This window comes from Nonomuraea mangrovi, assembly GCF_042681425.1.
GTDB classification, from domain to species: domain Bacteria; phylum Actinomycetota; class Actinomycetes; order Streptosporangiales; family Streptosporangiaceae; genus Nonomuraea; species Nonomuraea mangrovi.
Map to the genome: position 1 here is coordinate 1 of NZ_JBHUFV010000075.1, position 55,387 is coordinate 55,387.

The 55,387-nt window shown below is 69.8% G+C and carries 52 protein-coding genes, 2 tRNA genes and 2 pseudogenes (1 of these 56 cut by a window edge); 22 read left to right on the plus strand and 34 right to left on the minus strand.

The window, feature by feature from the left end; translation table 11 throughout:
- Positions 1-278: 278 nt before the first annotated feature.
- From ACFSKW_RS45650 to ACFSKW_RS45680, 7 genes and pseudogenes are all read right to left on the minus strand, one after another.
- Positions 279-980 (minus strand): DUF4145 domain-containing protein, encoded by a 702-nt coding sequence (locus ACFSKW_RS45650; RefSeq protein WP_379580867.1) that lies wholly within the window; start codon positions 978-980, stop codon positions 279-281.
- 381 nt (positions 981-1,361) lie between these two features.
- A complete protein-coding gene (locus ACFSKW_RS45655) occupies positions 1,362-2,507 on the minus strand; it encodes an AlbA family DNA-binding domain-containing protein (RefSeq protein ID WP_379580868.1) in 1,146 nt (381 codons plus the stop codon).
- A gap of 231 nt (positions 2,508-2,738) precedes the next feature.
- A pseudogene (locus tag ACFSKW_RS45660) lies at positions 2,739-3,090 on the minus strand (transposase family protein); the annotation flags it as partial.
- A 498-nt stretch (positions 3,091-3,588) separates the two neighbouring features.
- Positions 3,589-3,662, minus strand: a tRNA-Ile gene (locus ACFSKW_RS45665).
- Positions 3,663-3,943: 281 nt separating this feature from the next.
- Positions 3,944-4,066: a hypothetical protein gene (locus ACFSKW_RS45670; protein ID WP_379580869.1), complete on the minus strand. Its 123-nt coding sequence runs from the start codon at positions 4,064-4,066 to the stop codon at positions 3,944-3,946.
- 36 nt (positions 4,067-4,102) lie between these two features.
- A complete protein-coding gene (locus tag ACFSKW_RS45675; RefSeq protein ID WP_379580870.1) occupies positions 4,103-6,589 on the minus strand; it encodes a PEP/pyruvate-binding domain-containing protein in 2,487 nt (828 codons plus the stop codon).
- A complete protein-coding gene (locus ACFSKW_RS45680; RefSeq protein WP_379580871.1) occupies positions 6,586-7,413 on the minus strand; it encodes a TetR/AcrR family transcriptional regulator in 828 nt (275 codons plus the stop codon). Before ACFSKW_RS45680 ends, ACFSKW_RS45675 begins: the two co-directional genes overlap by 4 nt.
- 83 nt (positions 7,414-7,496) lie before the next feature.
- On the opposite strand from ACFSKW_RS45680, the gene ACFSKW_RS45685 reads away from it, so the two are divergent.
- The gene (locus ACFSKW_RS45685) at positions 7,497-8,045 is read left to right on the plus strand and encodes a hypothetical protein (protein ID WP_379580872.1); all 549 of its coding nucleotides are present in this window, start codon (positions 7,497-7,499) and stop codon (positions 8,043-8,045) included.
- On the opposite strand, the gene ACFSKW_RS45690 is transcribed toward ACFSKW_RS45685, so the two are convergent.
- Complete coding sequence (locus tag ACFSKW_RS45690) at positions 8,042-8,131, minus strand: mycothiol transferase (RefSeq protein ID WP_379580925.1); 90 nt, start codon at positions 8,129-8,131, stop codon at positions 8,042-8,044. The genes ACFSKW_RS45685 and ACFSKW_RS45690 overlap by 4 nt on opposite strands.
- Positions 8,132-8,541: pseudogene (locus ACFSKW_RS45695) on the minus strand (mycothiol transferase); the annotation flags it as partial.
- A gap of 42 nt (positions 8,542-8,583) precedes the next feature.
- On the opposite strand from ACFSKW_RS45695, the gene ACFSKW_RS45700 reads away from it, so the two are divergent.
- Complete coding sequence (locus ACFSKW_RS45700; RefSeq protein ID WP_379580873.1) at positions 8,584-8,964, plus strand: hypothetical protein; 381 nt, start codon at positions 8,584-8,586, stop codon at positions 8,962-8,964.
- A 79-nt stretch (positions 8,965-9,043) separates the two neighbouring features.
- Positions 9,044-9,718, plus strand: coding sequence for a DUF6766 family protein (locus tag ACFSKW_RS45705; protein ID WP_379580874.1), 675 nt, complete (start codon positions 9,044-9,046; stop codon positions 9,716-9,718).
- On the opposite strand, the gene ACFSKW_RS45710 is transcribed toward ACFSKW_RS45705, so the two are convergent.
- Positions 9,652-10,473: a 1-aminocyclopropane-1-carboxylate deaminase/D-cysteine desulfhydrase gene (locus ACFSKW_RS45710; protein ID WP_379580875.1), complete on the minus strand. Its 822-nt coding sequence runs from the start codon at positions 10,471-10,473 to the stop codon at positions 9,652-9,654. The genes ACFSKW_RS45705 and ACFSKW_RS45710 overlap by 67 nt on opposite strands.
- 43 nt (positions 10,474-10,516) lie before the next feature.
- Here ACFSKW_RS45710 and galK point away from each other — a divergent pair, with 43 nt between their 5' ends.
- The 3 genes from galK (at position 10,517) to ACFSKW_RS45725 (ending at position 13,953) form a co-directional block, all read left to right on the plus strand.
- A complete protein-coding gene (galK, locus tag ACFSKW_RS45715; protein WP_379580876.1) occupies positions 10,517-11,632 on the plus strand; it encodes a galactokinase in 1,116 nt (371 codons plus the stop codon).
- Positions 11,633-11,850: 218 nt separating this feature from the next.
- On the plus strand, positions 11,851-12,969 hold the full coding sequence (locus tag ACFSKW_RS45720) for a nitric oxide synthase oxygenase (RefSeq protein ID WP_379580877.1): 1,119 nt from the start codon (positions 11,851-11,853) through the stop codon (positions 12,967-12,969).
- 210 nt (positions 12,970-13,179) lie between these two features.
- Positions 13,180-13,953 carry an enoyl-CoA hydratase-related protein gene (locus tag ACFSKW_RS45725; protein WP_379580878.1) on the plus strand — a complete coding sequence of 258 codons (774 nt, stop codon included), beginning with the start codon at positions 13,180-13,182 and terminating at the stop codon, positions 13,951-13,953.
- 111 nt (positions 13,954-14,064) lie between these two features.
- On the opposite strand, the gene ACFSKW_RS45730 is transcribed toward ACFSKW_RS45725, so the two are convergent.
- Positions 14,065-14,442, minus strand: coding sequence for a hypothetical protein (locus ACFSKW_RS45730; RefSeq protein ID WP_379580879.1), 378 nt, complete (start codon positions 14,440-14,442; stop codon positions 14,065-14,067).
- 185 nt (positions 14,443-14,627) lie between these two features.
- Between ACFSKW_RS45730 and ACFSKW_RS45735 the strand changes: the two genes are divergently transcribed.
- A complete protein-coding gene (locus tag ACFSKW_RS45735; RefSeq protein WP_379580880.1) occupies positions 14,628-15,161 on the plus strand; it encodes a hypothetical protein in 534 nt (177 codons plus the stop codon).
- A gap of 135 nt (positions 15,162-15,296) precedes the next feature.
- The gene (locus ACFSKW_RS45740; RefSeq protein WP_379580881.1) at positions 15,297-15,632 is read left to right on the plus strand and encodes a tyrosine-type recombinase/integrase; all 336 of its coding nucleotides are present in this window, start codon (positions 15,297-15,299) and stop codon (positions 15,630-15,632) included.
- A gap of 35 nt (positions 15,633-15,667) precedes the next feature.
- On the opposite strand, the gene ACFSKW_RS45745 is transcribed toward ACFSKW_RS45740, so the two are convergent.
- A tRNA-Asn gene (locus ACFSKW_RS45745) sits at positions 15,668-15,740 on the minus strand.
- Between the two features lie 139 nt (positions 15,741-15,879).
- Here ACFSKW_RS45745 and ACFSKW_RS45750 point away from each other — a divergent pair.
- Positions 15,880-16,239, plus strand: coding sequence for a YtxH domain-containing protein (locus ACFSKW_RS45750; RefSeq protein WP_379580882.1), 360 nt, complete (start codon positions 15,880-15,882; stop codon positions 16,237-16,239).
- A 37-nt stretch (positions 16,240-16,276) separates the two neighbouring features.
- Here the strand turns inward: ACFSKW_RS45750 and ACFSKW_RS45755 are convergent, their stop codons facing one another.
- The 5 genes from ACFSKW_RS45755 to ACFSKW_RS45775 form a co-directional block, all read right to left on the minus strand.
- Positions 16,277-16,750, minus strand: coding sequence for a hypothetical protein (locus tag ACFSKW_RS45755; protein WP_379580883.1), 474 nt, complete (start codon positions 16,748-16,750; stop codon positions 16,277-16,279).
- A complete protein-coding gene (locus tag ACFSKW_RS45760) occupies positions 16,747-18,024 on the minus strand; it encodes an amylo-alpha-1,6-glucosidase (RefSeq protein WP_379580884.1) in 1,278 nt (425 codons plus the stop codon). The genes ACFSKW_RS45755 and ACFSKW_RS45760 overlap by 4 nt, the downstream gene beginning before the upstream one ends.
- A gap of 24 nt (positions 18,025-18,048) precedes the next feature.
- Positions 18,049-19,248 (minus strand): iron uptake transporter deferrochelatase/peroxidase subunit, encoded by a 1,200-nt coding sequence (gene efeB / locus ACFSKW_RS45765; protein ID WP_379580885.1) that lies wholly within the window; start codon positions 19,246-19,248, stop codon positions 18,049-18,051.
- A gap of 3 nt (positions 19,249-19,251) precedes the next feature.
- A complete protein-coding gene (gene efeO / locus ACFSKW_RS45770) occupies positions 19,252-20,427 on the minus strand; it encodes an iron uptake system protein EfeO (protein ID WP_379580886.1) in 1,176 nt (391 codons plus the stop codon).
- A 75-nt stretch (positions 20,428-20,502) separates the two neighbouring features.
- On the minus strand, positions 20,503-20,661 hold the full coding sequence (locus ACFSKW_RS45775) for a hypothetical protein (protein WP_379580887.1): 159 nt from the start codon (positions 20,659-20,661) through the stop codon (positions 20,503-20,505).
- Between the two features lie 162 nt (positions 20,662-20,823).
- Between ACFSKW_RS45775 and ACFSKW_RS45780 the strand changes: the two genes are divergently transcribed.
- The 7 genes from ACFSKW_RS45780 to ACFSKW_RS45810 are packed head-to-tail and all read left to right on the plus strand — an operon-like array spanning position 20,824 to position 29,306.
- The gene (locus ACFSKW_RS45780; RefSeq protein ID WP_379580888.1) at positions 20,824-22,056 is read left to right on the plus strand and encodes a hypothetical protein; all 1,233 of its coding nucleotides are present in this window, start codon (positions 20,824-20,826) and stop codon (positions 22,054-22,056) included.
- Entirely contained in the window at positions 22,053-24,299 is a 2,247-nt protein-coding gene (locus tag ACFSKW_RS45785; protein ID WP_379580889.1) for a tetratricopeptide repeat protein, read from the plus strand. Before ACFSKW_RS45780 ends, ACFSKW_RS45785 begins: the two co-directional genes overlap by 4 nt.
- Positions 24,296-25,141: a PP2C family serine/threonine-protein phosphatase gene (locus ACFSKW_RS45790; protein ID WP_379580890.1), complete on the plus strand. Its 846-nt coding sequence runs from the start codon at positions 24,296-24,298 to the stop codon at positions 25,139-25,141. Before ACFSKW_RS45785 ends, ACFSKW_RS45790 begins: the two co-directional genes overlap by 4 nt.
- Complete coding sequence (locus ACFSKW_RS45795; protein ID WP_379580891.1) at positions 25,138-26,400, plus strand: vWA domain-containing protein; 1,263 nt, start codon at positions 25,138-25,140, stop codon at positions 26,398-26,400. The genes ACFSKW_RS45790 and ACFSKW_RS45795 overlap by 4 nt, the downstream gene beginning before the upstream one ends.
- A 1-nt stretch (position 26,401) precedes the next feature.
- A complete protein-coding gene (locus ACFSKW_RS45800; protein WP_379580892.1) occupies positions 26,402-27,154 on the plus strand; it encodes an FHA domain-containing protein in 753 nt (250 codons plus the stop codon).
- Complete coding sequence (locus ACFSKW_RS45805; RefSeq protein ID WP_379580893.1) at positions 27,151-28,479, plus strand: hypothetical protein; 1,329 nt, start codon at positions 27,151-27,153, stop codon at positions 28,477-28,479. Before ACFSKW_RS45800 ends, ACFSKW_RS45805 begins: the two co-directional genes overlap by 4 nt.
- Positions 28,476-29,306, plus strand: a complete 831-nt coding sequence (locus tag ACFSKW_RS45810; RefSeq protein WP_379580894.1) for a glutamate ABC transporter substrate-binding protein — start codon at positions 28,476-28,478, stop codon at positions 29,304-29,306. The genes ACFSKW_RS45805 and ACFSKW_RS45810 overlap by 4 nt, the downstream gene beginning before the upstream one ends.
- Positions 29,307-29,388: 82 nt before the next feature.
- Here ACFSKW_RS45810 and rpoD read toward each other — a convergent pair whose 3' ends face one another.
- Positions 29,389-30,492 carry an RNA polymerase sigma factor RpoD gene (gene rpoD, locus ACFSKW_RS45815; RefSeq protein WP_379580895.1) on the minus strand — a complete coding sequence of 368 codons (1,104 nt, stop codon included), beginning with the start codon at positions 30,490-30,492 and terminating at the stop codon, positions 29,389-29,391.
- Positions 30,493-30,782: 290 nt separating this feature from the next.
- Positions 30,783-33,575: a DNA primase gene (dnaG, locus tag ACFSKW_RS45820; RefSeq protein ID WP_379580896.1), complete on the minus strand. Its 2,793-nt coding sequence runs from the start codon at positions 33,573-33,575 to the stop codon at positions 30,783-30,785.
- A 239-nt stretch (positions 33,576-33,814) separates the two neighbouring features.
- Between dnaG and ACFSKW_RS45825 the strand changes: the two genes are divergently transcribed.
- Complete coding sequence (locus tag ACFSKW_RS45825) at positions 33,815-34,681, plus strand: M23 family metallopeptidase (protein ID WP_379580924.1); 867 nt, start codon at positions 33,815-33,817, stop codon at positions 34,679-34,681.
- On the opposite strand, the gene ACFSKW_RS45830 is transcribed toward ACFSKW_RS45825, so the two are convergent.
- Both ACFSKW_RS45830 and ACFSKW_RS45835 read right to left on the minus strand, forming a co-directional pair.
- Complete coding sequence (locus ACFSKW_RS45830; protein ID WP_379580897.1) at positions 34,670-35,809, minus strand: NAD(P)/FAD-dependent oxidoreductase; 1,140 nt, start codon at positions 35,807-35,809, stop codon at positions 34,670-34,672. The genes ACFSKW_RS45825 and ACFSKW_RS45830 overlap by 12 nt on opposite strands.
- 137 nt (positions 35,810-35,946) lie before the next feature.
- Positions 35,947-37,167, minus strand: coding sequence for a deoxyguanosinetriphosphate triphosphohydrolase (locus tag ACFSKW_RS45835; protein ID WP_379580898.1), 1,221 nt, complete (start codon positions 37,165-37,167; stop codon positions 35,947-35,949).
- Positions 37,168-37,347: 180 nt separating this feature from the next.
- On the opposite strand from ACFSKW_RS45835, the gene ACFSKW_RS45840 reads away from it, so the two are divergent.
- Complete coding sequence (locus tag ACFSKW_RS45840) at positions 37,348-38,820, plus strand: M48 family metalloprotease (RefSeq protein ID WP_379580899.1); 1,473 nt, start codon at positions 37,348-37,350, stop codon at positions 38,818-38,820.
- An 87-nt stretch (positions 38,821-38,907) separates the two neighbouring features.
- On the opposite strand, the gene ppdK is transcribed toward ACFSKW_RS45840, so the two are convergent.
- The 9 genes from ppdK to ACFSKW_RS45885 form a co-directional block, all read right to left on the minus strand.
- Positions 38,908-41,541, minus strand: a complete 2,634-nt coding sequence (ppdK, locus tag ACFSKW_RS45845; RefSeq protein ID WP_379580900.1) for a pyruvate, phosphate dikinase — start codon at positions 41,539-41,541, stop codon at positions 38,908-38,910.
- Positions 41,542-41,768: 227 nt separating this feature from the next.
- On the minus strand, positions 41,769-43,259 hold the full coding sequence (locus ACFSKW_RS45850; protein ID WP_379580901.1) for a serine/threonine-protein kinase: 1,491 nt from the start codon (positions 43,257-43,259) through the stop codon (positions 41,769-41,771).
- Positions 43,260-43,303: 44 nt separating this feature from the next.
- Positions 43,304-44,488, minus strand: coding sequence for a sensor histidine kinase (locus ACFSKW_RS45855; protein WP_379580902.1), 1,185 nt, complete (start codon positions 44,486-44,488; stop codon positions 43,304-43,306).
- Positions 44,485-45,147: a response regulator transcription factor gene (locus ACFSKW_RS45860; protein WP_379580903.1), complete on the minus strand. Its 663-nt coding sequence runs from the start codon at positions 45,145-45,147 to the stop codon at positions 44,485-44,487. Before ACFSKW_RS45860 ends, ACFSKW_RS45855 begins: the two co-directional genes overlap by 4 nt.
- A gap of 10 nt (positions 45,148-45,157) precedes the next feature.
- Positions 45,158-46,363: a S1C family serine protease gene (locus ACFSKW_RS45865; protein ID WP_379580904.1), complete on the minus strand. Its 1,206-nt coding sequence runs from the start codon at positions 46,361-46,363 to the stop codon at positions 45,158-45,160.
- A gap of 40 nt (positions 46,364-46,403) precedes the next feature.
- The gene (locus tag ACFSKW_RS45870) at positions 46,404-47,345 is read right to left on the minus strand and encodes a VWA domain-containing protein (protein WP_379580905.1); all 942 of its coding nucleotides are present in this window, start codon (positions 47,343-47,345) and stop codon (positions 46,404-46,406) included.
- Positions 47,342-48,556, minus strand: a complete 1,215-nt coding sequence (locus ACFSKW_RS45875; RefSeq protein ID WP_379580906.1) for a DUF58 domain-containing protein — start codon at positions 48,554-48,556, stop codon at positions 47,342-47,344. Before ACFSKW_RS45875 ends, ACFSKW_RS45870 begins: the two co-directional genes overlap by 4 nt.
- Positions 48,553-49,530: an AAA family ATPase gene (locus tag ACFSKW_RS45880; RefSeq protein ID WP_379580907.1), complete on the minus strand. Its 978-nt coding sequence runs from the start codon at positions 49,528-49,530 to the stop codon at positions 48,553-48,555. The genes ACFSKW_RS45875 and ACFSKW_RS45880 overlap by 4 nt, the downstream gene beginning before the upstream one ends.
- Positions 49,527-49,682, minus strand: coding sequence for a hypothetical protein (locus ACFSKW_RS45885; RefSeq protein WP_379580908.1), 156 nt, complete (start codon positions 49,680-49,682; stop codon positions 49,527-49,529). The genes ACFSKW_RS45880 and ACFSKW_RS45885 overlap by 4 nt, the downstream gene beginning before the upstream one ends.
- A gap of 156 nt (positions 49,683-49,838) precedes the next feature.
- On the opposite strand from ACFSKW_RS45885, the gene ACFSKW_RS45890 reads away from it, so the two are divergent.
- On the plus strand, positions 49,839-50,750 hold the full coding sequence (locus tag ACFSKW_RS45890) for a dienelactone hydrolase family protein (RefSeq protein ID WP_379580909.1): 912 nt from the start codon (positions 49,839-49,841) through the stop codon (positions 50,748-50,750).
- Between the two features lie 2 nt (positions 50,751-50,752).
- Here the strand turns inward: ACFSKW_RS45890 and ACFSKW_RS45895 are convergent, their stop codons facing one another.
- From ACFSKW_RS45895 to ACFSKW_RS45910, 4 genes are all read right to left on the minus strand, one after another.
- Entirely contained in the window at positions 50,753-51,319 is a 567-nt protein-coding gene (locus ACFSKW_RS45895) for a hypothetical protein (RefSeq protein ID WP_379580910.1), read from the minus strand.
- Positions 51,316-51,843, minus strand: coding sequence for an LGFP repeat-containing protein (locus ACFSKW_RS45900; RefSeq protein WP_379580911.1), 528 nt, complete (start codon positions 51,841-51,843; stop codon positions 51,316-51,318). The genes ACFSKW_RS45895 and ACFSKW_RS45900 overlap by 4 nt, the downstream gene beginning before the upstream one ends.
- A gap of 136 nt (positions 51,844-51,979) precedes the next feature.
- Positions 51,980-53,365 (minus strand): glycine--tRNA ligase, encoded by a 1,386-nt coding sequence (locus ACFSKW_RS45905; RefSeq protein ID WP_379580912.1) that lies wholly within the window; start codon positions 53,363-53,365, stop codon positions 51,980-51,982.
- Positions 53,366-53,459: 94 nt separating this feature from the next.
- Positions 53,460-53,741 (minus strand): antibiotic biosynthesis monooxygenase family protein, encoded by a 282-nt coding sequence (locus ACFSKW_RS45910; protein ID WP_379580913.1) that lies wholly within the window; start codon positions 53,739-53,741, stop codon positions 53,460-53,462.
- 38 nt (positions 53,742-53,779) lie between these two features.
- On the opposite strand from ACFSKW_RS45910, the gene ACFSKW_RS45915 reads away from it, so the two are divergent.
- The 3 genes from ACFSKW_RS45915 to ACFSKW_RS45925 form a co-directional block, all read left to right on the plus strand.
- Complete coding sequence (locus tag ACFSKW_RS45915; RefSeq protein ID WP_379580914.1) at positions 53,780-54,325, plus strand: hypothetical protein; 546 nt, start codon at positions 53,780-53,782, stop codon at positions 54,323-54,325.
- Positions 54,326-54,334: 9 nt separating this feature from the next.
- Positions 54,335-54,673, plus strand: a complete 339-nt coding sequence (locus ACFSKW_RS45920; RefSeq protein ID WP_379580915.1) for a DUF6703 family protein — start codon at positions 54,335-54,337, stop codon at positions 54,671-54,673.
- 75 nt (positions 54,674-54,748) lie between these two features.
- Positions 54,749-55,387 carry the 5' portion of an alpha/beta hydrolase gene (locus tag ACFSKW_RS45925; protein ID WP_379580916.1) on the plus strand. Its footprint extends 237 nt past the window's final position, so only the first 639 of its 876 coding nucleotides appear in the window; the start codon lies at positions 54,749-54,751; its stop codon lies beyond the right edge, outside the window.

Below are 55,387 nucleotides of genomic sequence, written 5' to 3' on the forward strand. Positions count from 1 at the left end.
TGGGTCAGCAGTGGCGATTCCGTAACACGCCTGTGGCCAGCGGCGTCACGATGGAATGGGCTCCCTGTCTGCTGGGCATCTACGGATGACAGGGGCTCAATAGTTGAGGCGGCGACGGACGTGTCGGGCGAATGGGGTGTTCGCGTCGTATACCAGCATGGGGAAACTAACTATGAACCCCTGTGCCCACCAGGGATCGACTTTGCTACCCAGAGACGCGTTCTCCTCCGCCGCACCCGCCACGCACGCCCTGCGCCGTCAGGATGGAAAGAGCTCTATCAAGGCTTCGGGCCAATCTTCTCAGCGTTCCGCTTCTTGAATTCCTCGAATTGGACAGAGAAGACATAGAGATATTCTAGTAAGGCTTCAGCAAGCGAAAGGGCTTCCTCTGCATCCTCGCGGCCGACTTGATGGTTAGTATAGTGGGCTGCCGTGTTCCCTACGACTCGTAGGGTTTGAGCCCATTCTAACAAGCGTCCATCAATCAACCCCTGTTGCTCCATTGCGGATAGGTTCTGAACGAGGGTCTTGTTGTTGAACCCGAACTGAGAGCAGACGCCTTCTAGGATCCTTCTGACCATAACTAGCGCCGCCGTGTAGGCTCCGGACCTGAGGCAGAGCATCCCTTCAGCGTGCTCCCGGCGGAGACCCGAGGGAATCCGCACATTCAGACTCGGATTGATCACTGGCCAAACTATTTCCCCTTCAGTCCAATGCTCAGTAGTTGATGTATCTACGATTTTTTGCTGTCTGATCAAAGTAAATTCGCAGCAGTTTCTACACTTGAGGAGTTGAAAGCGCCGAAGCGGATCAGCGAAAGGTTCGTAGCCATCCAAAACCAAACTGGGCACGCCTACGGGATCATCTATAGTGGAACCCATCACCCTGTGCAATATTTTGAACCCGCAATGCGGACAATTCAGCACGATGTTATCTTTATCTGTGTACTGCCACGGGTCGGCGTATTCATCCTCATTCATCGGTCGATCTCTCATTGTCGCTCGTCTCCTCCCCCAGATAGAGATCGTCTGTCGGTAGCGCAGTGTTTCACAGCACCTGTCAGCCCTCGAACGGCTTGACGGCCAGCCATCCGCCAGCGTGCTCGTGCAAGGCTCCACGACCGATATGAAAGTGTGCAAAGCCGCTGGCGTTGTCGCGATCGAGTATGCCAACCGCGCCGGCAAGGCATCCAGGCCCCAAGCGGCGGGCGCTGACCACATCGTGACGAGCATGGCGGCTTCGGAGGGATCCTCTCGGTCGATCACTTCGTGGCCGTCATGGACGACGGTGCACAGCAGTAGACGGTTACCGACGGCAGTAACCGCGCCAGCAGCTCCTATCGTGAGGCATGCAACAGCCCATCACTCGTTCCTGTCCGAAGCAGCCTTATTCCGCAAACCGGAACGAATGAATGTGCGCCCTGAAACTATCGTGCTATGTAAAGATGCGACATCAACTGGAATGGTGTGGTCACCCCTTCGACGCGTTATCGAGAAAGTGTTACTTGGCTCGTGGCCTTCCACGATGCCACCATGCACAATGAATGGCTTAAGCTCCTCTGCTTGAGGTGGGACGACTACGTAGACGATGTCACCACCTTCCACCTCCACAACCCCCACTTCCAAACCTTCTATAGGCGGAAAAATTCGCTCATTGAGAATCTTGAGGTGCTGTTGGCGCCGCCCGGGATTCGCCTCCAATGGAGTTAACGCCTTGATGATGTCGTCCCCGTTTTCATTTGTCTCAGTCGACATCCCAATGATCAAGACTCCTCCCTTTTCTGCGTTTGCGAAGCTCGACACAGCTTGTGCCAGTGCCACCTTCCAAATAGGTGCCGGCTTGCCGAAGTAAGTCCTCTTCACTTCTAGAGTTTCTGATTCAGCCATCTCAAGCATAGCGTGAGCCTGACCAGCTTCGAGGATATCCACCACATGGCGAGGGTGAGTAGAGTCGTCTTCTGTAAAGAATATTGAGCGACTAAGCTGCTGACGCAGCATGCAAAGATCGCCTACCGAGAAATCAGCATAGATGCCTTTGCACTTAATGATCCACGCCCTGAAGCCATCATCGTAGGGGCTGGACTGCCCTTCGGGGTTAGGCTCGATTTCCCATTCTAGGAAATTAAACCGCCGAAGCAGGAACTCGCTCGCTCGTTCGATAGCAGGTATGCCCGTGTCCGTCTGACTGATTCCAAAGAATGTTACCGTAAATTCCTCTCCCCTCGTCAGATCAAGATACATGATGATATCCGTCTCATCCCAAGGAAGGACGTCATCTCCATGAAAGCAAATGCTGGCAACAGAATCCTCGTCAACATCTTTCGAGGAAGTGTTAGAAGTAATGTCGTGATCATTGCTATGTGCGATAATTGCCTGCGCCAAGGTGTGCAAGTATAGTGGTTTAACTGCGGCTATCTGGTCTGGATAGAATCTATAATCGTGACCATTGAAGCTGGAGACTGATATGCGGTGTGCTCCTGCTTGAATTCGCACCTCGGGCTCGCGCATATCACTATATTCTCATGCTATGAGGTTAAGCGGTAGACACCTGAAGATAAGGAAAGGGTGTCGCATCATCTTCTGTGGGTTTGTGATGATTCGTCCCGAGATCTGGCTATTCGTGACCATGACGAAGGCCACGGCGATGATCTGGCCCCCTCTGCTGGGGCCTTGCTACCGTCTTCAGCCCCCGCTGCCGCTACGTGGTGGAGTCCATGGCAGTCCCACAATGAGCCCTTTTCATCCTGAGTAGCGGCCCTCTTCGACGAGCTGCAGTACGCGGATCGCCTGCACGAGCGCGGTCGCGCGATGCGGACAGCAGCGCTGCTTGGCCAGCACCTTCCAGGACTTCAAGATCGCGACTGCACGCTCCCCGATGGCCCGGATACGGGCATGAGAGCGGTTGACGTCCCTCTGGGCGCGTGACAGCCAGGGTCGATGGCGGTGCCGTTTGAACGGCGTGCGAATCGTGCCGCCTGCGCCCTGGTGCCCTTATCCGCGAAAGTCTTCACGCCGACGCTGGTCAGGGCGTCGATCAGCCAACCGTCCGGGCCGCAGCCACGTCGTGGACGGCGCCCGGCAGAGCAGGTGTGAGCGGACATGAGAAACCGCTGGTCGGCGGACAGATTCGTGCAGTTGGGCGGACATAGAGGTGTGGGCTGGCGGTCAATGAGAATGCTGGTGGGCGGTCGTGAGCATGTGCGCCACGGCGAAACTGCTGCCTGCTCCTCCGTACGGGCTGGAGGATTCGTCAGCGCTGCGCGAGCGCACCGAGCTGGGTTGTGCGGATGTTCGATGCCGGGAGGCCCGACGAAGGAGGGGCTTGCGGCCCACTTGGCAGGAAAACCTGGCTTGGAGAACGCTTGAGTGATCGCATGGGTGCCGCTGACGTCACGGCCTTGAGCGGCGGTCTGGCTTGTCCTTCTGATGATCGTCGCGGGAATCTGAGTTGACAATGCCCGCCTAAACGATCTACCTAGGTACACGATCCGTACACGCGAGCAACCAGCGAGCAACCAAACATGATCAACAAGTCGCGCGGAGGGCCTGGAGAAACGTGAAACCCCAGGTCAAACACGGTATGGAAGAGTAGGGCGGGTGGGACTTGAACCCACGACCCACGGATTATGAGTCCGATGCTCTGACCGGCTGAGCTACCGCCCCCTGCGAAAGTGCAGTCTCCCACAAAAACTCGCGCTTGCCAGCATAGATCGCATCCCCTGTGCTCCAGGCTCAACCCACCGCAGAACCGAGGCGCCGAGGGTGGGGAATGGATGCCGGGCGCTCGTGGTTACATCCGTCGTGGCCGGTGTGCCCAGTGTCCCCGGGCCTCACCTATCGCCTTCACGGAATACCGTTCGGCTGGAGCCGTGTTATGCCTTTCGCCGAGAGGCGACCTGCACACCGGTTCGCACACGTGGGGAAGCGCCCGCCCGATCTCAGGATCAGGCGGGCGTTTCCTCGTCTGCGGGCCTCCACAGCTCGAACGGCCCCACTCTGTCGAGGTCCTGCCGCGCCCTGCGGTAGGCCTCGCATCTGGCTTCGAGTTCCCGCTCCTCCTCTGTCATGGCAGGCATCCTGGCCGACGTGCGTGGAGCGGGAGCTCAACTTGGCAGAACCTCGACCGTTCCCCTCTCGCCGTCGACACGGAGGCGGTCGCCGTCCTTGATCCGCATGGTGGCGTTGCCCGTACCGACGACGGCGGGAATGCCGAGCTCGCGCGCGACGATCGAGGCGTGCGAGAGCGGGGCGCCCATGTCGGTGACGACGGCGGCGGCGCGGGGGAACATCGGTGTCCAGCCGATGTTGGTGAGGGTGGTGACGAGGATCTCGCCCTGCTTGAGCCGTTCGCCCTCTTCGGGCCCCGCGATGACTCTCGCGACGCCTTCGACGATGCCTGATGCCCCGGGGAAGCCCGTGATCGCGTCGGCGACGTCGACGGTGGTGCCGCGCGCGTCGTAGAGGTCGGCGCGGCGGTCGGGCGAGGCGGCCCAGCGGACGGGGTCGAAGAATCCCACGATCAGCGTCGGGTACGGCGGAAGCGCCGCGTAACGTTCGTAGGTGGCCCGCCGTACCGCGACCCTGGTGGGCTCGGCGCCGCGCAGCACGAAGAGGATCTCCTCGATCGGCAGGAAGAACAGGTCGTCGCCGTGCCCGGTCAGCTCGCCCGCTTTGAGGACGAAGGCGCGTAGCGCCCAGAACGCGCGGATCACCTCGGAGCGGGTGGTCTCGCGGTCGCGGACGACGGCGTTCCAGCGGGCGACCCTGGCCCGCATCGCGTTCTCCTTGCCGGGGTAGCGCCGGGCGAACCTGGCCCATGCCGCGTCGCGGGCGGCGGCCTGCTTGGCGAGCAGCGCACCGGTGTCGGCCTGCGCGTCCGTCATCTCGGCGAGCTGGGCGTCGATCCACGCGGGGTCCTCGGCGGGCCTGGGGTGGGAGACCTCGAACTCGTGCGGTCCGCGGTGGCCGTAGGCGAGCGCGAACTCCTCCCGCGTGATCTCGCCCCTGGCCAGCCGGTCGAGCCCCATGATGGGGCCGAGGCTGGCCAGCTCGCCGGAGCCGTCCGCGTTGACGCCGGTCAGCATGGCCTCGGCGTCGACCTCGCCCATCATCCTGCGCAGCTTGTCGCGGGTCCAGACCAGCGTGGCGCCGCCCTGCCGTCCCGCCGCCTCGAGCGCCCTGCAGGCAGTGACCATGTACGGCAGCAGCTCGCGCTCCCACAGGTCGGCCAGCTCGACGCCGCTCCCCGTCGCCGCGATCGTGGCGCGCAGTTCCTCGTTGCGCTGCCGCGCGGTGGCCAGGAACGTGGGCATGGTGGCGAGGCTGTCCTTGACCCGCTTCCTGATGCGGAAGGCCATGGGCAGGGTCAGCTTGACGATCTTCCAGCGTGAGGTCTTCACCGGGGGGACGTCCAGGCCAGGAGGGACCTTGCCGAAGACCTGCTCCACGGCGCTCAACCTGGACCCCATGCCGAGCGCCTTGGCGACGGAGACGGTGATGCTGAGGTTCATGTAGAAGCGGCCGCCGATGTTGCCGACGAGGTCGAGGCCGGGCAGCGTGGAGGCGGACATCGCCTCGTGGATGAAGATCCGCACGAACGACCAGGTGGCGGGGGTCATCACGTCGGGGATGGCCTCGCCGAGGTTGCCCGCGGTCCACAGGTAGTCGCCCTTGCGGCTGTCGTTCCACTCCTCGACCTCCTGCTGGAGGCCGGTGACGGGGCGGGCCTGCAGGATGAACGGCTCGCCGTCGCGCATCGCCCACTCCACGTCCATGGGCGTGCCGTAGAGGCGTTCGATGGCGGCGCCGAGTCCGGCCAGCCGGATGGCCTGCGGGCGGTCGAGGACCGGGAGGCGGCGCCTTTCCTCGGGCACGGGCTCCTCTCGGGTGCCGGATTCGGTGCGCACGGTCATGACCGTCTTGTCGGCGACGCGTTCCTCGGTGACCACGCCTCCCTTGACCACGAGGGTGTCGGGTGTCACCTGGCCGCCGACGACGGCCTCGCCGAGGCCCCACGCGGCGTTGACGACGATCTCGTCGCGGACGCCGTTGACGGGGTTGGCGGTGAACATGACGCCCGCCGCGTCGGCCGCGACCAGTTCCTGCACGACGACGGCGAGCGCGACCTCGTCATGGGGGACGTCGTTGCGGGTGCGGTAGGCGATGGCCCGCTCGGTCCAGAGCGAGGCCCAGCAGCGCCGGACCGCGTCGAGGACGGTGTCGCCGCGCACGTTGAGGTAGGTGTCCTGCTGGCCGGCGAAGGACATGTCGGGCAGGTCCTCCGCGGTCGCCGAGGAGCGCACGGCGACGGGCACGTCGTCGCCGAGGGCGGTGTAGGCCTGGAGGACGGCTTTCGCGGTCGCGTCCGGCATCTCGTGCTCGGCGAACAGGCCGGCGATCGCGTCCGGCCGGTCGAGCGAGGCGAGGATCCGGTCCTGGAAGGGGGCCACGAACTCGCGGTAGGCCTCGGTGGTGACGTGGAATCCGGCGGGCACCGGCAGCCCCGCCCTGGCCAGGCGGGCGAGGGAGGCGCCCTTGCCGCCCGCGACCTCGAGCGTGGCGGCGGCGTCGTCGAGAGGAAGAATCCTCACGTCGCATACTCCTTAGTGCCGAGCGATGCGCGCAGTCTGTTCTGCGCGACCGCCACGGCGGCGTCGAGATACTCCTGTGTCGCCTTGGCGACGACCGCGGCGTCCGCCGCCCCGCCCGGCTCCCCCACGCGCCGACCGGCGTCCGCCGCCCCGCCTGACTTCCCCACGCGCCGACCGGCGTCCGCCGCCCCGCCCGACTTCCCCACGCGCCGCCCGGCATGCGCCGCCCCGTCCGCTTCCAGCGCGCGCCGGCATGTGTCGGCGAGCAGTTCGGCCAGCCGCTCGTCCGGCACCTGCATCGAGTCGGGCAGGTAGCGCCGCACCGTCAGGAACCCGTAGAGCGTGGAGGTGAAGACCGTCAGGTGCTCGGAGATCGTCAGGTCGGCACGCAGCGCGCCGTGCTCGCGCAGCGTGCCGATGTACGTCTCGAACAGCTCACCCATCGGCAGCGTGGCGCTGCTCTCGCGCTTGTGGCGGGTGAGCTTGCCGAGCACCGCGGAGTCCCCGAGGAGGCTGGCCCTCATCAGCGGCCTGCGCAGCAGTCCGGCGGCCAGGCCGTGGAGCAGGTCGTACAGGGTCGAGGGGGCGCCGCGCCGTACATCCTCGAGCAGGTGGACCCGCTCCCGGCGCAGCAGGGCGACGAACAGCGCGTCGCGCGTGTTCCAGTGCAGGTAGATGGTGCCCTTGGCGACGCCGGCCGCTCTCGCGATGTCGTCGATCGTGGTCTTGTCGTAGCCGAAACGCTGGATCAGCTCGGACGTGGCGTCGAGGATGCGGTGCGCCCGCTCCTGTTGCCGCGCCGGATTCGCCAGTGGACGAGCCATCCCCACCTCCATTGTTTGACCAAATATACTCATTTGGTCATTCAATGGCCAGGCTCTCGTGATCTCGGGGTAGCGTGGACCGCATGGCGAAGGCGTTCTGGATCGACCAGGAGCTCGACAGGGACAGGGACGGCCGTTACGGCGCGCACGTCCGCAAGAACGTCGACGAGTTCGCCGAGACGTGGGGGGACATCGCCCCCGTGACCTTCGCCTGCGCCGCCTGGCGGATGGCGGTCCCGCCCGCCATCTCACCGGGACACGTCAGGTGGGACAGGCGCGTCCTCGACGCGACCTGCGTGCGCAACACCTGGGACGGCACGCTCCTCGCCGAGGTCCGCATCGTCTCGCCGCTGCCCGAGCAGCTCACCACCTCAAGGGAGTGGTGGCGGGACCGCGGCTGGCGCGGCTGGCAGGAGGTCTTCGGCCAGTACGTCGAGCCCACCCAGCAGGACCTCTCGCGCGGCCCGTTCGTGCGGGCCTCCCTGCTGGTGCAGGCGCCGATCCCGCTGGAGGAGCTGCCCGCGGCCCCGCAGGGCCCGCACGACGGGGTCGAGGAGGCGGCACATCGGGCGCTGGCGGTGCTGGTCAAGGAGCTCAACGCGCTGCTCGTCCCCGTCCTCGACCGTTTCTAGACGCCCTTCACCCCGTCGACCAGCTCGCGCACGACGTCGAGGTGGCCGTTGTGCCGCGACGTCTCCTCGATCAGATGCCCGATCACCCACCGCAGCGTGAACGCGTTGCCCTCGCGACCCGCGCCGACAGGGCGTCGAGGTCCACGGCGGCGAGCTTGTCGTCGATCTCCGCGCAGGCCCTGGTGTATTCGGCGACCACGTCGGCGAGCGTCCACGCGGGGTCGGGCGTGAAGTCCATGTCGGGGTCCTCCTCCGACCACGGCGCCCGTGCCTCCTCGCCGAGGAACACCACCTCGAACCACCAGTGCTCCACCCAGCGCAGGTGACTGACCAGCCCCGCGACCGTCATCAGCGGCGAGCCGGACAGCGGCGCCTTCCTGGCGTCCTCATCGCGCATGCCCTCGCACTTGGCCACCGCCGTCGCGCGCGTGTAGGTGAGAAAGGTCTGCAGGGTGGCTCGCTCGTCCCAGCTCGGCGGAACGTCCGTTCTCGTCATGTCCCAAGCTTCCCACCTGTGAATTCGGGTAGCTCCCGAGCCATGAGAACTGCTGTCGTCCTGCTCGGGTTGCTGCTGGCCGCCGGGTGCGCGGTGGACACCGGCCCTCCAGCCCGTACGGCGGAGCGGTTCGCGGCCGCGGCGGCCGCGCGGCACGGCGAGGCCGCCTGCGCGCTGCTGGCCCGCAGGACCGCGGAGAAGCTGCCCCGCGAAGGTCAGACCTGTGCCCAGGCGCTCGTCGAGGCGGGCCTGCACGGCGGCGGCACGATCGAGTCGGTCGCCGTGTGGGGCGACGAGGCACAGGTGCGCATGGACGGTGACACGATCTTCCTGCACCACTTCGACGGCGGCTGGCGGGTCAGGGCGGCCGGATGCGCGCCGCAGGGCGACGACCTGCCGTACGAGTGCGAGGTGGAGGACTGATGCGCGCGGTGTTCGTCACCACCATGCTCATCATCGTCGTGGGGTTGACCTGGTTCTTCGCGATGGGGCTGATGCACCGATGAAGCGCTTCCTCAGGGAGAACTCGCTGTCGCTGTTCTTCCTGCTGATCTTCGCCCTGGCCCTGGTCGGCCAGGCGTTCGCGGGGCGGGCCCAGTTCAACGACCGCCAACTCGTGGACGGCGGGCAGCCGGTGTCGGTGGTGGAGTACGTCGCGACGTCGGACTTCGCGGTCGACGTGGCGGAGAACTGGCAGTCGGAGTACCTGCAGTTCCTGCTGTTCGTCCTGGCGACGGTGTGGCTGGTGCAGCGGGGGTCGCCGGAGTCGAAGAAGATCGGCGAGGAGGGCGGCAGGTCCGACAAGGAGCAGTTCGTCGGGCCACACGCGCGTGAGGGGTCGCCGAGCTGGGCCGCGGCCGGCGGCTGGCGAAGGGCGGTGTTCAGCAGCTCGCTCAGCTGGGTCATGGGCACGGTGTTCGCGCTGTCGTGGCTGGCCCAGTCGGTGGCCGGGGTCGCGGCGAACAACGCCGAGCGGCTCGCGGAGCTGCGCGACCCGCAGAGCTGGGGCTCCTATGTCGTGGGCGCCGAGTTCTGGAGCAGGACGCTGCAGAACTGGCAGTCGGAGTTCCTCGCGGTGGCCTCCATGGTGGTGCTCTCGATCTACCTGCGTCAGCGCGGGTCGCCCGAGTCCAAGCCGGTCGGGGTGCCCCACGACACGACGGGCGTCGAGAGCTGACCCGTGATGACGGCGACGACACGGGTGCCGGGAGCGAAGGCGCCGCGCCCGGCCAGGTCGAGGATCCCGTAGATCATCTTGGCGACGTAGACCTGCTCGAAGGCGGCGTCGAGCAAGGGTGAGGTCTTGGCGTAGCCGCCGAAGTGGTAGTCGAGACTGATGGCCCAGTTGCCGCTCACCGCGCCGTAGGCCTCACGCTGCAGCCTGGCCACCTCGTCGTTGAGGAAGCCCGCCCCCTTCAGCACGGCGAAGCCGAGCGCCCTTTTGCCGTCGGGCAGCCCCGCCGCGATGCCGGCCAGGGTGCCGCCGGTGCCGACGGGGCAGCAGATCACGTCGTAGTCGAGGTCGATCTCGCCGGGCAGTTCGGCGCAGCCCCGCACCGCCGCCGCGTTGCTGCCCCCCTCGGGCAGGATCGCGACGTCCCCGAACGTCTCGCGCAACCCGTCGAGGACCTGCGGGGTGTGTTTGAGCCGGTAGGCCGCCCTGTCGAGGTAGGTCAGGCGCATACCGCACGCCCTGGCGTACGCCAGGGAGGGGTTGAGCGGCAGGTGCTCCTCGCCGCGCACCACGCCGATCGTCTCGAAGCCGTGCTCCATGCCGGCCCTGGCCAGCGCACGCAGGTGTCCGGAGTAGGCGCCGCCGAAGCTGAGCACGCGCGGGTGTCCCAGGTTGTACCTGAGCTTGCGGGCCTTGTTGTCGTCGTGTTTGAGGAAGAGCCTGACCGTCCCGAGCCGGGGATCCCTCATCTCCTCCATCGCGCTAGTCTACGGTCGAACCGTTGTTGAGGAGTGTTGGATTATGCGCGTTGTTGAAGCTTTCCGTGGTGCATATGCCGCCGAGCCGGCGACCGTGTGGCGCGCGCCTGGGCGCGTCAACCTCATCGGCGAGCACACCGACTACAACGACGGCTTCGTGCTGCCCTTCGCCGTGCCGTGGGGCGTCACCGCCGCCCTCAGCCCGCGCACGGACGGCACGATCAGGCTCATGTCACTGCAGTCCCCCGGCGATCCCGCGGTCATCAGCTCGTGGGACGGCGCCAAGGGCTGGACCCGCTACGTCGTCGGCGTCCTGGCCATGCTCGGCTCCCGCACCCAGGGCGCCGACATCGTCATCGACGGCGACCTGCCCGCGGGCGCGGGCCTCAGCTCCAGCGCGGCGCTCGAGGTCGTCATCGGCTCCGCGCTCAACGCGGTGTACGGCCTGGGCCTGACCCCCATGGAGATCGCCCTCCTCGGCCAGAAGGCCGAGAACGACTTCGTCGGCATGCCCTGCGGCATCATGGACCAGGCGGCGTCGGCGCTCTGCGAAGACGGTAAGGCCCTCTTCCTCGACTGCCGTTCGCTCGGCTTCCGCAACATCCCGCTCGACCTGTCCGCGCACGGGATGCGGATCCTCATCATCGACACCGGCGTCCACCACGAGTTGGCCGACGGCCAGTACGCCAAGCGCCGCGCCGACTGCGAGTCCGCCGCCCGCAGGCTCGGCGTCGCCGCGCTGCGCGACGTGACGGACCTGGCGGGGGCGCTGTCCGTCCTGCGGGGCGACGAACGCAAGCGGGTGCAGCACGTCGTCACCGAGAACCACCGCGTCGAGGCGGTCATCGGGCTGCTGAGGGCGGGCGCGGTCGCCGAGATCGGGGCGCTGCTGAACGCCTCGCACCTGTCGCTGCGGGACGAGTACGAGGTGTCCTCGCCCGAGCTGGACGTCGCGGTGGAGGCCGCCGTCCGGGGCGGCGCGCGTGGGGCGCGGATGACCGGTGGCGGGTTCGGCGGGTCGGCCATCGCGCTGGTGGCGGAGGAGCGGGTGCCGGCCGTACGGGAGTCGGTGCAGGCGGCCTACGCGGAGCGCGGCTGGAAGGAGCCCCGCTTCCTGCCCGCCACCCCCGCCAGGGGCGCCCACGAGGTCGCTCTCTGACCCGTTTCCCTGCACCGGGTGACGCTCCGGAGTGCCGCGATCACGCAATTTTCCGGTTTAGGGGACAAATCGTGTTGAGCGAGGTGAAGATGTGGTCTGCTGCGGACCACACGAGGGCGACGTGGTGAGGGCGACGCCAACAGGACCGTGCCTCCGACCCGGAATCGGTCGCGCGATCCGCCAACCCGGAATGCGCTGGTTGCTGCGTGCTTACGTGGATGAGATCTCTGCGCCCCTTCGATGTCCACACCGTCACCGAGAGAACCGTCGACTTCCGTGAGGCGGAGCGCTTCATCCGCCTGTTCCACGCGGAGAACCCAGGCGCGGGCGACGTCGCCGCGCGCCTGCGTCAGATCGCGCGGGACGCGGCGAAGTCCGGCACCTACACCCACACCGCCGACGAACTGGAGTTCGGCGCGCGAGTGGCCTGGCGCAACAGCAACCGCTGCATCGGGCGGCTCTACTGGCGTTCGCTCAAGGTGAGAGACCGCCGGGACGTCTTCAGCGCCGAGGGCGTCGCCGTCGAATGCGTCGCCCACCTGAGGGAGGCGACGGGCCACGGCAGGATCAGGCCGATGATCACCGTGTTCGCCCAGGACCGGCCCGGCTGCCCAGGACCGCGCGTCGTGAACGAGCAGCTCATCCGCTACGCCGGATACCGCCTCGATGACGGCACGGTGCTCGGCGACCCGCGCAACATCGCCTTCACCGAGCAGGCGCTCAGGATGGGCTGGCGCGGCGGCGCGGGCACGAGGTTCGACGTGCTGCCGCTCGTCGTCCAGCCCGCCAAGGGACGGCCGTTGCTGTGTACCGTGCCGGGAGACACGGTCCTCGAGGTGCCGATCAGGCATCCCGAGTACCGCTGGTTCGAGGAACTGGACCTGCGCTGGCACGCCGTACCGGCCATCTCGAACATGTGCCTGGAGATCGGCGGCATCTGCTACCCCTGCGCGCCGTTCAACGGCTGGTACATGGGGACCGAGATCGGCGCCCGCAACCTCGCCGACCACGACCGCTACGACCAGCTGCCGGTGATCGCCGAGCGGCTGGGCCTGGACACCTCGCACGAGCGCACCCTGTGGCGCGACCACGCGCTGGTGGAGCTCAACGTGGCCGTGCTCCACTCGTTCGAGGCGGCGGGGGTGACGATGACCGACCACCACACCGAGTCCAGGCGCTTCCTCACCCATCTGGAGCGGGAGGAGAAGGCCGGCAGGGCCTGCCCGGCCGACTGGTCGTGGATCGTGCCGCCGATGTCCGGCGCGGCCACACCCGTCTTCCACCGCTACTACGACCAGCGCCTGCTCACGCCGGCCTTCGTCCCCGCCCACTCGTAGCCGCCCCGCGCCGTTCCCCGGCGATCTCCGTGGTGGCGACCCCGCGCAGGGGCCCTTCCCGTACGGCAGGCACGGGCAGGCGCCTCCGTCCGGCGCGGGGTCCCGCCCGTCCAGGGGACGCTCCCCGGGCGCGCGTGGCCGGGGTGGGCAACGGAGCCCCCTTGGTGTAGAACGTTATTCTGTAACTGGGTCCCGCCTGGAGGGTGCGCGATGTCCGAGCCGGTGCTGTCGTCGATCGACCAGGGCGTGATGACGCTGACGTTCAACCGCCCCGAGCGTCTCAACGCGTGGACCGACGCCATGGGCCGGCGCTATTTCGACCTCCTCGAACAGGCCGAGAAGGACCCAGCGGTCCGGGCGATCGTGGTCACCGGCGCGGGCAAGGGCTTCTGCTCGGGCGCCGACTTCCAGACCCTGGACGCGATCCGGTCCGGCACCTACGACGAGGAGCCCGACCCCAGGCCGAACACCTTCCCCACCACCATCCGCAAGCCGATCATCGCCGCGGTGAACGGGGCGTGCGCGGGGCTCGGCATGGTGCACGCGCTGGTGTGCGACCTGGTGTTCACCGCCGAGGACGCCAAATGGACGACGGCCTTCCCCCGTAGAGGGCTGGTCGCCGAGTACGGGCTGTCGTGGGTGCTGCCGCGCCTCATGGGCCAGCAGCGGGCCATGGACGTCCTGCTGTCGGGCCGGGTGTTCACCGGCGCCGAGGCCTGCGCCATGGGCCTGGTGAACAGGGTCGTCCCCGGTGACGAACTGCTGCCGGCGGCCCAGGAGTACGCGCGCGAACTGGCCGTGCACAGCTCCCCCGCCTCCATGGACGTCATCAAGCGACAGGTGTGGGGCGACTGGAACCACACACTGGAGGAGTCGGCCAGGACGGCGGTCAGGGAGATGCTCGCCTCGTTCGAACGGCCGGATTTCGCCGAGGGGGTGGCCAGCTTCCTCGAGCGCCGCGATCCCCGCTTCCCGCCCCTCTGACCAGCCGCCGCCCGCCGGATGTCGGCGTCGTCCTCGCAGGTGGGTCGGCCGTGGCCTGTCCCGTCCGGGTGGCGAGGCAGGTGCGAGGCGGCCTCCACCGCTCGCTCGGCGTCAAGGGGACGATTGCGATCGTGCGTGAAGGCGGCGTCGATAGGACTCGCCGTCGTTGGGGTCATCGAGTTCCGGCAGAGGCGGGAAGCCGTCCCTGTAGGCGACGCCGAAGGCGACCCTGGTTCCTGGAGGACACTGCCCAAGCTGCGCGATCAGATCCGCGTCCTCTTCGGAATCGAGATCCTCGCGTTGCCTGATCGCGAACGCGCTCTTCGCGGGCGCGAAGCGTCGCCGAAACCACTCCCCCGCGTAGGCGCGAGCCTCAGGTTCAGACTCGCCCTGGTTCGGCGGGACGAACAGCAGCTCACCTGAATCCCGAACCAGTCGCGCAGTCGGGGGAAGCCAGCCATCACCGCTTTCAAGGTCTCTCAGTGCCACGGGAACCTCCGTTCCGAGTCCGCCTTGCGGGGGGCCCTTGTGCGCGCTTGCGCTGCGCGTCTCCGCGATCAGGAGCACGGTCTCGTCTTCCGCGTGACGACGGAACCCTGCTCGATCCCATGTGCGTAGCGCGAGGCCTGCGAGTGATCATGACTTGTCGGTGGCGGCGTTTACGCTCCCCGTTCATGAGCAACGATGAGACTCGCACTGTACGTCTGACAGTCGAAGTCGCCGACTGTGGCATCGCCGGTCTGCAGGACAAGGAACTCGACGGGTATGCCGACACACCAGCCCAGTCCGTTGGGTTCATCGAGGTCGAGAAGGGCTGGGTCGCCCTTCACATCACCCACCAGTGCGGGCCGGCCGACTTCACTGTGACGATCGCCGACCGGGACCCGGGGGCAGATCTCGCTATCTATGAGGACATCGTGGAAATCGGCTACGTGTCCATGTCGGGCGAAGTGGAGATGAGTAGGTTCACCTTCGACGAGGCTGTGATGTGCCCCCTTCCTCCTCTCCAGGCCGGGCCTGGAACCTACCGCATTCGGTATCACGTCAAGGGCATGGATGGGGAAGGCACGAGGGATGACGGCATCGATGACCACTACCTTCAGATTTGGCCCGCCCCCCTTGAGGACCCCGTTGTCGTCAAGGCCACGAGTGATACTTCCGAGTACTTTCTAGATCGAGAGAAGTTCAATCGCGACCGAGGATTGTGAGCGTGCGCCGGCCCATCCACACATCCGGCCTGCCCGTCTGCCGTCGTGCCACCTACCGGGTAGCGGGCCGGCCGCGGGGCTGCCCGGCCGCGCGCCCGATGTCAGAGTCGCGACAGAGCGGAGGCGGCCCCGCGGATGGTCTACCAGGGTCTGATCTTCACGCGCGACGACGGAACCCTGCTCGACCCCATGCGCGTGCTGCGCGGTCTACGGGTGATCACGAAGAAGGCGGGCATCGGGAACCGCTGGAAGGTGCGGGAGCTCCGGCACTCCTTCGTGTCGATCTTGAGCGACGGGGACGTCTCCGTGGAGCGCATCGCCGATCTCGTCGGCCACTCGACGCCCACCACCACGCAAGCCGTCTACCAGCGCCGGATCAGGCCGGTCGTCGTCCACGGAGCCGAAACCATGGACGTCATTCGGATAGTGACTCCCGGAACGACTCAGGCCCTCCCACCTGTCTCCAGGTAGAGGGCCTGAGCTTATGTTCATCGACTGATGCCAAGCTCCCGCGATAGGACTCGAACCTATAACCTGCCGGTTAACAGCCGGCTGCTCTGCCGATTGAGCTACACGGGATCGCGCTTCGACGCCTTACTGGCTGGGCTGTTGGGCCCCTCCGCTCGGCACAGGAATAGATTAGCGCACATCCTGAGTGCGTGTCGCATCGTGAGCGGGGTAGGCCCGGAGACAGCGGAGGTGGAAAATGCGATATCGGATGATGTTCGCTGTCGGGATGGCCGTGGGCTACGTACTGGGCAGCCGGGCGGGTCGCGAGCGCTACGAACAGATCAAGCGCGCGGCCCAGCGTGTCGCCGACAGTCCTACGGTGCAGGAGGCCGCGGGCCTGATGGGCGCGCAGGTCTCCAAGGTCGCCGGCGTGGCGCGATCGAAGGTCGGCAACACGCTCGTCGACAAGATTCCCTTCCTGGGCAGGGGCGGCCACGAGGTCGATCACCTCGACACGGGCACCGGCTGGCCGGAGAAGCCGGGGATCCAGGAGCCGGAGTCCGGGTCCGGGAAACCGGGACACCAGAAGAAAGAGGCGCAGGCCAACGACACGGGCGTGTCGTACTAGGGAGGGGGCCCGGAGCGGCCGGGCTCCCTCGCAGGCGTCAGACGCCCATGCTGCGCCTGAGGCCCTCCAACGCCTGCTCGGCCTGGGCGCGCAGCCCGGGGTCGGCCGGGTCGAGACCCTCGTCGAAGTGGAAGGTCCAGGTGAAGGCGTCGGCGCCGGGCGACCTGCGGGCGACGAGGCGCACCCCTCCCCTGCCCGGCAGCTGCACGTGCTTGTTGACCACGATCGTGGAGTTGACCCGTTCGCGGACGGCCTCGGGCAGGCGGTGGGGTTCGGCGACGCGCGCCGACAGGCGGCGGCCGTCCGAGGTGGTCAGGCTGAGCCCTTCGTCGTCCCATCCCGCCTGTTCCACGGTCTCCCACGGCACGCGCTCGCCGTCGGGCAGGAAGAGCGCGAGGTCGGTGGCGACCACGTAGCCTTCGTCGGTTCGCGCGAAGGTCAGCACGCGTTCCCCGCTGGTCGTGGCCAGGCCCTTGCGCACGTCGGACGGCAGGCGGCGGAAGAAACTCATGAGCCCAAGGTATCGGCGAGCAGATCCAGGGTGAGCGCCGCACTCCACGAGAAGTCCCTGCACCCTCTGCCGCTGCCGTCGAAGGGGTCGAAGCACTCGCGGAATCCTGCCTGCCGTACCAGGCGGAGCGTGCCGGTGGTGAGCAGCTGGGCCAGGTGGGGCAGGTCGTGGAGGATGGCGGCGCGCCGCAGCAGCCAGTTGGTGTTGACCCAGGAGGGCCCGCGCCAGTAGCGGGTGCGGTCGAACTGGTGGGCGCGGATCTCGCAGCTCGGGACGGGGTAGCCGGTGGCGCCCATGAAGCGGGCCGATTCCAGGATGTCGACCAGCGCGGTGACGGTGTCGCGGGGCAGTTCGGGGTCCAGGAGCGGGCCGAAGGAGCCGACGGTGGTGACCGGGATGAGGCGGTCCGCGCGCAGGTCGCGGGCGTAGAAGCAGCCGTTCCACAGGCGTTCGGCGAGGGCCGACCTGATGGTGGCGGCCTGCTCGCGGTGCGGGGCTGCGTCGAAGCCGGCGATCGGGGCCAGTTCGGCCAGGGCGTGGCAGGAGGCCAGCCAGACGCCGTTGAACATCGGGTCCTCGACCGCGAACGGGTGCTCGTCGCGCAGGTACTCGGGACGGTAGCCGGCGTCGCGGTAGCGAAGGGCGAGCCAGACGTAGCGGTCATGGTCGCTGTCGGGGTGGCGTTCGTCCATGCCGGGGGTGCGGTAGCCGTACCGGATCTCGGGCAGGGCGGCCAGCGGCTCGTCCCATGTAGGGCTGTCGTCCATCCCGGACTCCCACGGGTGGACGATCGAGGCGAGCCCTCCCCCGCCCAGGTCGCGGGTGGTGGCGAGGTAGGCGTGCTGGGCGGCGAGCGCCGGGAAGGCCTTCCTGACGTAGGCGGTGTCGGCGGTGTGTCGCCAGAGCCACCACACGGCGAGCGCGTGCAGCGGAGGCGTGGTCAGGCCGGAGGTGAGGATGCCGGGGGGAGCGTCGGGGTGGTCGGACGAACGCCAGACGGAAGGCCCGGGGAAGTAGGCCTCGGAGGTGTGGAAGACGATGTGCGGGACCATCCCCGTCGCCCACTGGCCCTGCAGCAGGCCGTCCAACTCGGCCATGGAGCGCTCGGGCCGGTGCCTGGCCAGTCCGATGGCGACGAAGGCCGAGTCCCAGCTCCACTGGTGCGGGTAGAGGCCAGGAGCGGGCACGGTGGCCGACCCCATCCAGTTCGCCTCGAGCACGTGCAGGGCTTCGCGCCCCAGCGCCGCGTCGTCAACCGCGGGCCGCGCCTCCATCTGCCCACTATGCTCCGCTCTGTCCTAACTGAACAGGCCCTGTCCCCAGAACCCGCCCTGGGCCACCCCCGGCGGGCACACCCACAGGCCTGAGCCGACGTGCTGGATGTACTCGTTCAGCGGATCGGTCTTGGCCAGGGCCCGCTGGATCGGGATGAACCCTGTCTCGGGGTCGCGCTGGTAGGCGAGGAAGAACAGCCCCGCGTCGAGCCGTCCGAGGCCGTCGCTGCCGTCGGTGAAGGAGTAGCCGCGCCGCAGGATCCTGACGCCGCCGAGCGAGCCGGGATTGGCCAGCCTCACGTGCGAGTCGGCGGGCAGGCGCGCGAGGTCGACCGGGTCGTGCTCGCGCGTACGGCCGTAGGCCGCGCCCTCGCCCTTCGTGCGGCCGAAGATGTCCTCCTGCTCCTTGAGCGAGGTGCGGTCCCAGGTCTCGATGTGCATCCTGATCCGCCGCGCCACCAGGTAGGTACCGCCCGCCAGCGCCTTCGGCCCTTCCGAGCCGATCCATACGTGCTGGTCGAGCAGCTTGGCGTCGGCGCCGGGGATGTTGTTCGTGCCGTCCTTGAAGCCCATCAGGTTGCGCGGCGTCTGCTCCTCCGGCGTGGTGGAGGAGGTCTTGCCGAAGCCGAGCTGCGACCAGCGCACGCCGGCCGTGCCGAACCCGAGCCGCACCAGGTTCCGTACGGCGTGCACGGCCACCTGCGGGTCGTCGGCGCACGCCTGGACGCACAGGTCGCCGTCGCTGCGGGCGGGGTCGAGCTTGTCGCCGGGAAAGTGCGGCAGGGCCTTCAGCGCGGCGGGCCTTTCCAGGCCGAGCCTGTCGAAGAACGACGCGCCGAAGCCGATCGTGAGCGTGAGCCTGGAGGCGGGCAGGCCCAGCGCCTCGCCCGTGTCGTCGGGCGGGGCGAGCGGCGCGCCGAGCGCTCCGCCGCCGACCTGCATGCCCGCCGTCATCCGCTCGGCGGCCGCGGTCCAGAGCCTGAGCAGGGCGACGACCCTGCCGCGCGTCGGATTGGTGAGGTCGAAGGCGGCGAAGTGCAGGCGGTCCTGGACGGGCGTGGCGATGCCCGCCTGGTGGGCGCCGTGGAAGGGGATGGGGGCGTGTCCGGCGGCGGACGCGGGGGCGGGGTCGGCCTGCCGTACGACGCCGTAGACGGCTCCTCCGGCCACGCCCGCGCCGGCGACGAGCCCCGCGCCGGTCAGCAGCTTGCGTCGGGTGACCACGGCTCAGCCCGCCACGGCGGCGGCCAGGCCCGACAGGGGCTCGGCGAGGGCGTTGACCGCGTCGGCGAGCTCCTTGACCTGCTGCTTGGACAGCTCGGTGTAGGAGACGTATCCGTCGCCCTTCTCGTATGCGGCCAGGAGCTTCTGGAGGTCGGCGAACTCGGTGTCGAGGGTGGTGACCAGCGCGGGGTTGCGCTCCATGAGGATCGGCGTGAGCAGCTCGTAGACCTTCTTGGCGCCGGCGACGTTGGCGTCGAAGTCCCACAGGTCGGTGTGCGAGAAGGCCTCCTCCTCGCCGGTGACCTTGCCCGTGGCGACCTCGTCGAGCAGCTCCTTGGCCCCGCCGGCCATGGAGGCGGCGGTGATCTCGGCCTTGGGCAGCCGCTTCTTCAGGTCGTCGAGGTCGGCCAGGAGCTGGTCGGCGTACTTCGCCTCCTTGGGGAGCGTGTCGGGCTGCTTCCACAGCGCCTTCTCCAGGCGGTGCCAGCCCGTCCACTTCTGGCCGGCTTCGAGGTCGGCCTCGCGCAGGTCCACCTTGGGGTCGATGTCGCCGAACGCCTCGGCCACCGGTTCCATGCTCTCCCAGCCGACACGGCTGGGAGCGTACAGGGCCTTCGCCTTCGTGACGTCGCCCTTCTTGATCGCGGCGGCGAACTCCTGGGTCTTGGCGATCGAGTCGTCGAGCTGGGCGGCGATGTAGGCGCGGTACTCGTCGACCGCCCTGGTGACGCGCGGGTCGGCGGCGACCTGGAGCTCGCCGGTGACCTTGAAGGGCGTCCTGATGCCGTCGCCCTTGTGCCCGGGCTTGCAGGCGAGCTCGTAGGTGCCGCCGCCGATCTCCACGACGAGATCGGCGGAGGTGCCCGGCTGGATGTTGTTGCGCTCGCTCACCACCGTCTTGTCGGCGCGGTAGACGTAGACGGCGGTGAACCGGCCGCCGTCGTTCTTGATCAAGAACTTGACGACCCCCGCCTTGAGGTCGGTCTTGTTCGCGACGCAGGTGGTGTCGGTGGCGGTGACGGCCACCGTCTCCTGGACGGCGCCCGTGGGCGCGGGCCGCGGTGCCGATGGCGCGCTTCCGCTCCCGCTGGCGCTGCCTCCGTCGGCGCCGTCGTCCGCGGCGTTGCCGCAGGCGGCGAGTGCGAAGGCGAGGACTCCACACAAGGCTAGGGAACGCATGGGCGACTCCTTGGCGTGTTAGGTCGTCCTAACTAAGCTTTCCCTAAGCTAAACCTCGGAGGCGGGGTGCGTCACCTACCGCGTCTTGAGCCACCGCGAGACGAACATCGCGGTCACGGCGACGCCGCCGATGATCAGCGCCCACTTCAGGAGGGTGAGGGCGAAGCCCAGGATCGGGCCGAGGAGCATGAGACCGACAATGACGAGGGCGATGATGAGAAGGATGCGTGCCATGTGGTCAACGCTAGGCTCCCGCGGCCCCTCGCGGTCAGGTTCCTGAGGCGAATCAGGGACAAGTCAGGGGGACCCTCTCAGGGTCAGGAACCCCTCTGGACATGTCATGCGTTGACCCGGTAAATGAGGTGCGGGGGTCCACACTTCGACGGGGGAACGTTGATGCAACCGGCCGGGCCGCCGATGAGCGGGGAGGGCGCCGACCACGCCCTGCGTACGCGTGGCGAGGAGCGTGACCGCATCTCGGGCGATCTGCTCGATCTGGAGTCCCACACCTCGTTCCAGCTGCTCAAGGGCGCCGCGTTACGCGGCAGGACGCTGACCGCGTGGGCCTCGGCCCAGGAGGCCATGACGCGCGTCTGGACCCTGTACGACGCCTACCGCGGGGTGCTGCGCCAGGCCGAGGAGGTCAGGGCCCGACGCGCCCGCCCCGGGCCCGCCGAGCTGGAGGAGCTGACGTTCCTTCTCATGGGCCCCTCCGTACGGCCGGCGGCCGAGGCCGAGCCGGTCGAGCGGCGGTCGTTACGCCCCTCGCCCGCTGACGGCCTCAGCCTCGACGAGACCGTGACCCGGATGGACGAGGCGTTCCGCTCGGTGGGCGAGACCCTGACGGAGATCGACGCGGCGTGGACGGCGTTCCTGCCCGCGATGGAGTCGGCGGCGGCCCGCCTCGACGAGATCACCCGCCTCACCGCCGACCTCGGCGAGCCGCCGGCCGCTCCTGGACACGCGGCCGAACTGGCCCGCCTCCGCTCCACCGCCACCGCCGACCCCCTCGACTTCCCCGTCGCCGACCTCGACAGGCTCGGCGCGACGCTCGACTCCCGGCTGACCGACCTCTCCCGCGCCGACGCCCTCAGACGTTCGTACGGCCCCAGGCACGCTGCCCTGACCGACTTGATCGCCCTCGTCAGGACGGCGGAGGCGGAGGCGCGCAGAACCCACCTGCTGGTCTCGGTCAAGATCCTCCTTCCTTCCTCGGCCGGGCCGCGCCCCGCGAGCGACCGTCTCGCCGCCGACGCCGCCGCCCTTCCTCCGGCGGGCCTCGCCGCCGCCGACGCCGCCGCCACTCCTCCGGTGGGCCTCGCCGGCGGCGGATGGGTGGAGCGGGCCAGACGGCTGTCGAGCGTGGAGGCCGCGGCCCGGGAGGCGCTGAACCGCGCGAGGACCACGACCTCCGCCCTGCTCGGGCTGATGGCCCGCAGGGACGAGTTACGCGGACGGCTGCTGGCCACGCAGTCCAAGGCCGTCCGCGTCGGCCTCGCCGAGGACCCCGAGAGCGCCCGCCGTTTCACGCGGGCCCACGAGCTGCTGTGGACCGCCCCGTGCGACCTCAACCAGGCGGCGGACGCGGTGGAGCACTATCAGGACGCGATCCACGGAGGGCGCCGATGACCAGGTGCGCGCAGCCAGGCTGCACGGGCACGATCGATGACGGCTACTGCGACTTCTGTGGCCATGCCGAGAGCCCACCGGTCCCGCTGCCGGCGGGCGGCGGCTCCGCGGCCTCCGCCCCGAGCGCGTCCACCGCCTGGTCCGGTGGCGGGCCGTCGGGCGGCGGGCCGTCCGGCTCCATGCCCTCCGGCGCGGCGTCGTCCGGCTCGGTGTCGTCGGGCGCGACGTCGTCCGGCTCCGTGTCGTCGGGCAGCAGGTCGACCTCCGCCAGGCGGTCGAAGGGCGTGCTCGGGCACGGCCTGGTCGACGTGCCGCCGACGCCGTACCGGGATCCGGCCGACGCCGTCATGGACGACCCCGAGGTGCCGGAGGACAAACGGTTCTGCTCGGCGTGCGGCAGGCCGGTCGGGCGCAGCAGGGAGGGCGTGCCGGGCCGCACCGAGGGATTCTGCCCGCACGACGGCACCCCCTACAGCTTCACCCCCAAACTCGCTCCCGGCGCGCTGGTCGCGGGGCAGTACCGGGTGCTCGGCTGCCTGGCGCACGGCGGGCTCGGCTGGATCTACCTGGCCGCGGACGAGAACCTCGACGGTCGATGGGTGGTGCTGAAGGGCCTGCTCAACGCCGCTGACACCGAGGCCCTCGCGGCGGCGGAGGCCGAGCGGAAGTTCCTGACGACCGTCGACCACCCCAACATCGTCAAGATCTTCAACTTCCAGCGGCACGAGGGCGCCGGCTACATCGTCATGGAGTACGTCGGCGGCCCGTCCCTGCAGGACCTGCTCAAACAGCGGCTGCGCGAGGGGAAGGCACTGCCGCTGCGCCAGACGATCCCCTACGCGCTGGAGATGCTCAAGGCCTTCGACTACCTGCACGAGAACGGTCTCGTCTACTGCGACCTGAAACCGGCCAACGTCATCCAGGTGAGGCAGCAGCTCAAGCTCATCGACCTGGGCGCCGTCCAGCGCATCGGCGCGCGCACCGGCAGTTCGTACGTCACGGCCGGCTACCACGCTCCCGAGATCGCCGCGTCCGGACCCTCGGTCACCTCCGACCTCTACACGGTGGCGCGGACGCTGGCCGTGCTGAGCCATCCTTTCAGCCCCGCGCGGGGCGGCGTGGAGGAGCCGCTGCCGGGGCCGGAGGCGTGGGGGAACGAGTCCTTCCACCGCTTCCTCGTCCGCTCGACACATCCCAAGCCCGGCCTGCGCTTCCCCGACGCCGCCGACATGGCCGAGCAGCTCACGGGGGTGCTGAGGGAAATCCGCGCGGCGGAGGACGGCGTGCCGTACCCGAGCCAGTCGGCGGTCTTCGGGCCCGAGCGGGTCGCGGAGGGCGTCACCGGCGTGTTCGAGCCGCTCGATCCGAAGGCGGCCGCGGCGGCGCTGCCGGTGCCGCTGGTCGATCCCGCCGACCCTGCGGCAGGACTGCTGCCCGGGCTGATCGCGCGCGACCCGCGAGAGCTGCTCAGCAGGGTGTCCGCGCTGCCCGCCACCACCGAGACGCTGCTGACCAAGGCGAGGGTGGTGGCCGAGCACGATCTCAGCGACGGTTTCCTCGACGAGGCGGCGCGGACGCTCCACGGCGACTGGCGGGTGACCTGGTACCAGGCGGTGCGGACGCTGGTGTCGGGAAAGCCGGACCTGGCGCTGTTCGACCGTTGCTTCGGTCTGCTGCCCGGCGAGCCGGCCGTCAAGCTGGCGCTGGGCTTCGCGCACGAGCAGGCGGGCGACCACGTGACCGCCGCCCGCTGGTACGCCACGGTGTGGCGCACCGACCGCGGCTACGTGAGCGCCGCGTTCGGCCTGGCCAGGTCCAAGCTGGCGGCAGGCAGGATCAACGACGCCGCGGCCGCCCTCGACCAGGTGCCCGCCTCGTCGAGCCAGCACGTGACCGCGCAGACCTCGCTGGTGGCGCTCGCCGCGCGGCGTCCGGCCGCCGAACTCGCGCCCGCCGAACTGATCGCCGCCGGCGAACGGCTCGACCAGCTCAAACACCTGGAAGGGCGACGCAGGGGCGAGCTGGCGGCCGAGCTCCTGGAGGCCGCGCTCACCTGGCTGGCGGCTGCCGCGCCCCCGCCCACCCATGCCACGACGCTGCTCGGCGCGCCGCTCACCCAGCGGGGCGTGCGTGTCAGGCTGGAAGGCGTCTACCGGGACCTGGCCAGAGCCGCGGCCACCAGGCAGGAAAGACACGACCTCGTCGACCGCGCCAACGCGGTCCGGCCGAGGACGTGGCTGTGAACTGCCCGGCGTGCGGGGCCTCCGTGCTCCCCAACCACGCCTTCTGCGAGCAGTGCGGCTCCCCGCTGGGCCCGCCCGCCTCCTGTACGGCCTGCGGCGGCGAGATCGCCGACGGCTACTGCGCCGAGTGCGGCCTGCGCGCCCCTGCCGCCACCGACCATGTCGAGCTCGTCCTCGACTCGGGCGCCGCTGGCGCCAGTGACAGGGGCCTGCGCCACAGCCGCAACCAGGACGCGATGGCGCTGGGCGAGGCCGAAGGGCGGGTCATCGCCGTGGTCTGCGACGGCGTGTCCCAGTCGCCGCGCCCGGAGACCGCCTCGACGCTGGCCGCGCAGACCGGGGTCGCGATCCTGGCCGAGGAGCTCAAGGCGGGCTCCGGCCAGGAGACGGCCACCAGGGCGGCGTACGCGCGGGCCGCCCGCGCCGTCGCCGAACTCGGCACCTCCGCTGACGACGCCCCCGCCTGCACCTACGTGTCGGCGGTGGCGGGGCCCGAGCTGGTCACGGTCGGCTGGGTCGGGGACAGCCGCGCCTACTGGCTGCCGGACGACGGGACCGCGGTCCTGCTGACCGACGACGACGTCGCCACGGCGGGAGTGCTGACGGCGTGGCTGGGCGCGGACGCCAGGAACGCGGGCTGCCGCGCGATCGGCTTCGTGCCCGACGCGCCGGGCCTGCTCATGGTGTGCACGGACGGGCTGTGGGGCTATCTCGACGACCCCGTCTCCTTCCGCGCCGCCGTACCCATCGACGGGGCGCGGGCGCTCGTGCACCACGCGCTCGCCTCCGGTGGGCGCGACAACATCACCGTCGTTCTGATACCGGTCAGGAGAGCGTCTTGAGCGATTTCACGCTGCACATCGACCAGAACAAGGACCTGCCGCTCGGTGGCAGGGAGGTGCACGCCATTCTCACCGTCACCGCCACGGCGGCGCCCTCCGTGCCGGCCGAGGCGGCCGAAGTGATCATCATCGACACGTCGGGATCGATGTCCGGCAGCAAGATCAGGGAGGCCAGGCAGGCGGCGAAGGCCGCCGTCGACGCGCTGCGCGAAGGGGTGGAGTTCGCGGTGATCGCGGGAGACACCTCGGCCCGCATGATCTACCCGCGGGGGAGGAAGCTCGCCACGGCGAACCACAACACGCGCGGCAACGCCAAGACCGCAATCGGCAACCTGGACGCCAACGGCGGCACCTCGATGGGGCAGTGGCTGCGGCTGGCCGCCGACCTGCTGGAGAGCAGGCCAGGCGCCATCAAGCACGCGCTGCTCATGACCGACGGGCAGAACAACGAGGGCGACGAGGCCTTCGCCAGGGCGCTGAAGCACTGCGAAGGCAGGTTCGTCTGCGACAGCCTCGGCGTGGGCGCCGACTGGGTGCCTGCGGAGCTTCGCAAGGTCTCCGAGGCGCTGCTCGGCACGTTCGACTACGTGCGCGACCAGAAGGACCTGGCCGCCTTCTTCACCAGGATCACCGAGGCGTCGATGGGCAAGACGCTGGCCGAGCTCGCGCTGCGCGTGTGGATTCCCAAGGACGCCACGCTGAAGTTCGTCAAACAGGTCTCGCCGACCCTGCTCGACCTGACGGGCAAGCGGGTCGCGGTCAACCCGCTGACCGGCGACTACCCGACGGGGTCGTGGGGCGAGGAGGAGCGGGAGTACCACCTGTGCGTGGAGGTGCCGCCGTCCGGGCTCGACCAGGAGATCAGGGCGGCGTGGATCAAGCTGGTACGGCCGGACACCGGCGACGTGCTGGCCAGCGGCAACGTCCTGGCGCACTGGACGGACGACCTCGCCGCCTCGACCCGGATCAACAAGAAGGTGGCGCACTACACGGGCCAGGCGGAGCTGCACGAGCTGATCCAGGAGGGGCTGAGCGCCCGCGCGGCGGGTGACACGGCGACCGCGACGGCCAGGCTGGCCAAGGCCAAGCAGCTCGCCGACTCCTCCGGGCGGGAGGACACGGCCAGGCTGCTGGACAAGGTGGTGGAGGTCGACCCGGGCACCGGCACGGCCAGGCTGCGCACCCGTGTGGACAAGGCGGACGAGATCGAGCTGGACACGGGGTCCACGCGGACCAGCCAGCTGCGGCAGGAGGGCTGAGATGCCGGTGACGTGTCCCAACGGGCACGCGTCCGAGGACCCGGAGTACTGCGACGTGTGCGGCGCCCAGCTGGCGCCGTCGAGCGCTCACGCGCCCTCCGGCCCGCCCGCGCCCGCCGGCCCCTCTCCCGGGCTCCCCGGTCCGCCTCCGGGCCACCAGGGCGCGGCTGAGGCCTCCGGCGCCCCAGGGGTCACCGGTTCCGGTGCCGCCACCGGCTCTCCCGGCTCGTCCGGCTCGTCCGGTTCCTCCGGGGAGGTGTGCCCGATCTGCCAGACCCCGAGGAGCGGCCGGTTCTGCGAGGTCGACGGGCACGACTTCGAGTCCCCGCTGCCCGACCCCGTCGCCCCCGTGCTGTGGGAGGCCGTGGTCGGAGCCGACCGCGCCTACTTCGACGAGGTCATCGCCCTGAACGGCCCCGACGCCCGCGCCATGGTCTTCCCTCCCTACTGCCCCGAGCGCGCCTATCCGCTGATCGGCAAGCAGGTGCGCATCGGCCGCTCCAGCCGTACGCGCGGCACCTTCCCCGAGATCGACCTGGGCACGCCCCCCGCCGACCCGGGGATCTCGCACCTGCACGCCGTCCTCATGGCCGGGGCCGACGGCGCGTGGACGCTCGTCGATCCGGGCTCGGCGAACGGCACCCGCGTCAACGGCGAGTCCCTCCAGGTCAACGTGCCCGTGCCGGTCACCCAGGGCGACACGATCCACCTCGGCGCCTGGACGGTCATCACGCTGCGCGAGAACGCGTCATGATGTTCCTGGCCCGCCGTACGGTGCCGGGGCGGATCAAGGTGATCTCCGCGGTCACCGTCGCCTCTCTCACGCTGCTGTTCTCCACCCTCGCCTACGGCACCGCCGCGGCCAGGGAGGGGCTGAGGGTGATCGGGCTCGACGCGGGGCCGCAGGTGGTGGCGACCGCGGGGCTCTACATGGGGCTCAGCGACATGGACGCCCAGGTGGCCGACGCCCTGCTGCTCGGCGACCGGCGCCAGGACGCGCTGGCCCGCTACGACCAGCGGCGCAAGGAGGTCGGGGCGGCGCTCCTGCAGGCGCACAGCCTGGCGGGCGCCGACCCCGCCGAACGCCGCACGATCGCCTCGGTGCTCGACGGTCTCGGCCGCTACGAGCGCCTCGCCTCCGAGGCCCTCCTCCTGAGCTCGCTGTCCGCCGCCCCGGCGGGGTCGGACGGCTCCACGTCCTCGGCCCCGGAATCCTCGGGCGCGGACGACAAGGCGCTTGCCGCCTACCGGCAGGCGACCGACCTCATGACGCGAGAGCTGCTCCCCCAGGCCTACAACCTGACCCTGGAGAGCGGCACCATCGTCAGGCACGCCTACGAGGACGGCCACGCCACCGTGGTCGCCGTCCGCCTGGTCGCCCTCCTCAGCGGCGCGCTCGCGCTCGGCTGCCTGGTCTGGCTCCAGGTGTATCTGGCCCGCAGGTTCCGCCGGGTCTTCGGGCCCGCGCTGCTGGCCGCCAGCCTGGCGACGGCCGCGTGCGCCATCACGGGCGCGGTCGTGCTGGAGCAGGAGGCCTCCGCCCTGGTGACCGCCAAGCGTGACGGCTTCGACTCGGTCCTGACCCTCGCCAGAGCGCGGGCGATCAGCAACAGCCTGCACGCCGACCAGAGCCGCTACCTGCTCGACAGCGTGCGCGCCGACACCTACCAGCACACCTTCTTCGACAAGTCGCAGTCGCTCGTCTACGTCGCCGCCGAGAACCTGCCCGCCTACCAGCGCGCCGTCGGCGCGCTGAAGGACACCCGGTTCCTCGGCATGCTGAGGGGGCGCGACGTCGCCGCCTCCTGGCAGCGCTTCCAGCAGGCCGACCAGGCCCTGCGCGCCCAGTCGGGCGCGGCGGCGACCGCCGCCCTGACCGGCCCTGTGCGCGCGGCCTTCGACGACTACGACGCCACGCTGGTACGGCTCGGCCAACGACACGAGACCACCTTCGCCAACGCGATCGCCGACGGCGGCACGGGGCTGCGCGGGCTGTGGGTGCTGCTGCCGATCGGGATCCTCGTCATCGCGGCGGGCGTCTTCGCAGGAGTGTGGCCACGGCTGAAGGAGTACCGGTGAAGAAGGTGCGCATGCTGACCCTCCGCGTGCCGGCCGTCCTGGCGTGCGCGCTCGTCCTGGCCGCTTCGGGCGGGTGCGGCTCGGGCGACGCCTCGTCGATCGTCGGCAAGGAGACGCTCGTCATCGGTGTCCGGCCCGACCTGCCCGCGATCGGCTTCAGGAAGGACGGCCGGTTCGAGGGGTTCGACGTCGACGTGGCCACCTACGTCGCGCGCAAGCTCGGCGCCACCCCCACCTTCGTGCCCGCGCTGGCCGCCGACAGGGAGCGGCTCCTGCTCGAAGGCAAGGCCGATCTGGTGCTGGCCACCTTCTCCATCACGCAGGAGCGGAAGACACGAGTGGCCTTCGCCGGCCCCTACCACCTGTCGTACCAGGACATCCTGGTGCGTGACGGCACCACGGGCATCGCCAACGTGCGCGACCTCGCGGGGCGGAAGATCTGCGAGGTGCAGGGGTCGAACGCGGCCCAGCGGGTGATCGACGAGCGGCAGATCCCCGCGTCCGTGGTGCCCGTGGCGACCTACGACCAGTGCATGACGAAGCTGAAGTCAGGCCAGATCGACGCGATCACGACGAACGATGTGATCCTTGCAGGGCTGGCCGCGCGCGAGGGCGGCGGCGTGCGGCTGGTGAACACCCAGTTCAACGAGCAGCGCACGGGGGTGGGGATGCGCAGGGGCGACGTGGACGGGTGCGAGGCGGTCAACCGCGCCATCACCGACATGTACCAGGACGGGACGGCGGGCAGGCTGCTGCGCAAGTGGTTCGCGAAGTCGGGGCTGACGATCGGCACGGTGTCGGTGCCGCAGTTCGAGGGCTGCTCCTGACCGCCTGCCGAACGGGATGGGGAACGACGGCAGGAGCCCCGGGAGAAGTCTCCCGGGGCTCCTGCGACCGATCGACGGACGGCTAGTCCAGGTAGTCGCGCAGCATCTGGGCGCGGGTCGGGTGACGCAGCTTGGCGAGCGTCTTCGACTCGATCTGGCGGATGCGCTCCCGCGTGACGCCGAACTCCCTGCCGACCTCCTCCAGCGTCCTCGGATGCCCGTCGGCCAGTCCGAAGCGCAGCTGGATGATGCGCTGCTCCCGCTCGGACAGCGTGGCGAGGATGTCGTCGAGCTGGTCCTGCAGCATGATGAACGCGGCCGCCTCCATGGGAACCACGGCGTCCGCGTCCTCGATGAAGTCACCGAGGTCGGAGTCCTCCTCGCCGATCGGCGACTGCAGCGACACCGGCTCCTGCGCGATCCGCTGGATCTCCACCACCCGGTCGACGGGCAGGTCCATCTCGAGCGCGATCTCCTCGGGCGCGGGCTCACGCCCCAGGTCCTGGTGGAGCTGGCGCTGCACCCGAACCAGTTTGTTGATCGTTTCCACCATGTGCACGGGAATTCGAATCGTGCGCGCCTGGTCGGCAATGGCCCGGGTGATCGCCTGGCGAATCCACCACGTCGCATAGGTGGAGAACTTGTAGCCCTTGGTGTAGTCGAATTTCTCGACCGCGCGGATGAGACCGAGATTGCCCTCCTGGATCAGGTCGAGGAAGAGCATGCCGCGCCCGACATACCGTTTCGCTATGGAGACCACGAGCCTGAGGTTGGCCTCGATCAGGCGCTGTTTGGCCCGCGTGCCCTGCCAGACCAGCTCCCTGAACTCCGGGAAGGCCAGCCTGGCGATCCCGTTGGTCAGCTTGTCCTCGGCGAACAGCCCGGCCTCGATGGACTTGGCGAGTTCCACCTCCTCCTCTGCGGTGAGCAGCGGGACCCGGCCGATCTCGCGCAGGTAGATGCGGACCAGATCGCTGGTCGGCGCCCGCTTGCCTACGTCCTCCTCATCAGGGCGTGGGGTCTCCTCGTCGCCCTGCGGCTCGAGGACCTCCACCCCGTTCTCGGCGAGCATCCGCACGACGCGCTCCAGCGCGTCGGACGGCAGCTCGGAGCGGTCGAGCGCGGCGGCTACGTCATCGACGGTTACGCTTCCGCGCTCTCTTCCTTTCGCGACGAGGTCCGCCACCTGGTCTACCGATGGCGGCCCACTTGGCAGCACCGATGCACCCACGGGACACAGTCTGCAGTATTGCTTCCATAAAATGGCAGACCCATTTTTGTCACTCGAGGTAAGATCTGCATCATTACCGAATCGAGATCTTATTAATGTTTGGCAAGAGTTTGATCAGGAAAGAAAAGCCAATTACGCGATCGAGTTCGCAATGTCGGCGACCGGACGCGACTCGAGGCTGCCCGCGAACGGCTTCCCGAATGGCGTGAACGCGGACGCGCGCGAGCCGTCCCGCGAGCCGGGCGTCAGCTCCCCACGGCGCGTTCCCTGAGCGCCTTGCGCTGCCGTTCGAGCCCCAGCAGCTCGCCGAACAGCCGCCGGTGCTCCTCGGGCTCCTCCACCGGGTTCAGCCGCTGCAGCCTCGACTTCACCTGCGCGATCGCCCGGTCGACCGCGATGCCCTCGACGGCCGCCAGCAACTCCGTGCCGTAGCGCTGCTCGACCTCGGCGTCGGCCTTGATGGCCTCGACGGCGAACTTGGTGACCAGGCCGCGCGCCGCCTCGTCGGGCGCGTGCTCCAGCAGCCGGTCCACCCACTCCCTGCCGCCGGGCCCGCCCGCCACGGCGCCGCCGGCCGCCACGATGACGGCGTGGATCGCGACGTGCTCGGGCGTGGTGAACGCCTCGGCCTCCAGCGCGTCGAAGCGCGGCCCCACCAGGGCGGGCCGTTGCACGGCCAGCTTGAGCAGCTCGCCCTCCACGCGCACGTGCGGCTCGACGAGCGCCACCTTGGGCGCGCGCTGCTGCCTGGCCACCTGCGCGCCGCCGACCTCGGCGATGCGCTGGATGACGAACCGCTCGTCCATGAAGCCGAGCCACCTGTCGAGGTCGATCGCGTAGCGCTTGCGCAGCCCCGTGTCCTTGATGCCGGCGACGATCGGCGCCGCCGCGTCCAGCGCGGCGATCTTGCCCTCGTTGGTGCGCAGGTCGTAACGGGAGATCGTGCTGCGGATGGCGAACTGGAACAGCGGCTCCCTGCTGGCCACCAGGTCACGCACGGCGGCGTCGCCCTGCTTGACCCGCAGGTCGCACGGGTCGAGCCCGTCGGCCTGCACCGCGACGTAGGTCTGCGTGACGAACTTCTGCTCGTCGGCGAACGCCCTCAACGCGGCCTTCTGGCCCGCCGCGTCGCCGTCGAAGGTGAAGATCACCTCGCCGGTGGCCGAGGACTGGTCGAGCAGGAACCGGCGCAGGATCTTGATGTGCTCCTCGCCGAAGGAGGTGCCGCAGGTGGCCACCGCGGTCGGCACGCCCGCCAGATAGCAGGCCATCACGTCGGTGTAGCCCTCGACGATCACCGCCTGGGAGCGCTTGGAGATCTCCCGCTTGGCCAGGTCGATGCCGTAGAGGACCTGCGACTTCTTGTACAGCGGCGACTCGGGCGTGTTGAGGTACTTGGGGCCGTCGTCGCTGTCGAGGAGCTTGCGCGCGCCGAACCCGATCACGTCGCCCGTCGCGTCGCGGATCGGCCAGATGAGCCGCCCGCGGAAGCGGTCGATGGGGCCGCGCCTGCCTTCCTTGGCCAGGCCGCCCTTGACGATCTCCTGCGCGGTGAAGCCCCTGCCGAGCAGGTGGCGCGTCAGTGCCTCCCACTCGTTCGGGGAGTAGCCGACGCCGAACAGCTCCGCGTCGGCCCGCTCGAAGCCGCGCTCGGACAGGAACCTGCGCCCCGGCGCAGCCTCCGGGGAGAACAGCCGCTCGAGGTAGAACTCCGCGGCCGCCTTGTGCGCCTCGATCAGCCTGGCCCGCTCGCCCTGGTCGCGCTTGGGGACGTAGCCGCCCTGCTCGTACTGCAACTGCACGCCTGCCCGCTGCGCCAGCCGCTCGACCGACTCGTGGAAGGACAGGTGCTCGATCTTCTCGACGAACGTGATGACGTCGCCGCCCTCGCCGCAGCCGAAGCAGTTACCCGTCAGAAGGTTGTCTTCCAGGACGAACGCATGCCCGTGGTCGACCGTCGCGCAGAAGACCTCTTCCACCCGGTCCGTAGTCTCGACTGACTCGACCGTCCAGCCACGGCGCGCGAGGCTCTTCGACGCTCCGGCGAACCGCGTGCGGTGGTGGTCGAGGAGGAAGAAACTCTCGGTCAGGTCCTCGTTGACGAAGTGGACGCGGAAGATCGAGCTCGGCTCCCTGCCCGAGAAGCCCTCGCGCACCTGTTCGGTCACTCCGTAGGTGCCGATGCCGAGGCGGGTGCAGACGGCACGCACGAACTCCAGGGCGTCGCGGCTCGCGCAGTTGAGCATGACCGTGCCGTCTTCGGCGACATGACCGTCGGCCGCCACATATCCGGCGAGCCAGCCGTACATGTACGAGACGGATTCGTCGAGCGGCGGCAATTCCTTGAAGAATCTGGGCAGGTCATGTACCAGGAGCTGCTTCCACTCCCCCGAACCGCCCTCGGTCACGAAGCTGTGCGGGAACCACTTGAGGAGCTGGGCGTCCTTGAGGCTGTCGAGCGTGGCCCTGCTGCCCGTGCCCGCCCGCGTGCCGTCGCCGAAGGTGATCCCGTGGGCGATGCCGAACGGCGACGGTCTGGTCCGCTTGACCCGGCTGCCGGGGAAGACGGTGACGAGGCGCTGCTGGGGCTTGAGGTCCTGGGTGACGACCTCGGCGCGCTTGTCGCGCTTCTTGCCCGACTTTACGAACCAGCGGTGCTCGGGAGTGGCGTAAATCTCCTTCTTCAGCCCGTTTCTGCTGACCACCAGGCGCATGAGGGGTTGCACGCCGAAGGACTTGAAGGGGGCGTCCACCCAGGTGCCGTCGGCCGCGAGGATCCGGTGGACCCCACCGGCGAGCTCGCCGATCGGGCGCACACCCTCCCAGGTGAGGACGCGGGTCTCCGCCGCAAGACAGAAGTACATCCCGCGTTCGGGGGTGACGTTGAAGGACGGGCTCTTCTCGTCGTGGAACGGGCACAGGCCCTTGAGGTTTCCGCCGCCCGCGTTGCGGAGCTGGATGTGCTCACCGATCACGTCGGCGATCGGGGAACGCTCGCGTACGAGCGCGATGTCGACGTCACGGATCCTGCCTGCCACGCGGCGAGTCTAGTCGCGCCGTCCGACACTTTCGCCGGGCCGGGGCAGGTATCGGCGGGCGGTCCCCGCCGCTCGCGCGCGGTGGCCGTCGTGGGGCTCGGCGCGGGGCCCGCCGTACCGGATCGAGGGGTCGGGACCGCACACGGACGGACGGATAAGTGGAAACCGGTCGTGACCGCTCTCCGGGTCCGTTAGAAAGGTAAAGGTTGTCGTTGGATACTGTGACACGGGTGGAGATCATGCGATCGGGGCGTCTCAGTGCAGTCGTGGTCGGCGTCCTGCTGACCGGAGGGTGCGCGCACGCCACAGGCGTCGCGGGCGTCAGCATGAAGGCCCCGGCCGAGGCCGTGGCGCTCACCCCCGCCCCCTCGGGCAGCCCCAGCACCGACGAGCAGTCGAGCGTGCAGCGCCCGGCGGCCGCCGATCCCGTCAAGGTGCCGCCGCCCCAGGTGTCCCAGTACAAGTACGCCTTTCCCGTCAAGGGCTGCAAGGCGACCTACCAGCGCAAGCTGCTCATCCTCCCCAAGACGACGATCTGGGCCGCCAAGGGCTGCACCTTCATCGCGCCCATCGACGGCGTCGTCGACGAGATCAGCACCGGCGACCGCTGGTCGGCCTCCACCGACCGCGGCGCCGACCGCGAGGGCAGGTTCGTCTCGATCATCGGCGAGGACGGCGTCCGCTACCTCGGCGGCCACCTCGACTCCGTCGCCGCGAACCTCAAGCCGGGCTCGAAGGTGAAGGCGGGGCAGAAGCTCGGCCAGGTCGGCAACTCGGGCAACGCCCGCGCCACCGCGCCGAACCTCTACTTCGCGATCTCGTGGAAGACCGGCCCCGCCTTCTGGTGGGTACGGCGGGGCATGGTCGAGCCGTGGGACTACCTGGATGCGTGGCTGAAGGGCAACCGGACGCTCTCCCCCAAGGAGGAGACGTTCAGGCTGCGCGGCAAGGTCGGCGAGACGCCCGCCTGCACGACGCTCTGCGCCGGCCGGTCGGCGACCCCGCCGGAGAAGGAAGAGGAGGAGACGAAGAAGCCGCCCAGGAAGAAGCCGGCCACGCCGTCGCCGTCCCCGAGCCCGTCGCTCATCGACACCTCAACGCTGTAGCGGCCCGCCGGAGCGGATGAGGTTCTGGATGTCGCCGACGACGTCCCAGATGTTGACGTTCATGCCCGCGATGACCGAGCCCTCCCGCAGCCAGTAGGCGATGAACTCCAGGCCCTTGCCCTTGACGAAGACCTCGTCGTAGCCGTGGGTGTCGCCGGAGAACTCCATCCCGAGCTCGAACTGGTCGGTGTAGAAGTACGGCACGCGGTCGTAGACGACCTCCTGGCCGAGCATCGACCTGGCCGCCGCGGGGCCGCCGTTGAGCGCGTTGGCCCAGTGCTCGACGCGCAGCCACCTGTCGTAGATCGGGTTGTAGGTCTCGGCGACGTCGCCCGCCGCGTGGACGTCGGGGTGCGAGGTGCGCAGGGCGGCGTCGGTGACGATGCCCTCGCGCACCTCCAGGCCCGCCTCCCTGGCCAGCTCCACGTCGGGCGCGGCGCCGATGCCCGCGACGACCAGGTCGGCGGCCAGCACCTCGCCCGAGTTCAGCCGCACGCCGTCGCCGGTCACCTCCTCGGCCGCGATCCCGAGCCGCAGGTCGACGCCGTGACCGCGGTGGAGGTCGGCGAAGATCCCGCCGACCTCGGGGCCCATCACCTTGAACAGCGGGGTGGGCTCGGGTTCCACGACGGTGACCTCGCAGCCTGCCGTACGGGCCGCCGCCGCGGTCTCCAGCCCGATCCAGCCCGCGCCGACGATCACCACCCTGCCGCCCTCGGCGAAGCGCTCCTTGAGCGCCTCGCTGTCGCCTACGGTCCTCAGGTACCGCACGGGCCCCTGTCCCGGCAGGCGGCGCGGGCTGGCGCCGGTGGCGATGAGCAGCTTGTCGTACGGCTGCCGGGAGTCGTCGGCGAGGGTGACCTCGTGGCCGTCGAGGTCGATGTTCGTGACGGTGCTGCCGAGCCGCAGGTCGACTCGGTTGCCGGTGTACCACTCAGGCGGGTGGACGAAGATCTTCTCCCGCTCGCTCTTGCCTTGGAGATAGCCCTTGGACAGCGGCGGCCGCTCGTAGGGGCGCTCGTCCTCCGCCCCGATGAGCACGATCTCGCCGTCGAAGCCCTCATCCCGCAGCGTCTGCGCCGCCTTGGCTCCTGCGAGCCCGGCGCCGACGATCACAAATGTTGCCATGTTCTGGAGTATCGTCCTTCGGCGCCGTCATCGCAGGCCCGACGCTCGGAGGCGGCCCGTCGAAACCCGCGCCCTCGACCACGGGGACGCGTGACGCCGCCGGTGCAGGCGCCAGGAGCGGTGCGGCCCGAGGCCGGTCAGCCGGAGAGGCGGCGGTGCCAGGCCACGGCCGAGGTGTCGGTCAAAGAGGCGATCTGGTCGATCACCACGCGCACCCGGGCCGCGTCGTCCTTCGCCTCCACGAAAGCGGGCCTGAACGCCGGTTCGAGCGTGTGCGGCGCCCCGAGCGTGATCAGCGAGGCCAGCTCGGAGATCAGCTCCCGCTGCCTGGCCTGGTTGGCGTGGTGGTCCTCGGTCGTCATGACGTAGTGCGCGGTCACCCCCTTGAGCAGCGCGCACTCCAGCCTCGTCGCCCGCGGCACCACCAGGTCGGCGCGGTGCCGGTAACCGAACGCCTCCTTGGTCGCCGCCTGCGCCGACCGGCAGAACCGGCCGATCAGCCCGCTGGTCAGCGCCTTCAGCCCGGCCAGGTCGGCGAGCGTGGCCTCGAAGCGGCGCGGCCACAGGGGGAAGCCGAGCAACCGGTCGAACGCCTCCTCGAGCTCGGCGTCCGTGGCGTCGGGGACGTACCAGACGCGCGTCAGCCCGGTGACGGCCGCGCGCTCGGCCCTGGACCTGAGCGCCTCGGGGGTCACGTGGCCCGAGTGCAGCGCGTCCTCCAGGTCGTGCACGGAGTAGGCGACGTCGTCGGCCCAGTCCATGATCTGCGCCTCGAAGCTCACCCGCCTTGCGGGCGCGCCGTCCCTGATCCACTCGAAGACCGGCAGGTCGTCGTCGTACACCCCGAACTTTCCCGCGCCGCCGCGCGGCCACGGGTACTTCACCGCGGCGTCGAGAGAGGCCCGGGTCAGGTTGAGCCCCGCGCTGCCGCCGTCCTCCGTCAGCACCTTGGCCTCGAGCCTGGTGAGCAGGCGCAGGCTCTGGGCGTTGCCCTCGAACCCGCCGCAGCCGGCGGCGAGCTCGTCGAGCGCGCTCTCGCCGTTGTGCCCGAACGGAGGGTGGCCGAGGTCGTGGGCCAGGCACGCCGTTTCCACCAGGTCGGGGTCGACGCCGAGCGTGGCGCCCATCTCCCTGCCGACCTGGGCGCATTCCAGCGAATGGGTGAGCCTGGTGCGCGGGATGTGCTGGCCGACGCCGAGCGTCTCGCCGGGGCCCACCACCTGCGTCTTGGCCGCGAGCCTGCGCAGGGCCGAGCTGTGCAGGACCCTGGCCCTGTCGCGCTCGAACGCGCCCCGATCGGGGTTGCCGGAGGGCTCCGGAACCCATCGCTCCTGGTCATGGTCGGTGTATTGGCCCATAAGTGCTGTGAGTTTACCCATCAGGACAGCGCTGGATCACGACGACCCCGCGTCTCGCCAGGTGGCAGGACAGGCTCCGGCGCGTGATCGCGCCTTCGCGCGGGCAGGCGCATGGCCGGCGGTCAACATTCCAGTCAGGTCCGGCCAAAAGACGGTATATGGCCCTATAAGGTCATCCGCGTGACCACCGCGTTCCGTGCCGTGCTGGCCTTCACCCTGCTGGCCGGCTTCTACGTGCTCGTCGGCCTGATCCTGGCCGGTGCCGTCTTCTTCGACGTCTACCTCTTCCTCGACTTCCACACCGCGGGACTCAAGTTCGCGATCGTGCTGACCCTGGCCGCCGGCGCGCTGGTGCGGGCGCTGTGGATGGTCAGCCGCAGGAAACGGGGCGAAGAGCCCGGACTGGCCGTCGCGCGGGAGCAGGAACCCGAGCTGTGGCGGACCGTCGAGGAACTGGCGCAGCGCGTCAAGACCGCGCCGCCGGACGAGATCAGACTGGTCGGCGAGGTCAACGCCGCCGTCTCCGAGGACACCCGTCTCCTCGGCCTCATGGCGTCCAGGCGGCGCATGTACATCGGGTTGCCGCTGCTGCAGACGCTCACGGTCGACGAGATGCGGGCCGTACTCGGGCACGAGCTCGGTCACTACAGCGGCGCGCACACCCGCCTCGGCGCGCCCGTCTACCGGGGCAGGGTGGCGCTGATCGCGGCCGTGCAGGGGCTCGGCAACCACCCGTTCGTGCAGCGGCTCTTCTCCTACTACGCCAAGCTCTACCTGCGGGTCTCACAGGCGGTCTCCCGCCGCCAGGAGCTGGAGGCCGACTCGTTCGCCGTCGCGATCGCGGGCAGGGCGGCGATGGCGGGCGCGCTCAGGAAGATCCACGGCACCGCGCAGGCGTGGGAGCTGTTCATGGAGCGCTACATGGCGATGGCGGGCCTGGCGGGCAACAGGCCGTCCTCGGTGTTCGGCGGCTTCCGCGCGCTCATGGGCGATCCGGTACGGCAGGCCGAGCTGGCCGCGCTCGCCGAGCAGCCGGAGGAGACCTCACCGTACGACTCGCACCCGAGCCTGGCCGAGCGCCTTGCCGCGATCGACGCGCTGCCCGAGCCCGCCCACGTCCCCGATCCGCGCCCGGCCACGGCGCTGCTGCAGGACGCGTCGGTGGCCGCGCAGGCCGTCGAGCACTCGTTCTGGACCCAGGAGGCGCTCACCACCCTGCGTCCCGTCTCGTGGGAGGACCTGGTGGCCTACGGCATGTACGCGATGCGCAACGAGGAGGCGCTGCGCGACCTGGCCGTGGCGGGACAGCGGGTGATGGGGGCGGGCATGCCGTACCTCGACGCGGCCTTCGAGGCGCTGGCGCGCGGGCAGCACGCGGCGCTGGAGGCCGAGCTGCGCGGGCTCGGCTGGAACACCTCCGAGAAGCTGCTGGCGGGCGTGGTGGGTCAGGCGCTCGAGGCGACGCTCATCCAGCACGGGCAGGCGCGGTGGACGCTCTCGTGGTCGGGCCCCGCCAAGCTGCTGTTCGGGGACGGCGAGGAGGTGCTGGTGACGGAGTACGCCGCCCAGGTGGTCGCCGACCCTTCGGGCGTTCCCGGCATGCGCTCGTGGCTGGCCGGGCTGGGCGTGCAGCCCGACTTCGTCCCGGCCTGACCGGTGACCTGCGCGGATCTCACGTCCGTCCATGACCGTGCCGCCGGTCCCGTCGCTGGCCCGGCGGCACGGTGACTCGACGCTGACTCAGCGGGTGTCGGAGGAGTCGCCGGTCAGCGCCGCGCGGCCTGCTTCCAGACGCGCCACGGGGATGCGGAACGGCGAGCAGGACACGTAGTCGAGCCCCGCCTCGTGGCAGAAGTGGACGGAGTCGGGGTCGCCGCCGTGCTCGCCGCAGATGCCGAGCTTGAGGTCAGGCTTGGTCTTCCTTCCCTCCTCAGCCGCGATCTTGACGAGGCGGCCGACGCCGTCCCTGTCGAGGGTCTCGAACGGCGAGACGCCGAAGATGCCCATCTCCAGGTAGCGGGAGAAGAACGCCGCCTCGACGTCGTCGCGGGAGAAGCCCCACGTCATCTGGGTCAGGTCGTTGGTGCCGAAGGAGAAGAACTGCGCGGCCTCGGCGACCTGGCCCGCGGTGAGCGCGGCCCTCGGCGTCTCGATCATGGTGCCGATGAGCGCGTCGACGCCCGCCTCCTTGAGGATCGCGACGGCTTCCTCGCGGACCGCCTCCAGCTCCTGCACGGCGGCGACCAGCGGGATCATGATCTCCGGCTTGGCCCCGGGTACCGCGCGGGCCGCGTCGGCGATGGCTCTGACCTGCATGGCGAACAGGCCGGGGATGACGAGGCCGAGCCGTACCCCTCGCAGGCCGAGCATCGGGTTCTGCTCGTGCAGCCGCTTGACGGCGGCCAGCAGCGTGCGGTCCTTGTCGGAGGCGTCGCCCGTCGCGACCTTGATCGACAGGTTCACGAGGTCAGGCAGGAACTCGTGCAGCGGAGGGTCGATGAGGCGGATCGTCACCGGCCGCCCGTCCATGGCCTCGAAGATGCCGGTGAAGTCGGCCTTCTGCAGGGGTTCGAGCGCGTCCAGCGCTGCCTGGCGTTCGTCGGCGTCGCCCGCCAGGACGAGGTCCTCGACGAGCTGCCTGCGGTCGCCGAGGAACATGTGCTCCGTACGGCACAGCCCGATCCCCTCGGCCCCGAACCGCACGGCGCGGGCGGAGTCCTCGGGGGTGTCGGCGTTGGCCCGCACGCCGAGCCTGCGCACCTCGTCGGCGTGCCGCATGAGCCGGTCGACCGCCCGGACCAGCTCGTCGTCCGGCGCGTTGCCCTCGAAGTACTCGACGACGGCCGAGTCCACCACCGGCACCTCACCGAGGAAGACCTCGCCCGTGCTGCCGTCGATGGAGATGACGTCGCCCTCGCCGACGGTGACCCCGCCGGGCGCGGTGAAGCGGCGCTCGCCGGTGAAGACCTCCAGCTCCTCGGCCCCGCACACGCAGGTCTTGCCCATGCCGCGGGCGACGACGGCGGCGTGCGAGGTCTTGCCTCCGCGCGAGGTCAGCACGCCCCTGGCGGCGATCATGCCCGACAGGTCGTCGGGGTTGGTCTCGCGCCTGACCAGGATCACGTCCTCGCCGGCGGCGGCCAGCTCCACGGCCCGCTCGGAGGAGAAGACGGCCTTGCCGACGGCGGCGCCAGGAGAGGCGTTCATGCCCTTGGTGATGAGCTTGCGGTCGCCGTCGGCGGCGAACCTGGGGAACATCAGCTGGGCGAGCTGGTCGCCGCTGACCCTGCCCACGGCCTCGTCGAGGGTGATGAGGCCCTGGTCGACGAGCTGCGTGGCGATGCGGAACGCCGCGGCGGCGGTCCGCTTGCCCACGCGCGTCTGCAGCATCCACAGCTTGCCGCGCTCGATCGTGAACTCGATGTCGCACAGGTCGCGGTAGTGGTTCTCGAGCTTCTCCATGATCTGCATCAGCTCGTCGAAGGAGTTGCCGTCGATGCGCTCGAGCTCCTGCAGCGGGATGGTGTTGCGGATGCCCGCGACGACGTCCTCGCCCTGGGCGTTCTGGAGGTAGTCGCCGTAGATGCCCTGCTGGCCGGAGCCGGGGTCGCGGGTGAAGGCGACGCCGGTGCCCGAGTCCTCGCCGAGGTTGCCGAAGACCATGGCCACGATGTTCACCGCGGTGCCGAGGTCGGCGGGGATGCGCTCCTGACGGCGGTAGAGGATGGCGCGGGGAGCGTTCCACGAGTCGAAGACCGCCATGACGGCCAGTCGCATCTGCTCGCGCGGGTCGGAGGGGAAGTCCTTGCCCGTCTGCTCGCGCACGATGCCCTTGTACGTCTCGACCAGGCCCTGCAGTTCCTCGGCCGACAGGTCGGTGTCCTGGCGGGAGCCCTTGAGCGACTCGAGGGCGTGCTCGAACAGCTCGCCGTCGATGCCCTGGACGGTCTTGCCGAACATCTGGATGAGCCTGCGGTAGGAGTCCCACGCGAAGCGGTCGTTGCCGCCTGCCTGCTTGGCCAGGCCATGGACGGATTCGTCGTTGAGGCCGATGTTCAGGACCGTCTCCATCATGCCCGGCATGGAGAACTTGGCGCCTGAGCGCACGCTGACCAGCAACGGGTCGTCGGCCTGTCCGAGCTTCCTTCCCATGGCGGACTCCAGCGCCCCCAGGTGCTCGGCGACCTCCGCCTCGAGCCCGTCAGGGACCGCGCCCTCCGCCAGATAGTGGCGGCACGCCTGAGAGGTGATCGTGAATCCAGGGGGGACGGGCAGGCCGAGATTCGTCATCTCAGCCAGATTGGCGCCCTTTCCCCCGAGAAGATCCTTGAGATCCTTGTTGCCCTCGGTGAAGTCGTAAACGTACTTGGCCACCACAACTCCTTTGCGAACGCCTCCGTTCCGGACTCTACCGATACAGAACAGCTTGAAACTGCACTAGTCGGTTAAGTCGATGTTTCCCCTGCTCAGGGTACATGTACCGGTCTAATCCAATGGAAATTAATTGGTTTATACCAATTGGTGTAAACCAATTTCCGTAACGCAGTAGGCGGACATGACAACGGCGCCGGAGGTGATCTCCGGCGCCGTTCGTTCCCGCCCTAGACCAGTCCGGCCGCGCGCACGTACCGCATCAGCGGGCCGTCCTTCAGCCTGCCTTTCCGCTCGGCCTTGATCAGGTCCCTGGTGAGCCTGAGGACCTTCTCCCTGGCGTCCGCCTCTTCGCCCTCCTGCACCTTCATCCCCGCCTCGCGGATGTCCTCGTGGGCCTTGTACGCCAGGTCGGGCTCGATCCCGCCGGCCGCCTCCTGCTCCAGGACCGCCCTGTCGAAGCCGCCGAGCCACTTCTGCCAGCCCCCGGCGGGCGTGTACTCGGAGGCCTCCCCCGCGTAGGGATCGTCGCCCTCGTCGCCCTCGGTGTCGCCGGGGCTCGGCGTCTGCGCCTCGGTCAGCGACTGCACCGAAGAAGGCGAAGGAGACGGATTCGTCTCGGCGGTCGTGACGGCCGCCGGGGTGGGCGTGGGCGAAGGCTCCTCCCCCCCACCGCTGTTGAGCGCCGTCACCCCGATCGCCACCGCCGCGATCAGCGCCACCCCCGCGAGCGCCTGCACCACCAGCTTCCTGTTCGGCGAGGAGGATCCTGACGCTCCCTCACCGGTCAGCATCGCGCCCGTCACGGGCACCGGGGCGCCGCGCATGTCCGTCGTCCGCGAAGGGTCATGGGCCGGCAGGACCGCCGTCGGGTTCGGCGCGGCAGGAGGGATCGGGTTCGGCACGGTCTGAGGGAAGGCGAAGGCGGCGAAGGCCTGCCGGACCTGCTCGGCGCCGTCGGGCCGCTCGGCGGGGTCCTTGGCCAGCATCGACAGCACCAGCCTGTCGAGCGCGGCCGGGACGTCGGGGCGCACCTGACTGGGCGGCACGGGCGTCTCGAAGACGTGCTTGCGCATGAGGTCGGCCGCGCCGCCCGAGAACGGCGGCTGGCCGCAGAGCAGCTCGTAGGCGACGCAGCCCAACGCGTACAGATCGGAGGCCGCGGTGCCCGCCTCGCCGTTGATCTGCTCGGGCGCGAGGTAGGCGGCCGTGCCGACGACGGTGCCGACCGTCGTCAGGCGGGAGGCCTCGCTGGCCACCTGCGCGATGCCGAAGTCGACGATCTTGAGTGTGCCGTCCGCGGTCCTGTGCAGGTTCGCGGGCTTCACATCACGGTGGATCACGCCCGCCTTGTGCGCCGCGTCGAGGCCCGCGGCGGCCTGGCTCATCAGCCGGCACACCTCGGGGATGTTGTACCTGTGCCCGTCGGCGAGCTCGTCGGCCAGGCTGCGGCCCGTCAACAGCTCCATCACCAGGTACGGGCGCCCGTCCTGCTCACCGGTGTCGAAAACGGTCACCACGTTGCTGTGCACGATCTGGGCGGCGGCCCGCGCCTCGCGAGCGAACCGCTCACGTGCCGCGGGCTGCGTCACCTGCGGAGCCAGAATCTTGACGGCGACAGCCCTGCCGGTCCGCGGGTCGTGTCCCCGCCAGACCTCGCCCATTCCACCGCGCCCGATCGGCTCGTCCAGCTGGTAGCGCCCGTCCAGCATCTCCGGCATATTTCCCGCCAATGGCTCAGAAGTCCTCGGTATTCCGAGCCAACCTATATCTTGACGACCCCGCCGAGTGGATTGATCGTCGGCGCCGCCGTCTCCGCGCCCTCGCGGGACGGCAGCCACAGCACGAACGTGCTGCCGCGTCCCAGCTGGGAGAAGACCGCCACCTGCCCACCGTGCGACTCCACGATCTGCCTGACGATGGCCAGGCCGAGCCCCGTGTGCCGGTCCCTGCGGCTCGCCTCGCCCCGCCAGAACCTGTCGAACACCCGCGGCCTGTCCTCCTCCGACAGCCCGGGGCCCGAGTCTCTGACCGCCACCCACAGCCAGCCGCCCTCGCGTCCCGCCGCCACCTCGACCCTGCCGCCGGGCGGCGAGAGCCGTACGGCGTTGGACAGGAGGTTGGCCACCGCCCTGCGGAGCGCGTCGTGATCGCCCGTCATGTCGAGCTCCCCGGCGAACGAGCCGGCCAGCGTGAGGCCCCGCTCTCGGGCCGGTGCCGCGTACTCCTCGCCCGCCTCGGCCGCCACCACGGCCAGGTCGAGGTCGGCGTCGGAGAAGGCGCTGCCCTGGCGCCTCGCGCTGGCCAGCAGGTCCTCGACCAGCCTGGTCATGCGGGTGGTCGCGCGATCCACGATGGCGACCGCGCGCTCCCGCTCCTCCTCCGTCGCCTCGGGCGAGGCCAGGACGGCGTCGACGTTGGTCCTGATGATGGTCAGCGGGCTGCGCAACTCGTGGGAGGCGTCGTCGATCAGCTGCCGCTGCGCCCTGAACGCCTCCTCCAGCCGGTCCAGCATCGTGTCGACGGTGTCGGCCAGGTCCCGCAGCTCGTCCTTCGGCCCCCCGAGCCTGATCCGCCTGGACAGGTCCGTGGCCTGGATCTCGTCGGTTGTGCGGGTGATCGCCCTGACCGGGCGCAGCACCCCGCCCGACAGGATCCAGCCGATGCCGAGGCTGGCCAGGAACAGGAAGGCGAGCGTGGCCAGCGAGTAGTCGCGCAGGGTGGCCATCGTCTTCACGTTGATGGCGTTCTCGACCTCCCTGACGTAGACGACCTGCTCCTTGCCCACCTGCTGGCCGTTGATGTACGTCTTGGCGAAGGCGGTCGTGTACGGCCGCTGCTCGGTCGTCATGGAGACGGCGAGATAGATGCCGCCGAGCACGAGCGCGGCCAGCAGGAACAGCAGCGCCGAGTAGAGCACGGTCAGCCTGAACCTGATCGTGTGGATCATGCGTTCTCCCTCAGCCGGTAGCCCCTGCTGATCACGGTCTCGATCAGGCCGTCCTCCTGCAGCTTGCGGCGCAGGTTGCCGACCGTGACGCGGACGGTGTTGGTGAACGGGTCGGCGTGCTCGTCCCACACGTGCTCCAGCAACTCCTCACTGGAGACGACATGGCCGGGCCTGGTCATCAGATAGTGGAGCACGCCGTACTCCTTCGGCGTCAGGGCCAGCGACCTGCCCCCGAGCGAGACCTCCATGCGTGCGGTGTCGATCCGCAGCGCTCCCACCTCCAGCACGGAGGTCCCGCCGGTCTCCCTGCGCAGCAGCGCCCGCACCCTCGCCAGCAGCTCGGGGAAGGCGAACGGCTTGACCAGGTAGTCGTCCGCGCCCTCGTCGAGACCCCTGACCCTGTCGTCGAGGCGGTCGCGGGCGGTCACCATGATGATGCGCACGCCGCTGCCCGTCGCCCGCGCCATACGGCAGAGCTGGAACCCGTCCCCTCCTGGCAGGTTGAGGTCGAGCAGCACCAGGTCGTAGCCGTTCAGCTGGAGCTTCTCCGCCGCCGTCGGCGCGTCGTAGGCGACGTCCACGGCATAGCCCGCACGGACCAGGCCGACGCGCAACGCGTCCACCAGGTCTTCTTCGTCCTCCACGACGAGCAGTCGCATGCTGTGCACCCTAGTTTCGGATGAGTCGTTCCGCGATGGGCGCGGCCCTGTCCATGGGGATGGCGAACCCGATGCCGGTGTTCCCCCCACTCCTGCTCGTGGCGATCGCGGTGTTCACGCCCACGGCCTCTCCGCGCGCATTGACGAGCGGCCCGCCCGAGTTTCCCGGGTTGATGGAGGCATCGGTCTGTACGGCGGTGCGCCGGCTGCTCCCCAGGCCGACCTCCCTGTCCAGCGCGCTCACGATGCCGGCGGTGACCGTGCCCGACAGTCCCAGCGGTGAACCGATCGCGAGCACCTGGTCGCCGACGGCCAGGTCGCCCGACCGGCCGAGGGTCGCGGGCGTCAGGCCCGAGGCGTCGTCGACCTCCAGCACCGCCAGGTCCTCGTCCTGGTCGGCGCCCACCACCCGCGCGCCGAGCCTGCGACCGTCGTTGAGCACCACGGTGGCCATGGAGGCGGCGCCGACGACGTGGGCGTTGGTGAGGACGTGGCCGCTGCCGTCGATCACGAACCCGGAGCCGCCGCCCCGCCTGGTCTCGACCGAGACCACACTGGGCAGCACCTGCGCCGCGGTGCCACTGAGCCCCTGGCCCGGAGTCGCCCGGCCCGGAGTCGCCCGGCCCGGAGTCGCCTGGCCTGGGCTCGCCTGGTCTGGCGTCGTCTGACCTGGGCTCGCCTGGCCCGGCATCGTCTTGCCTGTGCTCGGCTGGCCGGTGCTCGGCTGGCCGGGGCTCGGCTGGCCGGGGCTCGGGCGCTGGACGGCGGGCGCGCTGGGCAGGGCCGCGGGGGCAGGCTCGGACCCTTCGACGAGCCTCACCCCCGCGACACCCGCCACCCCGCCGGTGGCCGCGGCCACGAGCGCCGCGGCCACCAGAACACGGCCCCTGGACGCGCCCGCCGCCTGGGTCCCCGCGGCGGGCGGTGGCACGGGCCGTTCGGGCAGACTCGAGGGAAGCTCCCTGGAGTGGAAGTCGGGACCGCGCGGGCGCGCCCCGAGACCCGGCATGAAGGACCGCGAGCCGCCGGAACCCGCACCCGACCCCCCAGCCACCCCCACACTCGTCTCCACGGCAGACCCCACGCCGACGGCCGCGCCCTGCGCCATGCCCGCGCCCTGCGCCATGCCCGCGCCCTGCACCACGCCCGTGCTGTGCGCCGTGCCCTCGCCGCCGCCCGCACCCGCGCCCGCGCCTTCGCCCACCCTCGTGCTCATTATGTGGTTCCTCATTGTGTACCGGTTCATTATCCGCACCTCACGGCAGCCTGGAGAACCACAGCATCGACCCGAGCGCAGCCAGCGCCGCCAGCAGCAGACCCGCGCCGACGAACCACGGCCAGACCTCCTGCCGCTCGACGCGGAACCCGACCGAGGTGCCGATGTCGTCGTACACCGCCTGCAACTCGTCCCCGCTGGCCGCCTCGTAGAAGCCGCCACCGGCCGCGTGGGCGAGCTCCTGGAGCGCGGGCCCGTCCACCGGTACGGGAATCCGGTTGCCCTGGATGTCGATGGCGCCGGTCGGTGTGCCGTACGCGATGGTCGTGACCGGCACTCCGTGCTCGGCGGCCTCTCCCGCCGCCTCGGAAAGCGAGCGGCCCGTGGTGTTGGAACCGTCGGACAGCAGCACGATGTGCGCGGGCGGCGGCTCCTGCTCGGTGTCCAGCCGCCGGATGGCCTCCAGCGAGGAGTGAACGGCCTCGCCGATGGCGGTGCCCGAGGAGGTGGTGAGCCTGCCGAGCGCGCCCAGCACCGCCTGCCTGTCGGTCGTCGGCGGTACGGCGACGCTCGCCTGCCCGGAGAAGGCGACCAGCCCCAGGTTGAAGCGCGGCGGGAGGCCGTTGACGAACTGGCGGGCGGCCTCGCGGGCGGCGGTGAAGCGGTCGGGGGCGACGTCGGTCGCCTCCATGGAGGCCGACACGTCGAACGCGACCATGATCGTGGCCCGCTCCCTCGGCACCTTGACCTCGGCCGTCGGCCTGGCGAACCCGACCACCAGCAGCACCAGCATCGCGAGCAGGGCGGCGGCGGGCGCGTGCCTGCGCCACCCCGGGCTCTTGGGCGCGACCTTGTCCAGGAGGTCAAGGTTGCTGAAGCGGACCGCGTAGGCGCTGCGCCGCATGGACATCACCACGTAGGCCGCGGCGATGAGCGCGACCGGGATCAGCAGGAGCAGCCAGATCGGCGACAGAAGCGTCATGCCGCGTCACCTCCCGGTCCCCGCCATGACGATGGCCGGGGGCGACCCACGGAGCCCGGCTCCTGCCGTGACGGCACCCCAGGACCGGCCGGGCGCTCCATGGAGCCCGGGCCACTCCGTGACGGCACCCCAGGACCCGCCAAGCCCTCCACAGAACCCGGACCACTCCGTGACGGCACCCCAGAACCCGCCAGGCCCTCCACAGAACCCGGGCCACTCCGTGACGGCACCCCAGGACCCGCCGAACCGTCCGCGGAGTCCGGGCCTGTGGGGCGGGAGCGAGCGCCGTCCGGGGGACGCGCGGAAGGGCCCGCGAGGCGGGCGAGTCTGCGCTGGCGCAGCACGTGCTGGACGAGGTCGCGCACCCAGTCCCCGTCTGTCCGCAGGCGTAGGTGCGCGGCGCCGGCCGAGCGCAGCCCTGCCGCGATCCGCTCCCGCTGCTCGGCGGCCGCCTGCGCGTACCGCCGCCGCAGCCGGGCGTCGCCCGTCGACACCTCCCTGCGCCGCCCGCTCTCCGGATCGACGAGCGTCAGCACGCCGACGTCCGGCAGGGCGAGTTCGCGAGGGTCGACGACCTCGACGGCCAGCACCTGGTGTCCTGCCCCGAGCCGCCGTACCGCACCCGCCCACGTCGACGGATCGTCGAGGAAGTCCGACACGACGACGACGAGCCCGCGCCGCCGTACCAGCCGCCCGAGCTGCTCGGCGGCGGCCCCGAGGAGCGGCTCCCGCACCCCTGGCGAGGTGCGGGACAGCGCGAACATCGTCTGGAGCAGCGCCATCAGGTGCGGGCGTCCCGTCCTGGCCGGCACCGTACGGATCCCTCCGCCGTGAAGCAGGTGGGCGCCGATCCTGTTGCCGGTGCGCTGGGTCAGGAATCCGACGGCCGCGATGGCGGCCAGCGCCAGCTCCCGCTTCTCCATCGCGGCCGTGCCGAAGTCCATGCTCGCGGTGGCGTCGAGAAGCGCCCAGATCTCCAGCTCCCTGTCCACGATCAGGTCCCTGACGTGCGGCGAGTCGGTGCGGGCGGTGACGTTCCAGTCGATCCGCCGCACGTCGTCGCCCACCTGGTACGGCCTCGCCTCGGCCGGCTCGCTGCCCTGCCCTGGCACGAGGCCGAGGTGCTCGCCCTGCAGCAGGCCGTCGAGGCGCCGGGTGACGACCAGTTCGAGCCTGCGCAACGCCGGTTCGGCGGCGAGGTGGTTCCTCATGCCGCCTCCTGCTGCGGAGCGATCACCGGCATCGGCACGGCCTCGATGAGCCGGTCGACGACGCTCCTGGCGGAGACGCCGTCGGCGAGCCCGTCGAACGACAGCACGAGCCGGTGCGCGATCACGTCGTGCGCCAGCGCGCGCACGTCGTCGGGCAGCACGTACTCCCTGCCCCTCATCAGTGCCAGGGCCCGCGCCGCCGCCAGCAGGCCGAGCGTGGCGCGCGGCGATGCGCCGAACGCCAGCGCCCGCCCGACGTCCTGCAGGCCGTGTCTGGAGGGCTCTCTCGTGGCGTGGACCAGGCGCACCGCGTACTCCGCGATCGCATGGTGGACGAACACCTCCTCCGCTCGCCGTTGCAGCGCGACGATCCGTTCAGGGTCGAGTACGGCCTGCGGAACGGGCGGGTCGACGCTCATCCGGTAGACGATCGCCAGTTCCTCCGACTCACTGGGATAGCCCACGTCGATCTTCATCAGGAAGCGGTCGCGCTGCGCCTCGGGCAGGTGGTAGACGCCCTCGGACTCGATCGGGTTCTGTGTGGCCAGCACCAGGAACGGCGCGGGCATGGGGTGGGTGACGCCGCCGATGCTGACCTGGCGCTCCGCCATGATCTCCAGCAGCGCCGACTGCACCTTGGCGGGCGCCCTGTTGATCTCGTCGGCGAGCACGAGGTTGGCCATGACGGGTCCGAGTTCGATGTCGAAGCTCTCGGTGGACGGGCGGTAGATCCTGGTTCCGACGATGTCGGAGGGCACCAGGTCGGGTGTGAACTGGATGCGCGCGAACGACCCGCCGACCACCGTGGCGAGTGTCTCGGCGGCGAGCGTCTTGGCGATGCCCGGCACTCCTTCGAGCAGGCAGTGGCCTTTGGCGAGGACGGCGACGACCAGGCGTTCGACCATGTGGTCCTGCCCGACGATCACCCTCTTCACCTCGAACAGCGCCCGTTCCAGCAGCTCTGGTTCGGTCATGGCTGGACCGGCCGCGGGCAGTCGTCCAGCACGACCCTCAGCTCGACGGCCTGTGGGCCGGGGTCGGCGAAGGAGGCGGCGCTCCCCGTCATGACGAGCGCGACACCGGCCAGGACGACGGCCCCCACCTTCCAGCGTGATGTGCGTGCCATGGATCCTCATGTCCCTTCGTAGGTTCACGAGGAATGTCATCAAACCGCCGCGAAAACCGGCGTAACGCTCGCCTTTATCTGAATTTTCGGTCGCGCACCGCTGCGGCCGTGGAGAGCTTTACCGGGCCTTTCGGTCGCGCGACCTACGATCCCGGCATGATGTCACCCTTCAAGCGTTACCTCGCCGAAGAGATCGCACTCGATCACGTCGAAGGGCTCATCCCCCGCCGCGAAGCCCTGCGCAGGCTCGGCCTGCTCGGACTCGGCCTGCCCGCCGCCACCGCGCTGCTGACCGCGTGCGGGGCGGGCGCGGAGGGCGCGGCGACGGCCACGCCCACGCCCGGTCCCGCGTCCGGCGCGCCCGTCTCCCCCGCAGGACCCTCTCCGCTTCCGGCCGAGGCCGTCACGTTCGCGGGGCCCGAGGGCGTCACTCTGCTGGGAGCGTGGGCGCAGGCACAGGAGCCCAAGGGCGCGGTCCTGGTCATCCACGAGAACCGCGGGCTCAACGACCACACCCGCTCGGTCGCGGGACGGCTGGCGGCCGACGGCTACTCCTCGTTGGCGCTCGACCTGCTGTCGCGCGAGGGCGGCACGGACTCCTTCGGCGACACCGCGCAGGTCACGGCCAAGCTCGGCGAGATCCCGCCCGAGCGGTTCGTCGCCGACATGAAGGCCGCGCTGGGCGAGCTGTCCAGGCGGGAGAACGGCGCGAGGCTGGGCATGGTGGGGTTCTGCTTCGGCGGCGGCATGACGTGGCTGCTGCTGGCCAACGCGGAGCCGCGGCTGTCGGCGGCGGCGCCGTTCTACGGCCCCCTGCCCGACGGCGCCGACTTCGCCGGCAGCAAGGCGGCCGTCCTCGGCATCTACGCCGAACTGGACGACAGGGTGAACGCCACCCGCGACGCGGCGCGGACCGCGCTGGAGAAGGCGGGTCTCAAGCACGAGATCGTCACCTTCCCCGGCGTCGGCCACGCGTTCTTCAACGACACGGGCCCGCGGTACAACGCGCAGGCCGCGGCGCAGGCCTACCAGCGGGTCATCGCCTGGTTCGGCACGTACCTGGCCTGAGCTCAGCCGTTGTCGATCTTGACCTGGTACTTCCACTCGGCCCACGCCCACGGCTGCCCGTACGTGCCGGTCGAGCATCCGGGCCGCGTGCCGCAGACGTCGGCCCGGACGTCGAAGCGGTACGTGCGAGCCGAGTACGGATCGACGAGGTCATAGGTCTCGACGGGCTTGGCCGCCGAGGTGGTGAACGTCCTGGGGATGCGCGCGACGCCGTTCCCCCAGATGCGCATCGAGAACCTGCCGCCCTCGAAGGCGCGGCCGAACATGAACCTGATCTTGCGCTGGTGCCGCACGAAGCTGACCGACAGCACCCGCATCTGGCCGTTGACGTGCGAGAAGGCGATCTGCCCGTAGTCGAAGGACTGGCGGCGGCCGGGCGGCTCGAAGGTCTCCTGCGCGTCGCCGACCGGGCAGCCGAGGACGGCGCGGCCGCCGAGCAGGTCGTAGCGGATCCGGATCTGCTGGTCGCGGATCTCGAAGTCGCACGTCCGCGCGGACGCGGGGGCGGCGGGAAAGGCCAGGGCGGCGGACGCCACGACGAGGGCGGCCGCGGCGTTGAGCCCGCTCATGCGTCCGCCGACACCGACACGGTCCACCCCTGGCGGCAGACGTCGCCCAGCGGCTTGTCGTCGCAGCCGCGCACGCGGAAGGTGAAGTGGCCGCCGGGCCCGTGGAAGGAGGCCGCCCCGCGTACCCGCAGCCCGTCGCGCCTGGTGTAGGTGCCGTTCGCGATGTGCGTGGAGCGCACAAGGATCTCGAAGTAGTCGTAGTTGAACGGGTTGCTCGGGCCCCACCTGACGTAGGCCCTGCCGTCCTTGCCGTAGGCCGCGACGATCATGCGCCCGCCCTGGTCGGGCGACCAGGCGATCTGCCCGTTGGCGAAGGTCTGGCGGCGGGCGTTGCTGTTGGCGATGCCCTTCTCGGTCGAGGCTGGGCAGCCGAACACCCCGCCCTCACCGCCCATCGTCTGCCAGTACTCGCCGATGAGGCCGTAGGGCTGGATCGCGCAGGAGCTCGTCCTCGCCTGGGCGGGGGTGGCCGCGCCCGCGACGGCGAGCGCGGCGACCATCCCGAGAGTGATTGCTCGTCTCATGGGCGAAAACGTAGATCGCGCCCCGGATGGCCTACATGAGTACAGGGGTACTCAGATCCGGCGGAGAGGGGACTCATCGCCCATCCCCGCCGGCCGACCGCCGGTCGGCCGGCGGAGCCGCCCGCCGACCCCAGGCTCAGTCGTTGAGGTGCTGGCGGAGGTAGGACTCGACCTGGTCGAGCGCGATGCGCTCCTGCCCCATCGAGTCGCGCTCGCGGATGGTCACGGCATGGTCCTCGAGGGTGTCGAAGTCGACCGTGATGCAGAACGGCGTGCCGATCTCGTCCTGGCGGCGGTAACGGCGGCCGATGGCGCCCGCGTCGTCGAACTCGACGTTCCAGCGCCTGCGCAGCTGGGCGGCCAGGTCCTTGGCCTTGGGCGACAGGTCGGCGTTCCGCGACAGCGGCAGGACCGCGACCTTGACGGGCGCGAGCCTGTGGTCGAGGCGCAGCACCGTGCGCTTCTCCATGACGCCCTTGGCGTTGGGAGCCTCGTCCTCGTTGTAGGCGTCCAGCAGGAAGGTCAGCGTGGCGCGGTCGACACCGGCGGCAGGCTCGATGACGTACGGCACGTAGCGCTCGCCGGTGTCCTGCTCGAAGAACGACAGGTCGACACCCGACGCCTTGGAGTGGGCGGTGAGGTCGAAGTCGGTGCGGTTGGCGATGCCCTCGAGCTCACCCCACTCGGAGCCGGCGAAATTGAAGCGGTACTCCACGTCGACGGTGCGCTTGGAGTAGTGGGACAGCTTCTCCTTCGGGTGCTCGTAGAGGCGGAGGTTGTCCTTGTTGATGCCCAGGTCGGAGTACCAGCGGTAGCGCTCGTCGATCCAGTACTGGTGCCACTCCTCGTCGGTGCCCGGCTTGACGAAGAACTCCATCTCCATCTGCTCGAACTCGCGGGTGCGGAAGATGAAGTTGCCCGGCGTGATCTCGTTGCGGAACGACTTGCCGATCTGGCCGATGCCGAACGGCACCTTCTTGCGCGCCGACTGCTGCACGTTGGCGTAGTTGATGAAGATGCCCTGCGCGGTCTCGGGGCGCAGGTAGGCCAGGCCCGACTCGTCCTCGACGGCGCCGAGGTAGGTCTTCAGCAGGCCGCTGAACTGGCGCGGCTCGGTGAAGGTGCCCTTGTTGCCGCAGTTGGGGCAGGTGATGTCGGCCAGGCCGTTCTCGGGGGCCTTGCCGTGCTTCTCCTCGTAGGCCTCGATGAGGTGGTCGGCGCGGAAGCGCTTGTGGCAGGACTGGCACTCGGTCAGCGGGTCGGTGAAGGTCTCGACGTGGCCGCTGGCCTGCCACACCTCAGGGGCCAGGATGACGCACGAGTCGAGGCCGACCACGTCTTCGCGGGCCTGCACCATCGACAGCCACCACTGGCGCTTCACGTTGTTCTTCAGCTCGACGCCCAGCGGACCGTAGTCCCACGACGCGCGCAGGCCTCCGTAGATCTCGCTCGAGGGGTAGACGAGCCCCCGTCGCTTGGCGAGGCTGACGATCGTGTCCATGACGTCGGTCCGGCGTGCCATTGGCTGAATCTCTTTCCGGCTGGAGGTCGGCGAGTGGAATGATGAGATCCCAGCTTAGGGGACATCCGGCCGCCTCCGCGCGCGACTATACGTCTCAGCTGGAAAGGTAGACGTCCTCGAAGGCGCTGGGCTCGTTGACCATGAGAATCATGAGGGGATACATCGCCATCCTGGCGGCCGACAGCGCGCGGCGGTAGAAGCCCGCGCCCTCCCACTCGCTGACCAGGGCCCACAGGTTGGGCTCGTCGACCGACCGGCACAGTCGCCCGCGCAGGTAGCCGGGCTGCGCGGCGAGCACGTCGATGATCTCCTGGCCTTGCTTGAGGAACTCTTGGGAGCGGGCCTCGGGGACGGTGTAGCGAATCAGTGCGAGCACACGATCCAGGATGTCAGACAAGAGGCCTATCCTGATGCGTGCTCTTCAGGATCCGCCGCTCCCAGCTCGCGCTCGCCGCCGCGGCCGCCTACCTCGGCGTGGTCGGCTATCTGAGCGTCGCCACCCTCCTGGGGCAGGTCGACGAGCTCAGCGGCGAGAGCCCGCTCGGGGAGCTCACCTCACCTGTCTCGCTCCTCCCTTACGGCCTGCGCCGCCTGGGGCTCCTGCCTTCCGCCGCCGGTGCCTACACGATCGCGGGCGTCGTCCAGACGGTGCTCATCTGGCTGCTCGTCAGGGGCCGCCGCCCCGCCGAGACGCTCGGCCATCTGGCGGACGGCTACCGGCGAGGCCGGGTGGCACTGGCCGTCTCCCTGGCGTACCTGCTGCTCGTGACCGCGGCCGCGGTGTTCGGGATCGTGGCGGCCGCGCACGAGGCGGGCAGCTTCGCCCTCATCTACTGGATCCCGCTCGCGCTCCCCCTCTCGCTGGCCGCGTCGTACCTGCCGGGCTCGCTGCTGCCCATCGGGATGATCCAGGCGTGGGTTGTGTGGCGAATCTTCAGGGGCGGGCGGGTGCCGCGCTAGGCTCGTGAGGTGGCCACTCGAAAGCCCCTCCCGCCTGGCGAGCAGTTCTTCACGCCCGGCGCCACGGGCCTGCGCAAGGCGGTCGAGCAGCGCAGCGCCGTCCCCATCACGTTCCTGTTCACGCAGGTGCCGCGCTGGGTCGCGCCCGTGCTGCTGGTGATCCTGCTGCTGGCGGGGTTCGCTCTCGACAGCTGGCTGGGCGGGGTCGCGGTGGTGCCTGTGGTCGCCTTCGTCGGATGGCTCGCCTACCTGTCGTGGCCCTCGCTGGGGGCGGGCGGCAAGCTGCTGCGCGTGGCGATGCTGACCTTCCTCGTCCTCGTGGCGGCCGACAGGTTCGGCGCCTTCTAGTCCTCAAGGTCCATCCAGGGGATCCGACCTCGGCGTGACGCGAGCTGTCTCCGCCGTGACGTACGGTCCGGAGTCATGCGTCGTTTTCTGGCCGGTGTCGTGCTCGTGCTGTGCGCCACGGGCGCCGGTTGCCTGCCCGGCCTGGGCCCGCTGGAGCTGCCCGCGATGACGGCCGCCGGGCTGGGCGAGCGCTACGCCGCCAACGGCGCGGTCGCCGGACGTGGCCGCCAGCTCCTGGCCTATGACGAGGCCGGCGACGGCCGGGCGATCGAGGTGGTCGGCGATCTGGCCGCGGCCACGAAGGTGATCGTCTTCGTGCCCGGCACCGGGTTCGGCCTGCACGACTTCGACGGCACCTCCGCCTCCCCCGCGGGCGCGGCCAGGACGTTGTACGCCAGGGCGGCGGCGCTGGAGCCGGGCGCGAAGGTGGCGGTCATCGGCTGGCTCGGCTACGACGCGCCCGAGATGACCGACTGGGACGTGCTGACCACGCTGCCGGCCGCCAAGGGCGCCAGGGCGCTCCGCGAGCTGGTGGCGGCCCTGGACGGTAAGGAGCGGATCAGCCTGGTCTGCCACAGCTACGGCACGGTCGTGTGCGGGAAGGCGGCGCCCGGGCTGCCCGTCGACGACATCGTCGCGCTGGGCAGCCCGGGCATGGGCGTGGCCACCGGGGCCGAGCTGCGCACGCCCGCCCGCGTGTGGGCCGCGCTGTCC

Excerpts from the sequence above, each read along its gene's own strand:
- ACFSKW_RS45650 (WP_379580867.1), bottom strand. The coding sequence starts at position 980 with ATGAATGAGGATGAATACGCCGACCCGTGGCAGTACACAGATAAAGAT.
- ACFSKW_RS45655 (WP_379580868.1), bottom strand. The coding sequence starts at position 2,507 with ATGCGCGAGCCCGAGGTGCGAATTCAAGCAGGAGCACACCGCATATCA.
- ACFSKW_RS45670 (WP_379580869.1), bottom strand. The coding sequence starts at position 4,066 with ATGACAGAGGAGGAGCGGGAACTCGAAGCCAGATGCGAGGCCTACCGC.
- ACFSKW_RS45680 (WP_379580871.1), bottom strand. The coding sequence starts at position 7,413 with ATGGCTCGTCCACTGGCGAATCCGGCGCGGCAACAGGAGCGGGCGCAC.
- ACFSKW_RS45685 (WP_379580872.1), top strand. The coding sequence starts at position 7,497 with ATGGCGAAGGCGTTCTGGATCGACCAGGAGCTCGACAGGGACAGGGAC.
- ACFSKW_RS45700 (WP_379580873.1), top strand. The coding sequence starts at position 8,584 with ATGAGAACTGCTGTCGTCCTGCTCGGGTTGCTGCTGGCCGCCGGGTGC.
- ACFSKW_RS45705 (WP_379580874.1), top strand. The coding sequence starts at position 9,044 with ATGAAGCGCTTCCTCAGGGAGAACTCGCTGTCGCTGTTCTTCCTGCTG.
- ACFSKW_RS45710 (WP_379580875.1), bottom strand. The coding sequence starts at position 10,473 with ATGGAGGAGATGAGGGATCCCCGGCTCGGGACGGTCAGGCTCTTCCTC.
- galK (WP_379580876.1), top strand. The coding sequence starts at position 10,517 with ATGCGCGTTGTTGAAGCTTTCCGTGGTGCATATGCCGCCGAGCCGGCG.
- ACFSKW_RS45720 (WP_379580877.1), top strand. The coding sequence starts at position 11,851 with ATGAGATCTCTGCGCCCCTTCGATGTCCACACCGTCACCGAGAGAACC.
- ACFSKW_RS45725 (WP_379580878.1), top strand. The coding sequence starts at position 13,180 with ATGTCCGAGCCGGTGCTGTCGTCGATCGACCAGGGCGTGATGACGCTG.
- ACFSKW_RS45735 (WP_379580880.1), top strand. The coding sequence starts at position 14,628 with ATGAGCAACGATGAGACTCGCACTGTACGTCTGACAGTCGAAGTCGCC.
- ACFSKW_RS45740 (WP_379580881.1), top strand. The coding sequence starts at position 15,297 with ATGGTCTACCAGGGTCTGATCTTCACGCGCGACGACGGAACCCTGCTC.
- ACFSKW_RS45750 (WP_379580882.1), top strand. The coding sequence starts at position 15,880 with ATGATGTTCGCTGTCGGGATGGCCGTGGGCTACGTACTGGGCAGCCGG.
- ACFSKW_RS45755 (WP_379580883.1), bottom strand. The coding sequence starts at position 16,750 with ATGAGTTTCTTCCGCCGCCTGCCGTCCGACGTGCGCAAGGGCCTGGCC.
- ACFSKW_RS45760 (WP_379580884.1), bottom strand. The coding sequence starts at position 18,024 with ATGGAGGCGCGGCCCGCGGTTGACGACGCGGCGCTGGGGCGCGAAGCC.
- efeO (WP_379580886.1), bottom strand. The coding sequence starts at position 20,427 with ATGCGTTCCCTAGCCTTGTGTGGAGTCCTCGCCTTCGCACTCGCCGCC.
- ACFSKW_RS45775 (WP_379580887.1), bottom strand. The coding sequence starts at position 20,661 with ATGGCACGCATCCTTCTCATCATCGCCCTCGTCATTGTCGGTCTCATG.
- ACFSKW_RS45780 (WP_379580888.1), top strand. The coding sequence starts at position 20,824 with ATGCAACCGGCCGGGCCGCCGATGAGCGGGGAGGGCGCCGACCACGCC.
- ACFSKW_RS45785 (WP_379580889.1), top strand. The coding sequence starts at position 22,053 with ATGACCAGGTGCGCGCAGCCAGGCTGCACGGGCACGATCGATGACGGC.
- ACFSKW_RS45800 (WP_379580892.1), top strand. The coding sequence starts at position 26,402 with ATGCCGGTGACGTGTCCCAACGGGCACGCGTCCGAGGACCCGGAGTAC.
- ACFSKW_RS45805 (WP_379580893.1), top strand. The coding sequence starts at position 27,151 with ATGATGTTCCTGGCCCGCCGTACGGTGCCGGGGCGGATCAAGGTGATC.
- ACFSKW_RS45825 (WP_379580924.1), top strand. The coding sequence starts at position 33,815 with ATGCGATCGGGGCGTCTCAGTGCAGTCGTGGTCGGCGTCCTGCTGACC.
- ACFSKW_RS45830 (WP_379580897.1), bottom strand. The coding sequence starts at position 35,809 with ATGGCAACATTTGTGATCGTCGGCGCCGGGCTCGCAGGAGCCAAGGCG.
- ACFSKW_RS45835 (WP_379580898.1), bottom strand. The coding sequence starts at position 37,167 with ATGGGCCAATACACCGACCATGACCAGGAGCGATGGGTTCCGGAGCCC.
- ACFSKW_RS45850 (WP_379580901.1), bottom strand. The coding sequence starts at position 43,259 with ATGCCGGAGATGCTGGACGGGCGCTACCAGCTGGACGAGCCGATCGGG.
- ACFSKW_RS45855 (WP_379580902.1), bottom strand. The coding sequence starts at position 44,488 with ATGATCCACACGATCAGGTTCAGGCTGACCGTGCTCTACTCGGCGCTG.
- ACFSKW_RS45860 (WP_379580903.1), bottom strand. The coding sequence starts at position 45,147 with ATGCGACTGCTCGTCGTGGAGGACGAAGAAGACCTGGTGGACGCGTTG.
- ACFSKW_RS45865 (WP_379580904.1), bottom strand. The coding sequence starts at position 46,363 with ATGAGCACGAGGGTGGGCGAAGGCGCGGGCGCGGGTGCGGGCGGCGGC.
- ACFSKW_RS45870 (WP_379580905.1), bottom strand. The coding sequence starts at position 47,345 with ATGACGCTTCTGTCGCCGATCTGGCTGCTCCTGCTGATCCCGGTCGCG.
- ACFSKW_RS45875 (WP_379580906.1), bottom strand. The coding sequence starts at position 48,556 with ATGAGGAACCACCTCGCCGCCGAACCGGCGTTGCGCAGGCTCGAACTG.
- ACFSKW_RS45880 (WP_379580907.1), bottom strand. The coding sequence starts at position 49,530 with ATGACCGAACCAGAGCTGCTGGAACGGGCGCTGTTCGAGGTGAAGAGG.
- ACFSKW_RS45885 (WP_379580908.1), bottom strand. The coding sequence starts at position 49,682 with ATGGCACGCACATCACGCTGGAAGGTGGGGGCCGTCGTCCTGGCCGGT.
- ACFSKW_RS45890 (WP_379580909.1), top strand. The coding sequence starts at position 49,839 with ATGATGTCACCCTTCAAGCGTTACCTCGCCGAAGAGATCGCACTCGAT.
- ACFSKW_RS45895 (WP_379580910.1), bottom strand. The coding sequence starts at position 51,319 with ATGAGCGGGCTCAACGCCGCGGCCGCCCTCGTCGTGGCGTCCGCCGCC.
- ACFSKW_RS45900 (WP_379580911.1), bottom strand. The coding sequence starts at position 51,843 with ATGAGACGAGCAATCACTCTCGGGATGGTCGCCGCGCTCGCCGTCGCG.
- ACFSKW_RS45905 (WP_379580912.1), bottom strand. The coding sequence starts at position 53,365 with ATGGCACGCCGGACCGACGTCATGGACACGATCGTCAGCCTCGCCAAG.